The 57,671-nt window shown below is 44.2% G+C and carries 45 protein-coding genes (1 of these 45 running past the window's edge); 19 read left to right on the top strand and 26 right to left on the bottom strand.

Annotated elements, in window-relative coordinates; genetic code table 11:
• Positions 1 to 1,358 carry the 5' portion of a 3-isopropylmalate dehydratase large subunit gene (gene leuC, locus FAM09_RS11805; protein WP_136577325.1) on the bottom strand. It extends 46 nt beyond the left edge of the window, so only the first 1,358 of its 1,404 coding nucleotides appear in the window; it begins with the start codon at positions 1,356 to 1,358; its stop codon lies off the left edge, out of view.
• Positions 1,359 to 1,723: 365 nt separating this feature from the next.
• Here leuC and FAM09_RS11800 point away from each other — a divergent pair, with 365 nt between their 5' ends.
• The 5 genes from FAM09_RS11800 to FAM09_RS11780 all read left to right on the top strand — a co-directional run bounded on the left by FAM09_RS11800 (position 1,724) and on the right by FAM09_RS11780 (position 9,690).
• Positions 1,724 to 4,114 (top strand): glycoside hydrolase family 3 N-terminal domain-containing protein, encoded by a 2,391-nt coding sequence (locus tag FAM09_RS11800; RefSeq protein WP_136577324.1) that lies wholly within the window; start codon positions 1,724 to 1,726, stop codon positions 4,112 to 4,114.
• 237 nt (positions 4,115 to 4,351) lie between these two features.
• Entirely contained in the window at positions 4,352 to 4,885 is a 534-nt protein-coding gene (locus tag FAM09_RS11795) for a hypothetical protein (RefSeq protein ID WP_136577323.1), read from the top strand.
• A gap of 248 nt (positions 4,886 to 5,133) precedes the next feature.
• Positions 5,134 to 6,540, top strand: a complete 1,407-nt coding sequence (locus FAM09_RS11790; RefSeq protein WP_136577322.1) for a hypothetical protein — start codon at positions 5,134 to 5,136, stop codon at positions 6,538 to 6,540.
• 105 nt (positions 6,541 to 6,645) lie between these two features.
• Positions 6,646 to 9,186 carry a T9SS type B sorting domain-containing protein gene (locus tag FAM09_RS11785; protein WP_136577321.1) on the top strand — a complete coding sequence of 847 codons (2,541 nt, stop codon included), beginning with the start codon at positions 6,646 to 6,648 and terminating at the stop codon, positions 9,184 to 9,186.
• A gap of 48 nt (positions 9,187 to 9,234) precedes the next feature.
• Positions 9,235 to 9,690 carry a YhcH/YjgK/YiaL family protein gene (locus tag FAM09_RS11780; protein WP_136577320.1) on the top strand — a complete coding sequence of 152 codons (456 nt, stop codon included), beginning with the start codon at positions 9,235 to 9,237 and terminating at the stop codon, positions 9,688 to 9,690.
• 74 nt (positions 9,691 to 9,764) lie between these two features.
• Here the strand turns inward: FAM09_RS11780 and FAM09_RS11775 are convergent, their stop codons facing one another.
• From FAM09_RS11775 to FAM09_RS11745, 7 genes are all read right to left on the bottom strand, one after another.
• Positions 9,765 to 11,084, bottom strand: coding sequence for a vanadium-dependent haloperoxidase (locus FAM09_RS11775; protein WP_136577319.1), 1,320 nt, complete (start codon positions 11,082 to 11,084; stop codon positions 9,765 to 9,767).
• The gene (locus FAM09_RS11770; protein WP_136577318.1) at positions 11,074 to 14,439 is read right to left on the bottom strand and encodes a VCBS repeat-containing protein; all 3,366 of its coding nucleotides are present in this window, start codon (positions 14,437 to 14,439) and stop codon (positions 11,074 to 11,076) included. Before FAM09_RS11770 ends, FAM09_RS11775 begins: the two co-directional genes overlap by 11 nt.
• A gap of 93 nt (positions 14,440 to 14,532) precedes the next feature.
• Positions 14,533 to 16,413, bottom strand: a complete 1,881-nt coding sequence (locus tag FAM09_RS11765; protein WP_136577317.1) for a RagB/SusD family nutrient uptake outer membrane protein — start codon at positions 16,411 to 16,413, stop codon at positions 14,533 to 14,535.
• A gap of 20 nt (positions 16,414 to 16,433) precedes the next feature.
• A complete protein-coding gene (locus FAM09_RS11760; RefSeq protein WP_136577316.1) occupies positions 16,434 to 19,970 on the bottom strand; it encodes a TonB-dependent receptor in 3,537 nt (1,178 codons plus the stop codon).
• Between the two features lie 262 nt (positions 19,971 to 20,232).
• Positions 20,233 to 21,288: a FecR family protein gene (locus FAM09_RS11755; RefSeq protein WP_136577315.1), complete on the bottom strand. Its 1,056-nt coding sequence runs from the start codon at positions 21,286 to 21,288 to the stop codon at positions 20,233 to 20,235.
• A 213-nt stretch (positions 21,289 to 21,501) separates the two neighbouring features.
• Positions 21,502 to 22,401: a TolB family protein gene (locus FAM09_RS11750; protein ID WP_136577314.1), complete on the bottom strand. Its 900-nt coding sequence runs from the start codon at positions 22,399 to 22,401 to the stop codon at positions 21,502 to 21,504.
• 4 nt (positions 22,402 to 22,405) lie between these two features.
• Positions 22,406 to 22,981, bottom strand: a complete 576-nt coding sequence (locus FAM09_RS11745; RefSeq protein ID WP_136577313.1) for an RNA polymerase sigma factor — start codon at positions 22,979 to 22,981, stop codon at positions 22,406 to 22,408.
• Between the two features lie 292 nt (positions 22,982 to 23,273).
• Here FAM09_RS11745 and FAM09_RS11740 point away from each other — a divergent pair, with 292 nt between their 5' ends.
• Positions 23,274 to 23,876, top strand: coding sequence for a DinB family protein (locus FAM09_RS11740; protein WP_136577312.1), 603 nt, complete (start codon positions 23,274 to 23,276; stop codon positions 23,874 to 23,876).
• Positions 23,877 to 24,178: 302 nt separating this feature from the next.
• On the opposite strand, the gene FAM09_RS11735 is transcribed toward FAM09_RS11740, so the two are convergent.
• Positions 24,179 to 24,751 carry a hypothetical protein gene (locus FAM09_RS11735; protein ID WP_136577311.1) on the bottom strand — a complete coding sequence of 191 codons (573 nt, stop codon included), beginning with the start codon at positions 24,749 to 24,751 and terminating at the stop codon, positions 24,179 to 24,181.
• A gap of 147 nt (positions 24,752 to 24,898) precedes the next feature.
• Positions 24,899 to 25,276 carry a hypothetical protein gene (locus FAM09_RS11730; RefSeq protein ID WP_136577310.1) on the bottom strand — a complete coding sequence of 126 codons (378 nt, stop codon included), beginning with the start codon at positions 25,274 to 25,276 and terminating at the stop codon, positions 24,899 to 24,901.
• Between the two features lie 546 nt (positions 25,277 to 25,822).
• Here FAM09_RS11730 and FAM09_RS11725 point away from each other — a divergent pair.
• On the top strand, positions 25,823 to 26,914 hold the full coding sequence (locus tag FAM09_RS11725; RefSeq protein WP_136577309.1) for a hypothetical protein: 1,092 nt from the start codon (positions 25,823 to 25,825) through the stop codon (positions 26,912 to 26,914).
• A 128-nt stretch (positions 26,915 to 27,042) separates the two neighbouring features.
• Here FAM09_RS11725 and FAM09_RS11720 read toward each other — a convergent pair whose 3' ends face one another.
• Positions 27,043 to 27,897, bottom strand: coding sequence for an MBL fold metallo-hydrolase (locus FAM09_RS11720; RefSeq protein ID WP_136577308.1), 855 nt, complete (start codon positions 27,895 to 27,897; stop codon positions 27,043 to 27,045).
• A gap of 170 nt (positions 27,898 to 28,067) precedes the next feature.
• On the opposite strand from FAM09_RS11720, the gene FAM09_RS11715 reads away from it, so the two are divergent.
• Positions 28,068 to 28,820, top strand: coding sequence for a dioxygenase family protein (locus FAM09_RS11715; RefSeq protein WP_136577307.1), 753 nt, complete (start codon positions 28,068 to 28,070; stop codon positions 28,818 to 28,820).
• Positions 28,821 to 28,880: 60 nt separating this feature from the next.
• The gene (locus FAM09_RS11710) at positions 28,881 to 29,576 is read left to right on the top strand and encodes a pirin family protein (protein WP_136577306.1); all 696 of its coding nucleotides are present in this window, start codon (positions 28,881 to 28,883) and stop codon (positions 29,574 to 29,576) included.
• A 148-nt stretch (positions 29,577 to 29,724) separates the two neighbouring features.
• Here FAM09_RS11710 and FAM09_RS11705 read toward each other — a convergent pair whose 3' ends face one another.
• Both FAM09_RS11705 and FAM09_RS11700 read right to left on the bottom strand, forming a co-directional pair.
• Entirely contained in the window at positions 29,725 to 31,194 is a 1,470-nt protein-coding gene (locus FAM09_RS11705; RefSeq protein ID WP_136577305.1) for a RagB/SusD family nutrient uptake outer membrane protein, read from the bottom strand.
• 121 nt (positions 31,195 to 31,315) lie between these two features.
• Complete coding sequence (locus tag FAM09_RS11700; protein ID WP_136577304.1) at positions 31,316 to 34,345, bottom strand: SusC/RagA family TonB-linked outer membrane protein; 3,030 nt, start codon at positions 34,343 to 34,345, stop codon at positions 31,316 to 31,318.
• A 433-nt stretch (positions 34,346 to 34,778) separates the two neighbouring features.
• Here FAM09_RS11700 and FAM09_RS11695 point away from each other — a divergent pair, with 433 nt between their 5' ends.
• The 10 genes from FAM09_RS11695 (at position 34,779) to FAM09_RS11650 (ending at position 47,424) form a co-directional block, all read left to right on the top strand.
• Positions 34,779 to 35,237, top strand: a complete 459-nt coding sequence (locus tag FAM09_RS11695; RefSeq protein WP_136577303.1) for a DUF5991 domain-containing protein — start codon at positions 34,779 to 34,781, stop codon at positions 35,235 to 35,237.
• Between the two features lie 65 nt (positions 35,238 to 35,302).
• Positions 35,303 to 35,557 (top strand): hypothetical protein, encoded by a 255-nt coding sequence (locus FAM09_RS11690; protein ID WP_136577302.1) that lies wholly within the window; start codon positions 35,303 to 35,305, stop codon positions 35,555 to 35,557.
• 289 nt (positions 35,558 to 35,846) lie between these two features.
• A complete protein-coding gene (locus FAM09_RS11685) occupies positions 35,847 to 37,520 on the top strand; it encodes a glycoside hydrolase family 43 protein (protein WP_136577301.1) in 1,674 nt (557 codons plus the stop codon).
• Positions 37,521 to 37,754: 234 nt separating this feature from the next.
• A complete protein-coding gene (locus FAM09_RS11680) occupies positions 37,755 to 40,550 on the top strand; it encodes an outer membrane beta-barrel protein (RefSeq protein WP_136577300.1) in 2,796 nt (931 codons plus the stop codon).
• 6 nt (positions 40,551 to 40,556) lie between these two features.
• Positions 40,557 to 41,300 (top strand): GLPGLI family protein, encoded by a 744-nt coding sequence (locus FAM09_RS11675; RefSeq protein WP_136577299.1) that lies wholly within the window; start codon positions 40,557 to 40,559, stop codon positions 41,298 to 41,300.
• A 339-nt stretch (positions 41,301 to 41,639) separates the two neighbouring features.
• Positions 41,640 to 42,425, top strand: a complete 786-nt coding sequence (locus FAM09_RS11670; RefSeq protein WP_136577298.1) for a uracil-DNA glycosylase family protein — start codon at positions 41,640 to 41,642, stop codon at positions 42,423 to 42,425.
• A gap of 1 nt (position 42,426) precedes the next feature.
• Positions 42,427 to 44,100 carry an amidohydrolase family protein gene (locus tag FAM09_RS11665; RefSeq protein WP_166437110.1) on the top strand — a complete coding sequence of 558 codons (1,674 nt, stop codon included), beginning with the start codon at positions 42,427 to 42,429 and terminating at the stop codon, positions 44,098 to 44,100.
• Positions 44,101 to 44,330: 230 nt separating this feature from the next.
• On the top strand, positions 44,331 to 45,389 hold the full coding sequence (locus FAM09_RS11660) for a saccharopine dehydrogenase family protein (protein ID WP_136577296.1): 1,059 nt from the start codon (positions 44,331 to 44,333) through the stop codon (positions 45,387 to 45,389).
• Between the two features lie 192 nt (positions 45,390 to 45,581).
• Positions 45,582 to 46,478: a DUF1338 domain-containing protein gene (locus FAM09_RS11655; RefSeq protein ID WP_136577295.1), complete on the top strand. Its 897-nt coding sequence runs from the start codon at positions 45,582 to 45,584 to the stop codon at positions 46,476 to 46,478.
• Between the two features lie 211 nt (positions 46,479 to 46,689).
• Positions 46,690 to 47,424, top strand: coding sequence for a ThuA domain-containing protein (locus FAM09_RS11650; protein WP_136577294.1), 735 nt, complete (start codon positions 46,690 to 46,692; stop codon positions 47,422 to 47,424).
• Between the two features lies 1 nt (position 47,425).
• On the opposite strand, the gene FAM09_RS11645 is transcribed toward FAM09_RS11650, so the two are convergent.
• From FAM09_RS11645 to FAM09_RS11590, 13 genes are all read right to left on the bottom strand, one after another.
• Positions 47,426 to 47,929 carry a DUF2004 domain-containing protein gene (locus FAM09_RS11645; protein ID WP_136577293.1) on the bottom strand — a complete coding sequence of 168 codons (504 nt, stop codon included), beginning with the start codon at positions 47,927 to 47,929 and terminating at the stop codon, positions 47,426 to 47,428.
• A gap of 70 nt (positions 47,930 to 47,999) precedes the next feature.
• Positions 48,000 to 48,638, bottom strand: a complete 639-nt coding sequence (locus FAM09_RS11640) for a M949_RS01915 family surface polysaccharide biosynthesis protein (protein WP_208025546.1) — start codon at positions 48,636 to 48,638, stop codon at positions 48,000 to 48,002.
• 39 nt (positions 48,639 to 48,677) lie between these two features.
• Positions 48,678 to 49,679, bottom strand: coding sequence for a YeiH family protein (locus FAM09_RS11635; RefSeq protein ID WP_136577292.1), 1,002 nt, complete (start codon positions 49,677 to 49,679; stop codon positions 48,678 to 48,680).
• Positions 49,680 to 49,753: 74 nt separating this feature from the next.
• Entirely contained in the window at positions 49,754 to 50,650 is an 897-nt protein-coding gene (locus FAM09_RS11630; RefSeq protein WP_136577291.1) for a LysR family transcriptional regulator, read from the bottom strand.
• Between the two features lie 42 nt (positions 50,651 to 50,692).
• Positions 50,693 to 51,640 (bottom strand): alpha/beta hydrolase, encoded by a 948-nt coding sequence (locus FAM09_RS11625; protein ID WP_208025545.1) that lies wholly within the window; start codon positions 51,638 to 51,640, stop codon positions 50,693 to 50,695.
• 38 nt (positions 51,641 to 51,678) lie between these two features.
• Positions 51,679 to 51,942, bottom strand: a complete 264-nt coding sequence (locus FAM09_RS31555; RefSeq protein WP_394347807.1) for a phytanoyl-CoA dioxygenase family protein — start codon at positions 51,940 to 51,942, stop codon at positions 51,679 to 51,681.
• A gap of 56 nt (positions 51,943 to 51,998) precedes the next feature.
• Positions 51,999 to 52,361, bottom strand: coding sequence for a phytanoyl-CoA dioxygenase family protein (locus FAM09_RS31020; RefSeq protein ID WP_208025544.1), 363 nt, complete (start codon positions 52,359 to 52,361; stop codon positions 51,999 to 52,001).
• Positions 52,362 to 52,481: 120 nt separating this feature from the next.
• Entirely contained in the window at positions 52,482 to 53,288 is an 807-nt protein-coding gene (locus FAM09_RS11615; RefSeq protein ID WP_136577289.1) for an HNH endonuclease, read from the bottom strand.
• Positions 53,289 to 53,454: 166 nt separating this feature from the next.
• Positions 53,455 to 53,967, bottom strand: a complete 513-nt coding sequence (locus FAM09_RS11610; protein WP_208025543.1) for a barstar family protein — start codon at positions 53,965 to 53,967, stop codon at positions 53,455 to 53,457.
• Between the two features lie 178 nt (positions 53,968 to 54,145).
• Entirely contained in the window at positions 54,146 to 54,769 is a 624-nt protein-coding gene (locus FAM09_RS11605) for a hypothetical protein (protein ID WP_136577288.1), read from the bottom strand.
• 293 nt (positions 54,770 to 55,062) lie between these two features.
• Complete coding sequence (locus tag FAM09_RS11600; protein WP_136577287.1) at positions 55,063 to 56,256, bottom strand: DUF6932 family protein; 1,194 nt, start codon at positions 56,254 to 56,256, stop codon at positions 55,063 to 55,065.
• A gap of 53 nt (positions 56,257 to 56,309) precedes the next feature.
• Positions 56,310 to 56,963, bottom strand: coding sequence for an EF-Tu C-terminal domain-related protein (locus FAM09_RS11595; RefSeq protein WP_166437109.1), 654 nt, complete (start codon positions 56,961 to 56,963; stop codon positions 56,310 to 56,312).
• 340 nt (positions 56,964 to 57,303) lie between these two features.
• Positions 57,304 to 57,671 (bottom strand): group II intron maturase-specific domain-containing protein (locus tag FAM09_RS11590; protein ID WP_317130684.1); only part of this gene is annotated, 368 nt, incomplete at its 5' end.

The raw sequence follows: 57,671 nt of genomic DNA, 5'->3' as shown, positions 1-57,671 counted from the left end.
GCAGCCGCTACCAGCGGACTGGCCAGCATGGTTCTTGCGCCGGGACCCTGACGACCTTCAAAGTTGCGGTTGCTGGTGCTCACAGCGTATTTGCCGGCGGGGATCTTGTCATCATTCATCGCCAGACAGGCTGAACAACCGGGTTGACGCAACTGGAAGCCGGCTTCTGTAAGAATATCCAGAATGCCTTCTTCTTTAATTTGCTGTTCAACGATGTGCGAACCGGGCACTATCCAGGCTGTAACATGATCGGCTTTTTTACGGCCTTTTATCACAGAAGCAAACGCGCGGAAATCTTCAATACGGCCGTTGGTGCAACTACCAATGAACACATAATCAACTTTCTTGCCCAGCATGCTTTCTTCTTCATGGAAATCCATATAGGCTAACGATTTGTCGAAGCTGGCCTGGCCGCTGCCAATTTGTTCTGCACTAGGAATGCGTTTGGTAATGCCAATACCCATACCCGGATTGGTTCCGTAGGTGATCATGGGTTCAATTTCGGAAGCGCTGAAAGTATGTTCTTTATCAAAGAAAGCGCCTTCTTCGGTTTTCAGCGATTTCCAGAAAGCCAACGCTTTATCCCAGGCTTCGCCTTTGGGCGCTTTTTCGCGGCCTTTAATATAGGCGAATGTGGTTTCATCAGGAGCGATCATCCCACCACGGGCGCCCATTTCAATACTCATATTACAAACGGTCATCCTACCTTCCATGCTCATGTTCTCAAAAACATCACCGGCAAATTCTACGAAATAACCGGTTGCACCGGCAGCGGTGAGTCTTGAAATAATAAACAGCACCACGTCTTTGGGCGTAATGCCTTTACCCAGCTTGCCGTTTACGTTAATGCGCATTTTCTTGGGGCGGGGCTGCATAATACATTGGGAAGAAAGTACCATCTCAACTTCAGAAGTACCGATACCAAATGCAATAGCGCCAAATGCACCATGGGTAGAAGTATGCGAATCGCCGCAAACGATGGTCATACCCGGAAGGGTAATACCGTTTTCGGGACCCACAACGTGCACAATACCATTTTTAGGATTGCCCAGTCCCCAGTGTGAAATACCATATTTAGCCGAATTGCTTTCCAGGGCCTTCAACTGATTGGCAGATAATGCGTCCTGAACGGGCAAGTGCTGGTTAATGGTGGGGGTGTTATGATCGGCTGTTGCAAAGGTTTTCTCGGGGAACATCACTTTCAATCCCCGGCTTTCCAGGCCCAAAAATGCTACCGGGCTGGTCACCTCATGAATAAAATGCCGGTCAATAAACAACACATCGGGGCCATCTTCTATATGCCTGACCACATGCGAATCCCATACTTTGTCGAATAATGCAGCGGGGGTTTTGCTCATTTTATATAATTTAAATCAAGTTGCAAAATTCTTAAAATATAGTCAGATTATAAGGGTTTTATGTGTGTTTTTTCTAATAGTGAGGTTAAAAATGAAAAAACATCAAATTCTGGGTGAATATGTTGACAAATATTCAAACAATGTGCTGATTGCATGTATACAAAAAGCGCAGAACCTATATAATATTATGGGAGATTGACATATCGGATACAGTTTCAGCCAATTTCATTTTTTTTCCTACCTTCAGGCTCTTCTAAGCAATCCCCCAACCAAATTTCATTCGAACCCGTTTGTTAGGTCTCATATTCACGCGAAAGTATGAGGCGACATGACCATTTGCTTATCTAATAAATTAACTGTTGAAAATGAAATTTGTTACGCTTGTCGTTTCCTGTCTTTTTTGTTGCCATAGCTTTTCTTATGCGCAACAACCTGCTTACAAAGATCCTAAACAACCCGTAGCCAAACGGGTAGCTGATCTGCTCTCCCGCATGACGCTGGAAGAAAAAGTGGCCCAGTTGCAAACCATGCACGCCGGCCGGCCCAAACTGGATGATAAATTATTTAATAATACGCCCAAATTAGATTCCCTGTACAAGAATGGCATGGGCATGATTAACCCGGCTTTTGACGAAACCATGGAAGTAACCATTGCCGCCCGCAACCGCTTGCAGGAATATTTACGTACGAAAACCAGGCTTGGCATTCCCATCATCTTTATAGATGAGGCCCACCACGGACTGGTACAGCGCCAGGTTGATGTGTTCCCGCATGGCATTGGTTTATCCTGCTCCTGGGATATGAACCTGTTGGAGAAAATATACACCCACGCCGCCAAACAGGCACGTGTACGGGGAACCAGTATGGTGCTGGCGCCTGTAGTGGATGTATGCCGCGACCCGCGCTGGGGGCGTACCGGTGAAACGCTGGGAGAAGATCCTTATTTATGCGGTATGCTGGGCAGCGCTATCGTAAAAGGTTTCCAGGGCAGCAACAATGGCGTAATTGCTCCCGATCATGTAGCGGCCACCCTAAAGCATTTCTCCGGACACGGCCAGTCGGAGAGTGGCACCAACCAGGCGCCCGCCAACTATTCTGTACGTGTTATCCGCGAAGCGCATATGGAACCGTTCCGCCTCTGTGTTAAATATGCCAACCCCGCCGGTATCATGGCTTCTTATAATGAAATAGATGGTATGCCTTCCCACGCCAATAAATGGTTGCTGAAAGATGTACTGCGCAAAGAATGGAGTTATAATGGCATTGTGGTAAGCGACTGGTTCGGGATCGATCAGTTGTGGAATAAACATTATATAGCGGTTGATCAAAAAGCGGCGGCGCTTAAAGCATTCAATGCCGGCGTAACTACCGACCTGCCTTATGGCGTTAATTACCGCCACCTGGGCGCGTTGGTAAAAGAAAACAAGATCAGTACAAAAGAGCTTGACAGCGCCGTAGCCAAAATACTGGAACTGAAATTCAGGCTGGGCCTGTTTGAACAAACGCAACCTATTGACCTGGAACTGGCCAAACAAAATGCAGCGAATACCGAAGGCCGTCAACTGGCATTGAAAATTGCCGAAGAGTCAATGGTACTTTTGAAGAATGCGCCATTTGGAACTGCAACTGGTAACCTGTTGCCGCTTAAGAAAGATCAATACAAAAAGATAGCAATAGTAGGGCCCATGGCAGCCGTAAACTTCCTGGGCGATTATTCAGGTTTGCCGAACAAAAATGTTTCGTTGCTCGAAGGCATAAAGAATAAAGCACAAGGTGCGGAAGTGTTGTATGCAAAAGGTTGCCGCATTACTGTAAATGGCGATTCCATCAGCCAGAACAATTACCAGTACATCGATACCATTATCTTTCCTTCAAAAGAAGAAAATGCGCAGTTGATCGATGAAGCAGTGAAGACCGCACAGCAGGCAGATGTGGCAGTGGTAGCCATAGGGGAGAACGAGCAATTGTCGCGCGAGGCCTGGGGACCCAATCACTTTGGCGATATGGCCGATCTGCGTTTGCAAAGCCAGCAGGAAGAACTGGTGAAAGCCATTGTTGCCACCGGTAAACCAGTAGTGGTTTATTTAATGCATGGCCGTCCGTTGGCCATACCCTGGGTGGTTCAGAATGTACCGGCTATTGTAGACGGCTGGTTTATGGGCGAAGAAGCCGGTAATGCTTTTGCTAACATCCTGTTTGGCGATGCCAATCCATCGGGAAAGCTTACGATCACCTATCCCAAATCAACCGGACAAGTGCCTGTTTTCTATAACCATAAACCCAGCGCGCGGTTCTTTGACTATGTAGCAGAAGAAAAAAAGCCCTTGTTCCCCTTCGGGCATGGCTTAAGTTATACGACTTATAATTATTCAAAACCCCGCCTGATAATGCCAACAACTACTGCAACTAAAAAGACCGGACTGGCATCCATGCCTTTGACTTCAATTCCTGAAGTGTATGGTACTGTTGAAGTAGACGTTACCAATACGGGCAGCATGAAGGGCGATGAAATTGTACAATTGTATATTCGTCAAAAAATAAGCAGTGTAACCAGACCTGTGAAGGAGTTGAAAGATTTTGCGCGCATTACCCTTGAGCCCGGACAAACCAAAACGGTTACCTTTACCATCGATGCCAGCAAGCTGGCTTATTGGAATGCCGAGATGCAATATGTCGTAGAAGATGGTATCTTTGAATGTATGGTAGGCCGCAATTCAACCGATGTACAAAAAGTAGAACTGAAAGTAGGAAAATAAAGAAGCTCACCTAAGATAAACACTACCAGAGTCCTGCCGTTGGCGGGACTCTTTTAATTGTGGGTAGTACGCTTAAAAAATTGCAGGCATAAAAATTGTTTTGTATCTTGCTGACATCCTCTTAGCTGTTAACATTGCATTATTCCTTCCTTAGTATCTATTTCGTCATAAGCTCATGTTGCACCATTAAAAAAAGCCCTGCTATCGATTGTTGCTGTGTTAACCCTTTGAATCAACATGAAAAATTTGTTTGTACCCCTGGTTGCCTGTAGCGTATTCTTTATTACCACTATGTTGGCGCATGCCCAGCCTGACATGAAAAAACAGGATTACAAAAATGTAGCAGCTCTGGCGAATGAGCCCGCCTCTTCTCCCCACAACACCATGGCCGATTTCCGGCATATTCCCATCAAAGCAGTCAGGAATTTTAAAAGCACCTGGCAGCATGTTGATAATGAAGCCTGGTATCAAATAAAAGACGGGTACCGGGCCCGGTTTACTGAAAACGGCGTGTTGTACCTGGTGACCTATGATAAGAAAGGCAAGTGGTTGCATACCATACGGCAGTACGATGAAGCCAAAATGGATAGGGACCTGCGCGCACAGGTAAGATCGGTTTATTTCGATTATAACATCCTGTTGGTAGAAGAAATTGAGCAACTTTTAAAGCCGCTAATATACGTTATTCACCTGGAGGACAAGACAAGCTTCAAAAACATCCGGTTTTGCGATCGCGAAATGACGGTAGTGTCGGAAATTCAGAAATTATGATTTCAATAAAATAATAGTTACTTTTGTTCCGCCTCTATCGAATGCTGCGCTAAATGACCACGCCCAGGTCCTTATTGGGTGGCTCGATTGTTTGCCCATTACTAATATTCTTCTTCCTGATTTGTGTTTCCCCAATATATGCATTTTTCTCATTAACTATTGAATAACCATACTTAAGCTGGAAGCATGGCATGGTTTCGGTTTCCGTTATTATATTCGCGAACCGAAAACAAACCAAAAGTCTTACCATGAGAACAACATGTATAGTGTTTTGCCTCTTGTTATCACTGTATTCAAATGCCCAGCAACCGGGTGAAACCGGGGGAACATCTACCTCACCAGCAGCGCCAGCGCCTGCACAAGCTCCGGAGAAAGATGCGCTGAAGTTCAACCTGAATGAAAGCGGAAGCCATTATTTTCAATTCACTGTAATGAACCAGACCTGGGTACGGTTCAATGAGAATAACCCATATACAACGGTTGAAAACAAACTAACAGACAATTCGTTTGATATTGGTCTGCGCCGGACCAGGATCCAGGCATTTGGACAATTGACAGATAAAGTATTTATCTATTTTCAATTTGGCATGAACAATTTCAACAGTCAGTTCAATATAGGTTCTAACCGGAAACTGGCGGCCTTTTTTCATGACGCCTTGTGTGAATACAAAGTGTCAAAAGGCAACCAGTTGAAAGTAGGTGGCGGTCTTACCATTGCCAATGGTTTATCGCGGTTCTCACAACCCAGCGTTAGCAGCATTATGACCATGGATGTGCCGGTGTTTGCGCAGTCAACCGTTGATCAAACAGATGAGTTCAGCCGTAAACTGAGCATTTATGCCCGGGGCCAGGTTGGTAAATTCGATTACCGGTTCATCCTGAGCGATCCTTTTCCCATTACTTCATCGGGTATTGATGTGTCGACTGTTACACCGAACAGGGTTTACTCAACTTTTGCCGGCGTGGGGCATACGTTACAACCACAGGCCTATTTGATGTACCAGTTCTTTGATCATGAAAATCACACCACGCCTTATATGACGGGTACGTACCTGGGCAAGAAGAAGATCTTCAATATTGCCATAGGTGGCATATTTCAAAAAGACGCTATGTGGAAATCTGGAAATGTAGGCGACACCATTTACCAGGATATGAAATTATTTGCAGTAGAAAGTTTTCTCGACATGCCGTTGAGCAGCAAACAGGATGCGATCTCGGCCTATGCCGGATTTTTCAATACCGACTATGGCACTAATTACCTGCGTTATAATGGTTCTATGAACCCGGCCAATGGCAGATCAGTTTTACCTCGTACTGTTTTAGTTGGCCAGGGACCTACTTTTGGCAATGCCTATCCAATGTTTGGCACCGGCCAGGTTGTTTATACGCAGCTTGGATACCTGTTACCCGAGAACTTTTTGAAAAGCAAAGCCCGCTTCATGCCGTATGCTACATTCACTGCCGCCCGGTTTGATCAGTTGCAGGATAAGCAAATGCATGTGTACAATGCCGGCATCAACTGTTTGATCAATGGTCATAAATCGAAGTTTACGCTCGACTGGCAGAACCGGCCAACCTATGAAGTCACAACCACCGGAATAGTAAATGGTTCCAGAAAGAACAGCGTGGTGTTGCAGTACCAGATCTTCTTTTAAAATAAAGACAAAACGATAAATAATAAGACCTGTCGGGTAAGCACTGACAGGTCTTATTATTTTCATTATATTCGTCTGGTAATTTTTATTCCCGACCCGGTTCCCATGTACAAATTAATACCCTTACTGATTGTTTGCGTCTTCATTTTTTCACAGCCTGTAGCCTTTTCGCAGATTGGGGGAACAATTAATGACTATGCACCGGTTATTCAATCTCATCTTTGCAATAATACCCTCGAGGTAACAGATGCGTCGCGTTTCAATACAGGCGATACCGTTCTGCTTATTCAAATGAAAGGTGCAGTTATTGATTCTTCTAATACAGCCTCATTTGGCACAATTACCGATTATAGAAATGCAGGCAACTATGAATACAATTTCATCGCAGCTAAAACCGGTAACCTGATAACACTTAAGAATGCCCTGTTACGGAAATACGATATTCCGGCAGGTAAAGTGCAATTGGTTCGGGTGCCCTCATATAATAATGTAACAGTTACTTCAACACTTACCTGCAAACCCTGGGATGGCGCATCAGGCGGTGTACTGGCCTTTACCGTTCAGAATGCCCTCACTTTACAGGCAGATATAGATGTAAGCAATAATGGCTTCAGAAGAACATATCCGCTGAACAGCAGGAGCTTTACCTGCAATGAAACACAATGGTATTACCCCGGCAATACTAACCAGGGCGGTGAAAAAGGAGAAGGTATCCATGCGCTTTCTGCCTCAAAAAATTTTGGAAGAGGAGCCCCGTCGAATGGCGGAGGAGGCGGTAACGGGCATAATGCCGGTGGTGGCGGCGGCTCCAATGCCGGTGGTGGTGGCAATGGCGGACAACAATGGGAAGGTTGCGGAAATACGACGGAATTTGTTGGTGGAAGAGGTGGTAAACCATTACAAAACAGCGCTGCCCTGAATAAGCTTTTTATGGGTGGCAGCGGAGGCATGGGCAATGGAAACGATTTAATGGAATTTCCTTCGGGCAGCGGCGGTGGAATTATTATTATCAGGGCTAATTCACTAGCCGGTAATTCCCACTTCATAAAAGCAAATGGTGAAAATGCATATGCCTGTTCCGGCGGCCTCTGTGTTGATGGAATGAGCGGTGGCGGCGCAGGCGGAACCATTGTAACGGATATTCAAACAATTACAAATGCAGTTACCGTGGAGGTGAAAGGCGGCAACGGCGCCGATCATGTAAGCATAAACAACAGGCGGCATGGCTCCGGCGGTGGTGGGGGCGGCGGTTTTATCGCTTTGCCGCAGGCGGTTACCTGGCCACTATATAATGTGGCCATTTCCGGCGGAATGAACGGTGTAAACACCAATAATGGAAACGACGCGTATGGTTCAACTCCGGGAATCAACGGCATTGTCATTAATTCCTTTGCCATCGCCCAATCAACAGTGCCGTTCAAAAAGAATATTGATTCGGTGAGAATACAGGACAGCCTGATCAATTGCAGGGAACATGGCTTTGGTGGATTTGGTTTTGTAAATACGAACCCGGTAAGCAACTGGCAATGGTTTTTTGGCGACAACACCACTGCCGGAACGCAAAATACAACACATAGTTATGCTACTGCGGCAAACTATATCGTAAAGCTGAAAATATGGGACATAAACCAATGTACCGACAGTATATCAAAAACAATTACCATACAGCCCGGTCCTATTGTAACGATTTCGAACGATACAAGCGTGTGCGCCACCCCGGTAGCGAGTATCCCATTGCATGCAACAGGTGGAACAACTTATAGCTGGTCGCCTGTAACCGGCCTTAATGATCCGGCTGTTGCCAACCCGGTTGCCACATTAACAAAAAACCAGGTGTATAAAGTAATCGTAACTAATGATAGTAAATGTTCGGTTGAAGATTCTGTAGCCATCTCCCTGTATGCACCGGCATTCAAAGTGTCCGCCAATCAATCGATCTGCAGTGGACAGCAAATTCAATTACGTGCATCGGGTGGCGATGAATACACCTGGAGCCCGGCCGCCCTGATGAGCGATGCTTTGGCCGCTGAACCATTTACAGCACCGGATGCAACCACTACCTACAGTGTTTACATTAAAGATAATGCCTGCAGCGTTGATACCACTATGACTACACGTATTGTGGTGAATCCCTTACCGGTGATAGTTGCTCAAAAATCGAATGACGTCAATTGCAATTTGCCTACTGCCCGGCTAACTGCAACCGGCGCAGTAAGCTATACCTGGTCGCCGGTTGAATTGCTCAATTATCCGGCTGTTGCCAATCCGGAAGTCAGTATAGACAGTACAACCCTGTTTGTAGTAAAAGGCACTAACCAATACGGCTGTTCGTCAACTGCCACCGTAACCGTAAACCTGTCGAAAGACGGCGTGCCGCGGTTCGTTGTCCCCAATGCCTTTACGCCCAATGGCGATGGGAAGAATGATTGTTTTGGCATTCGCAGATGGGGCAATGCCACCATCGTACAGTTTTCGGTATATAATCGCTGGGGACAAATGGTGTTTGAAACCAACAATACAGCCCGGTGCTGGGACGGTACATTGAATGGAAAACCATTGGCGGCAGGTGGGTACGCTTATGTTATAAGGGCGGCTACCATTTGCGGATTTGTTACCCAGAAAGGGATGGTGACGTTGTTGAGGTAGGGGGCTTTTTCCGTATCTTGCTGCCGCAATAAAACATATATATACCCGATGATCATCGATTTGCTGTCAAATGCCCATTTGTATTATAACCAGGGCCCGCTGTTCAGGAAAGCATTTGAATACCTCGCACAAACTGATTTTTCCAAAGTAGAAAAAGGGAAGTATGAGTTGGATGGTAAGAATTTATTTGCCATCGTGAATGAATACGACACCGTTGCGCCCGAGCGTGAGCAAATGGAATCGCATAAAAAGTATACCGACATTCAATATATCTTTACTGGCGCTGAACGCATTGGTCATGACCTCCTGCAACAACAAACGCCTTCCAAAGCGTATGATGCGGATGCTGATTATATGTTGTTCGCAGAGAAGCCTTCCTTCTTCTCCATACTGCAACAAGGTATGTTCGCAATTTTCTTCCCGCATGATCTGCATATGCCTAATATTATGATTGATAAGGCGGCGTATGTGAAGAAGGTGGTTATTAAAGTAGCTGTTAGCTAGCTAGTAGTTAGTAGTAAGTGGCGAGTAGGAAAACCCACTCGCTACTCGCCACTTACTACTCGCTAAAATGCAACTTATATCTTCTTGACTACCCAATCACCCACTTTTTTCCCTACTATCAATCCGTTATCTATAGCATCCATAAAGTGAATGCCGCCGTAAAATCGGCTGATGGCTGCTTCCTGCGCTGCATGTTGAAAGGAATTGTACCGACGCGCCGGTAACCCATATGCCACTTCCACATCATCAGTGTAAGAAAATTGGTCACCAAAGAAATGAGTAAGAATGGTAGCAGAACAGGAGGAGATAACCGAATGGCCGCTCAGGTATTCGGGAAACGGCGGCGTTTGTAATATGGGCGTCCATTGCGGATCGATGTATTTGCGAATAGCCGTCTCCGGGCGAATGCGGTTACTGCGGAATTTTTCATCCCAGCAAGAAATAAATGCATCCATTAAGCCCACTGAAACCCAGGTATAGATCTGCATGGTTTCTTCAAAACGCTTACCGGCTTTTTCACAGGCTATACCGGTGATGCCCAGCCAATGCGCCCCCGGTGAAATTTTCTTCCGGCTCGTTATAAGGTGGCCGCCGTCCTGGATGGCAAATGGGTTACAATCCCAAAAAGCCGCAATAACGCGTTGTTCCTCCGACACTGGCTTTCCATCATTATAATTTTGTAATAGCAGTTTGTAGAAGGCTGTCTTTTTACCGGTTGAAAAAGCAACCGGTGGCGGCGGTATAAATTGTGAACAGGAATCCAACGCAAAGGTGCGCACCGTGTTGAAATACGGTTCTACCGCAGGCAGGTAAGCCGGTGGGGTAGGATACCAGCTACCTTCTTTATCAACCGGTGTGTACCGGGTGTAATTACTGATCTTATTATAGCGATCGGCCTTGGCGTATGCCAGGATCTTTTTGCTGATAGCCGTGGCGTAGCGTTTTGAATTGTTGATGAGCTCATCATCATACCCCAACAGGCGACATGAATCAATAAACCGTTGTTCAAATGCCACCAACGATTTACCGGTGGGTTGCATTTTTTGCGCCGTATGCAAGATGGCCAGCACAGCGCTTAACGGCACATCGTACTGTTTTATGCTGTCTGATCTTTTAAGCTCAGGGTATTCGTTGAGCACGCCATGCATTGATTTGAAAGCAGGATTATTTTGCGCTATCACTTCATAACCCGCTAAACAGGCATACGAAAAGAATCGCGCAGCCAATGGTGGATTGGTGATATCATGGATCATTACCTCCGTCATTTGCGTAATTGCCTGGCTGATGACGGCGGGTGTTAACGCAGGCGGTTCCTGCGTACGGGTTTTACAACCGGCCATTCCAATCATAAGCAGTGGTATAAGGTAAATGGTTTTATGAATACTACTTTTCATCAGGCTTTCTCGTTTTTGATAAAGTATACGCTTTTACGGGTTGTTGGTTGATGCCAAATATCAGCAAATTATTAATGGGCAGCACACAACGCACATCTCCTTTAATAAAAAATCCCGATTGGCGTTGATCAACATTTGTAAACCCGCCTTTGCCATCGCCCTGCAACAACAAGCCATAGTTGGCGTCGTATTTACCGGCACGTAACCTTGCCTGATTCATATTGCCACATAAGAGCAGGTCTTCGTGGCCATCTTTATTGTAATCGAGTGCAGTAATGGTATACACGGGGGTATACTGCGCCTGTATGGGCAATGATCTCAGTTGTAGTTTTCCCGATGCGTTGCTTTCAAAATACGCTGTTTGCAAATAGTTCGCCTGCAAATGCCCGGCGCCTTTCAATTCTTCTTCGGTAAAAATTTCCTTAAGTGTGAGGTCAGCATACCCTTTATAATCGGTAAAGCGCGTTCGCATCATGCTTATCTGGTCGAGCAATTCATCGCGGGTGCAATAGGGATACGATTTTCCCTGGATGTAAAAACAAAACACGGGATCAATGGCGCCATTGTCGTCGAAATCTTTGAAGTACATGTCGGCAGGTTCCTTATCACTGACGTGGCATTGGGTGTTCAATCCCAGGTTGCCGATCACAAGATCGGGATGACCGTCTTTATTGAAATCACCGGTTGTTATTTTATTCCACCAGCCGCTGTAGGTGTTGCTGAAATAGTTTTTTGTTTGGTCCTGCAATTTGTTATTGGCGTTAATGCATACCATTACCGGCATCCATTCGCCCACAACAATGAGGTCTTTTTTAGTATCGTTATTCATATCTATCCATAGCGCGTCGGTGACCATGCCGGCTTTTTGCAGGGTCGGCGCTATGGCAGTGATCTGATTGGTAAAATGTCCCTTGCCATCGTTGATGAGCATAAAGCTTTCCGGCGTTTCGGGATAGCGGCCCGGAATTACGCGGCCACCAACAAACAGATCGGGGTGACCATCGTTGTTGATATCATTTACCCGCACACAACTTTTACTTACGAGCATGGTGGGCAAAGCATTGTTGCTTTTGGTAAAATTGGCTTTGCCGTCATTGAGGTATAACCGGTCTTGCAACAGGGCATCGCCGGGTGTATAATTATGATAGCCGCCGCTGACCACATAAAGATCTTTGTAGCCATCTCCATTCACATCAACTATCGCAGCATCGGCATCTTCACTTTTTGCATCGGCTTCAAAACCGGGTTGCGGCTTTTGTATAAAGCGCCCATCTTTTTGTTGCAGGTACAACGCTGCCGCCTGACCGCTTCCGCCTCCGGCATAAATGTCATCCAGTCCATCCCCGTTCACATCGCCTTTCACCAGGCAGGGCCCCGAAAAGGAGAGCGAGTTTACCAGCAGGGGTTGTCGTTTAAAGTCGTTTATGGCGGTTACCGGCGCTTTATAGGGTAAAGGCGCATTTGTTTCTGTAAACAGGGCAGGGGATGCTGGCTGTATCTTATAATTGTCCTTCGCTTCTTTTTCATCTACCACCAACAACTGGTCGGATTTTACATTTTGCAACATTTGTTGTTTACCGCTTAGCCAAATTATGCGTATGGAGTCAATGCTTGTTTGGGTTCCCAAACCGAAGTGCAGCGTTTCCGACACTGTAGACAAATAACCTCTCGTAGGCATCTGTTCTATGTATTGCTGTCCGGCTTTGCTGTAACAGATCACTTTAGCGCCCAAACCTTGTGTATTACCTTGCAGTCCTTTCAGCTTTATCTGCACAAAATGCGAACCGGTTTGCTGACGGCTTTCATTACGGTAAACAGAAGCCGCCTGGTTAATGTTATTGATCACAAGGTCCAGGTCGCCATCATTGTCCAGGTCGGCATAGGCTGCGCCATTGCTGTTAGTAGGTTTATTGAAGCCCCATTGGGCAGAAACATTACTGAACGTGCAATTTTTATTATTCGAAAAAAGGTAGTTGGTCACATCCGATGAAGGCATCTGGTGAACGAGTTCCAGCACCTGTTCGCGCTGCAAACGACCTTTGCTTTGCAAATAGTCGTTCATGTATTTGATGAAATCAAGGTTCGTGAAATCGCGCAGGTAACCATTGGTTACCATCAGGTCTTTCCAGCCATCATTGTCATAATCGGCCAGCAACGGCGCCCAGCTCCAGTCGGTATTGGAAACGCCGGCCACCTGGCCGATCTCGCTAAATAAAGGCCCGGCCTCCCCCCGGCCCCCTCCAACATTCAACTGCAACATATTCCGCATATACTGGTAATAAAAACCGGTGCGGATATTCAATTCGAATTTTTCATAATTATCGGGTGCAAACAATAATTTCTGCCGGCGGTTGTCTTCGGGCAACATATCCAAGGTATAAATATCGGGCAGCGCATCGTTGTTGATATCGGCAATGTCGTTGCCCATAGAGAACTGACTGTTGTGACCAAGGCTTTTTTGCAGTTGATCGGTAAAGGTGCCATCGTGGTTATTGATGTACAGGTAATCAGGCACAGCATAGTCGTTAGAGATGTACATATCGGGCCAGCCATCGCCATTGATATCGGCAATACCGGCACCGAGGCCATACGTTAAAGAAGAACTGACGATCCCGGCTTTTTTGGTAACATCGGTAAAATGGTTGTTGTCGTTGCGAAATAACCTGATGCCAATTTCCGGATCATCTTTTTGCAGGATGGCGGCGGTACTGGCTTCATCGAGCACTGCCAGCGCTTTGGGATTGTGATTGAGTAACAAGGCATCCAGGTCGCCATCACGGTCTGAATCAAAAAAATATGCTTGTGTGCTATAGCAGGAATCTGCCAGGCCGTATTGTTGCGCCTGTTCACTGAAATGCGGATAGCCTTTCTGATCATTGCCTGTATTAATAAATAACTGGTTGATCCTTTTTTCGCCGCGCAGCTTGCCTGAATAACACAGGTAGATGTCAAGCAATCCATCTCCATTAACATCGGCCATGGTAACGCCTGTTTTCCAGGGGCCTGGGCGGCCGGTTACGCCTGCCGCAGCAGTTATATCTTCAAAATGGAGTGCACCTTTATTAAGGTAGAGTTGATTGTCGCCCATGTTGGCGGAAAAATAAATATCAGCTAACCCATCCCCATTCAAATCGCCGGTTGCAACCCCACCGCCATTATAGAAGTACTCATACATTAACACATTCGTGTTTAACCCTTCCGTTAATGTATTATTGAAAGTAACGTGCGTGCTGTCGGTGGATAGTAAAGTGAACAGGGGGTGGGCCGCTGGTTGTTCATGGGTATCTTTGATAGAACAGGCTAGAAACAGGCACAGGATGCCTGCGGTTAAAAGTTTTGGCGTATTAGCAATCATGCAATGAGTTATTGAATGACGTGTAAGATACACAACTATGGCTTAATATATTTTAATAAGCCCATGCGTATCTTACACGTTGGATATAATTTCCTAATTATATCCCGGATTCTGTACCAACTTCGAATTTGTATTCATTTCATCGAGCGTAATGGGCCTGAAATACATTTTATCGTCCCATTTCCGGTTCTCCTGCGAATTCACTTCTAATGGTGTATAGGTGTAATTGTACCTGGTTTCATCACGTTTGTACGGCGATGGCGGCGTAGCGCCTGGTTTCAATGTTCCCACCACATCTATATACTTCAGTTTTCTGCCCAGGGTAGTGGGCGCTATCATCCAACGGCGGCAATCGTGATAGCGTTGATCTTCATAGGCCAGTTCAATTCGCCGCTCTTTCCGGTACCGGTCTTTCAATGCAGCGCCGGTTTCAGTTACCGCCGGCATACCTGCCCGGAAACGTATTTTGTTCAACCAATTGCGCGCTTCGGTAAACTCTCCCAATTCAATACACGCTTCTATATAATTCATCACTACCTCGGTATACCTGAAGAAAGGCCAGGGAATGGTTTGCCGGGTTGTATTATCAACTATGTTGGGATCAGGATCAATAAACTTCCGCATGTAATAGCCGGTCCAGCTGCCATTCCAGTTCTCAATAGAACTTTGTCGGGTATCGAGCCCTGGTAAAAAGGTGCCGCCACCCTGGTCGTATTTACCGGTTTGTATCTGGTTGGCCGGGTCAACATTACCTGAGATCTTATCCCGCGGTTTCCAGTCGGCGCCATCATACAGGATGCTCGCATAGAAACGCGGATCACGATTTATATATGGTTGCGCTTTATGCGTGGTATTGCTCCAGTCGAATGAAGTACCATCCATCATTTCATAATCATCTACCAACTGTTGTACCGGGGTATTGCCGGCCCAGTTGTGATAGCCGTTGGGACCATTGGTTAGGCCCACATACATACCGGCATATTCATCTTTGGCGGCTGTCCAGTAACGGCCAAACAGGATCTCGCTTTCTGCCACTTTATCTACATCACCGCTTTTGCTGCCACCGCCCATGGCTAAGGAAATGTAATTCTTTTTGCCTTCTGCGGCTGTTACCGGTGCGGTTAGGTTCAGTTTATATCCCAATGTGGAGGCTGCATCCATCACTGCTTTCGCGGCGTTTTTGGCGGCTGTCCACCTGGCTGTACGATCACCGCTTACATAACCCAGCAGCTCCGGTTTTGAAAAGCCATTGATGAGCGTTGATGTTGATTTGGCGGTTGGCATATCGTGCAGGTCACTGGCGGCGTATAACAGCATACGCGATTTCAAGGCCATTGCCCCCAGGTCGCTGGCCCTTCCTGGCGCCATGGTTTTGCCTTTCAGCAGCAGAATGGCGCTATCGCATTCCTTTACAATGAAGTTTACGCATTCTTCCCAGGTATTACGGCTTACGCTGTAATCTTCACCAAGGCCATACGATCTGTCGATGATTGGCACCCCGCCATAATATCTTACCAACTGATGATAAAAGAAGGCGCGCATAAAATGCGATTCACCTTGCAGGCGGTCATTGAGCGGCTTATCATTGAACGTAGCAATGCGTAAATTTTCCAGGGCCAGGTTCGTTTGCCTGATCTTGGCATACATATCGTTGTTGCTGCCATCTTTACCCCAGCGGTAATTCACATTCACCCAACCAAGGTTAGAAGGGTTCAGCGTTCCCTCGTTAATGATATTGATACCCCGGCTGGGATGGGTAAATACCGCTTCGTCAGACAAAGAGGCGAGCATTTGTTCATCAAAGCCACCTTGTCCGAGACCTGCATAAATACCGGTGATAAAAGCTTCTGCCAGCGCACCGTCTTTCCAGGCATCTGCCGATGATACTTTATCCAGCGGTTTTGTATTAAGGAAATCGCGTTTGCAAGCTCCCGCGATCGATACAATGAGCACACAAAACAGGATCTTTTTCATCTATTAATATTTTTGTTTTGTTAGAATGATACTCTGGCGCCTACATTTATAATTCTTGATTGCGGATAATACTGGCCGCTGCCACTGGTTGATTCAGGGTCCCAGATCTTCATTTTATCGAACGTGATCAGGTTTATACCATTTACATATAATCGAAGATTGCTGATACCTGCTTTTTGTCCGAGCTGGCTGGGCAGGTTGTAGCCAATTTCAACGTTCTTCAACCGCAGGTAATTGCTCTTGCGCAACCAATACGTATTGAAGCCAAAAGCGCCGCCGGCATAATAGGTATTGCCCCGGTTAACCAGGCGCGGATCAACACTGCTTGGATTTTCCACGGTCCAGCGATTATCGTATGAATATTTCAGGTAGTTGCCAATGGTGCCCGATTCAGTACCAATGAACAACAATCCACCGGTAGCACCCTGGAAAAGGATGGTGCAATCGAAATTCTTGTATTGCAGGTTGATGTTGGCGCCGCCGGTAAACAGGGGGTCGCGGTTTTTATCGAGCCGTACCCGGTCGTCTGCATCGATTTTTCCATTACCGTCTGCGTCCCTGATCTTCATATCGCCTGGTAATAGTTTGCCGGTAGCAGCACTGTAGTCGATCGTATTTTTATTGATATCATCCTGGTCAACAAACACTCCATCATATTCATATACCAGGAAGGCGGGGCCGTCGGTACCAAACGTATGACCCTTTGATAATTGATGTGGTTTCAATCCCGGCGTTTCGGGTAGATTGATGATTTCATTTTTGGCATAACCACCATTCACGCTTACGCTGTACTGAAAATCGCCAATATGATCATGATACCCTATGTTGAATTCAAATCCTTTGTTCCTGACCTTTCCCAAATTTTCAGGCGGCAACGTAATACCGGCCGAAGCGGGCACCACCGCAGAGTTCTGCATGAGAATTTTGGTGCGAATATTATTGAACACATCTATTTCGAATGTGAGCTTGCTGTGCAGCGCGGAACCTTCCAGGCCGATGTTGGAGTTGTTGGCCACTTCCCAGGTGTAACCAGGGTTGGGCACGCCGGTTTCGGTCAACGTTTTCACTACGTTGTTACCCACTACATAAGTGTTAAAGCCATAGGTTGATAAATACCGGTATTCCTGCAACACGCCACCGAAAAGGATGTTGTCGTTACCCATTTGTCCCCACGAAGCGCGTAGCTTCAGGTTGTTGATGAAGGAAACCTTCTGAAAGAATTTCTCTTCCGATAAGCGCCAGCCGAGTAAGATACCGGGGAAGAAACCAAAGCGGGAATTTTCAGGGAATATATAAGAACCATCATACCGCCACAGGAATTCCGCCATGTATTTTTCCTGGTAGTTGTAATTCGCGCGACCGAAATAACTTAAGCGCGCCCGGTTATAGGCGCCACCATTGTTATCTTTCTGCGGATCGCCACCGGCGAACAATTGGTCGATAGCCGGGGAAATATAATTGCGGCGGAAGGCATTGAAGTTCTGGTTTTCGATGGTTTCGCGCGTTACGGCTGCCATCAGGTTCACCGTGTGCGCACCGAATGTTCTGTCGTAATTGATGAAACCGCTCAGGTTGATGTTCAACTGGTCTTCCTGCGATTCGGTCAACCGCGGATCAGTAAACGTAGAACGAACTGATCTGGTCAGCTTGGGCGTAACGCCATCGGCTTCATAGCTTACCTTATCCCAGAAGTACAGGTACCAGGGCGTTTCCCAGCGTTTGGTGCGGCGGAAGTATTTATCGAGCGCTGCAAAACCGGAGATCTTCAAACCTTCTACAAACGGCACCTGCAGGTCTATTCTGCCATTGGTTTGAAAATAATCGCGCCGGTCTTTATCATAACCGGTTTCATTGGTGGTGATCACGATGGGGTTCTGTCCGTTCTCGATATCCGGCCCTGGTAAACCGTTGGGCCATACTTCCTGCTCGGTAGGCTTACCGCGCATGAGCATTCGAAAAATGGGTTGCGCGCCTACAGTTGGGAAGAAGCGGAACTCTTCGCGGGCAGTTAACCCCAACTGGGTATTCACGTATTTATTCACTTTGGCATCGAGGTTCAGGCGCATATCGTATTGCTTGTAACCGGTTGCCGAATTTTTATAATAACCATCCTGGTTCTCATAACCCAGGGAGGCGAGGTATTTTACATTGTCGGTTCCTCCCGATAATTGCACATTATGGCTCGACTGGGGCGACCAGTTCTTCAAGGTAGTCTTGAACCAATCTGTATTAGGATGCCCCCAGGGATCGGAACCATCATTGAATTTGGTGATGTCGGCAGGAGAGTAAGGCGCATCTACTTTCAGGCCATTATCGGTGCGGGTATACGTTCCATTTTGTTTAAAGGCAGTTGACGCAGCAGCCCATTGGTCAGCAGGCAGGTTGAACAGCGTTAGTTCATTGATGATGGTGGCATATTCCACCGCGTTAGACATTTTAGGAATGCGCGTTGGTTGCGACCAGCCCTGGTTGAAATCATACAACAATTGCGGCTTGCCTGTTTTACCACGTTTGGTGGTAATGAGAATAACGCCATTAGCAGCGCGCGAACCATAAATGGCAGCGGCTGCATCTTTCAGGATCGACATGCTTTCGATATCTGCCGGATTTAAGCGTTCTAATCCGCCAGCTCTATCGGGCACACCATCAATTACGATTAAAGCGCCGGAGTTATTAGGCGTATTGGAACCGCGAACACGAATGGTAGAACCATCGTAACCCGGTTCGCCGCTCGATTGAATGGCCGTAACGCCAGGCAGTCGTCCCGCCAATGCGTTTGATAAGTTCACCGAAGGCGATTTGGCCAGTTCAGTTCCTTTCACCTGGGCAACCGCACCGGTAACGGTCACTTTCTTTTGCGTACCATAACCCACCACAACAATTTCACCCAGTTGACCCGTATTGCCGGGAACCAAAGCAACGGTTACAGAGGTTTTGCCGGCAATGTTTACTTCCTGGGTTGTAAAGCCAACTGACGAAATAACGAGAATGGTCTTATCCTCCGGTACATTGATGGTAAAATTTCCATTACCATCGGTATTGGTACCGGTTGTTGTGCCCTTTACGATAATGCTTACACCCGGCAGCGGAACACCTTTATCATCCGTTACCTGTCCCTTTACTTCCTGCAGGTTGGCGGTTTCTACTTTTACGGTAAATTCATTGATGCCGGGCGGATCAGCCAGGGTAGCGGTGGATGACAACCTATATAATATAATGCGATCCTTTACTAACTTAAACGTGATGCCAAAAGGTGAGAGCAATTCTTCCAGTACCTCGCCCAGTTTTTTCTGGCTGGCCCTGATAGATACTTTGCGGCCGGCTTCAATAGTTTTTGAACTATACACAAAACGGGCGCCTGTTTGATTTTTTAGCAGGATGAATACATCTTTTAATTGTCCTTTATCAACAGATACCGATACTACTTTGTCGAGGATGCCTTGCGCTTCCGCGGCATTATAATAAGCGTAGGTGTTAAAAAAAAGGACGAGCAACGCCTGTACAAATCCTATCCGGATGGCAATAGCGGTCATTGCAACCAATCGTTTCTTTTTCATAAATAGATTGTTGTAGTCAATGTCAATAGTTAATGGGCAATAGTTACCTGTTCCCGGTATTTACCGGAAGTATAATTACATCATTGAACATTATTCAATATGGTATGTGAAGTGTATGCCCGGATGCGGGGCTAAGTGATGAATCGGTTTTCTCTCATGCGACAATCGTTTTGGATGTTTTTAAAATGCTTGATTATATATAGCAAAACTTGAACCTGAATTTAATGTCGATCCTCAAAATCGAAGATCATTATTGCCAGCGTTATTCACAGCCGGAACCTTTGATGAGAATGCGCGTGCCGCGGATCTCATAGGTTGCCTGTATCGATTCGCAAATAATTTCAAGTTGGTCGTACAGATCCTGGCCTTTTATATCACCGGAAAAAAGGCACTTCGCGAGGCTTTCATTTTCCATCACCATTTCAATATGGTAGGCCTGTTCCAGGTAATTTAATACCCGGGTCATAGGCGCTTCGTCAAAAACAAAATTCAATTCCGTAACTTTTTCTTCTGCATTTTTATTTACTACCACCGGCAATGGAATTTCCACCAATGTTGTTCTGAAGTGATGGTCAGCCCCGCTATAAATTACTTTCTGATTGGGTTTCAGGATCACGCCGCTTGATTCGTCATTACGTCTTTCCTGCACCGTTTCTTTTCCGTATTCGTATACCGCCACTTTACCGGTTTGTACGGCTACTTCCACATTTTTTGTAAGCGAGTTGGTCTTTACAAAAAAGCTGGTGCCCAATACCTGTGTAACGATGTTGTTGCTGTATACATAGAAAGGCGATTTCGGGTTCCGCGTCACTTTAAAAAAGGCGTTACCTTCCAGGTATACTTCCCGTTTAGGGCCTGAAAAATGATCGCTGAAACGCACAATAGCCTTCGGTTCCAGGATCACTTGTGAGCCGTCGGGCAAATGCACGGTATCGTTGAACAGCGTTTCATTCTTCACCTGGTTCAGCCCCGCAATTACCTGGTGCGATACTGTTTCATCTTTATTAGCCACCAGCCACCAGGTTGCCGAGATGATGCCGCCGGCAATTACAGCGGCGCTTAGCCAGCGTACCCATACCGGGATGATCTTTGCCGGCCGGGAAACAGCCGGCCCGGTTTCGGCAAGCACTGTCTGGTGTTGAATTTTGGGCCAAAGACGTTCGAGGGTTTCTTTAATTTCCTGTGGCGGAAGGGTAGGGTCAACACCTTCATCATCGCCCAATAATTCATACCATTGTTCAACCAGTTTTCTTTCTTCCTCAGAGCAATCGTTCTCTACATACCGTTTCAGCAAATGATAAAAAGCCTTTCGATTCATGTAGTTGTGTTTGACCCTGCACAAAAGGCAGGGTTATTTATAAGTCGGTTGAAAATAAGGAGACCCTAAATAGAAGATAAAAAAAGCGAGTAGTGATTAGCTAGTAGCGAGTAGGGATTCTTCTGGGGCAGATTTTAAATAATAAAAGTATTTGTAACTAATGTTTCCTTTGTGCTGTAATGCTCTGGCCTACTGGCTATTTACTACTAGCTACTAGCCCTTCTTCCTCAACACTTCGCTGCCAACCCATTTCACCTGAAATTCACTGCTATAAAAGAAATATTTACCATCGGGAGAGAGGTTCGGACAGTATTCATAGGTTTTTGTATTGATAATACTGCCCATATTGGTAGGGTTGCCCCATTGACCGTTCGTTTTATGCGTAATATACAGATCGGCCTGGCCCAAACCACCGGGCCGGCTGGAAGTAAAAACCAGGAACGATTCATCCGGCGCTATCAGCGGATCATGTTCATCATATGCTGAATTAATGGTAACACCCAGGTTAATGGGTTGATCATAACCATTCTTTGTTCTTTTACTCATATAAAGATCCAGGTTACCATCTCTGTAAGAGGAAAAATAAATATTTCCTGAGCGGGAAACAGAGACGTAATATTCGGTACTGTCGCTATTGACGCCGGTGAGATATTCTGGTCCGGCATAGGTGTTACCCTGTTTTACCATGCGGTAAATATCATAATCGTCGGTAGTGTCGTTTTTGTCTTTTGGCCGGTTCGAGATAAAATAAAGTGCGCTGTCGGCAGCAATAAACGGATCGGCATTGGAGTACAGGGTATCGAACAAAGGGCTGATGGCAGCTTCCTGCCATTTGTGATCCTTGTAAGAAGTTTCAAGGATCACATACTTTCGGTTACGGGAACGGGCAAAGTAAAAGGTGCTGCCATCATTAGAAAAGGCCGAATTGAAGTCCAAAGTATCTTTTGATACAATGCCCGGTAAGAAAATAATTGGTAGGGAATCCGGCATAGGTTCGGGATAATGAATGTTGGAAATAGCATCCGGTTGGGTTTTGTTGGAAGCACAGCTTGCTAAACAGGCGGTTAGTACTATTAATAACCAGCTCTGGGATAACGATTTATTGTAATTCATAGCATCAAAGGTTCAACAGGAATAATTCTACGATGATGAAGTCTTTCAGGTGCAGGCGCATAAACTTAAGCGATTGCGTTACATGGTATTCCACTGCTTTTTCAGAGAGGTTCATATGCTGGGCTATCTCTTTGGTAGAACGCTTTTCATACCGGCTCAGGCGAAATATTTCCTGCGTTTTCTGCGGCAGCTTTTTGATGGTATTATCGATGGCGATAGAAAGTTCGTGCATCAGCAGCCTGGATTCAGATAAATTCTCCTGCACATTCATTTGCTCTTTGGCCGACTGATAATACCGGTCACGGATGATCTGAGAACGGATGTAATCGATAACCTGGTAGCGAATGGCAGATTGCAGGTAAGATTGTAGATGTTGGATCTGGGCGGTTTCGCGCTTAACCCATAGACTTATGAAAAGGTTTTGCACGAGTTCTTCAGCGATGGCTTTTGATTTTATTTTTTTAAGTGCGGCGAGAAAGACCATTTCACTATAGCGGACATAAATTTCTTCCAAAGCAGATCCATCACCTGCTTTAAGCAACTTTAAGAGTATCGCATCATCAAATACCTTGTAGTTCATATGGCTGGCTAGACAAATATAAATATTTAGTTAATGTAAAAATGCACACAATTGAAAATGTGTAAATACTACTACATTTTATTTTCATTGACAATAAGAACCGTTTCGTTTGTGCTAACAAGCTAATTGCCGATATGTATTAGTTAATATTGGATAAGTGAGGCAGGGATTGTTTTGATGGGTTTTAATCATCTGTTTACTTATTAAAAATATTCTTAATTTAGCAGCTTCTTCACGGTGTCCCGCTCTATAGAAACAGTACCCTGTTTTGTTCACCATTAAAGCATTGCATATGAAAAAAGTTTTTCTGATGGCATCAGCAGTATTGATGCTTTCCTTCCTGGCTGTTGATCCTATTTCAAAAAAAGAAAGAAGCTATGCGGCCAAATTATTAAAGGAAACGGAGAAGGGAGTAAAAGATCAGGTAAAAGGATTAACGGAAGCCCAGCTAAAATTTAAGCCGGCGCCGGATCGATGGAGCATTGAAGAATGCGTGAAGCATATTGCCAAGAGTGAAGAAGCGCTTTGGCAAATGACGGAAAGCGCTATAAAGGCCACGGCCAATCCGGATAAGCGCAGTGAGATCAAAGTAACTGATGAACAGTTGGTGCAAAAGGTCGAAGACCGCAGTATGAAAATAAAGACCATGGAAAAACTGATGCCGGAAAACATACCCTTTAAGGATACCGACGAAGCGCTGGAATCATTTAAAAAGAACCGGGACAAGTTGATTGACTACGTAAAATCTACCGAAGCAGACCTGCGCAACCATGTAACTGCCTTGCCTTTTGGCATGGTAGACAGTTATCAGATGATCTTGTTCATTGCCGCCCACAGTAACAGGCATACGCAGCAGATCATAGAGGTGAAAGCAGACCCGAATTTTCCAAAATGAACAAGCATTGATCTGTTGATAGGGCTAAAAGTTAATTAGTTGGTTCTTCTATAAGTTAAAACGGCCAGGGAGCTACGCTCTTTGGCTGTTTTTGTTGGGTATTTCTTATAAAATCGGTTGCTAAACGTGTGCCGGATCATTGCTGAGTTGAAATGCACAGAAGTAGCCTGCAATGAATCATTGCTTGCCTGAATCGGGACCATTGTTTTATGTTGAGCAAAATTAAAAAAGCCCACAACTCTCGCTGCGGGCTTTTTTCGTTGCACTAATAAAATGCACACAATCTATCCTCGGTTTTTCATCTATTTCTTTGTTAGCGCAGTGGTGGTTTTCTCTAACAGATAATTCACCTTGCGCATATTGGCGAAATTGTCGTAATGGGCCAGTTCTGCATCGCTGCGGAACTGCGCATCCAGATGAAGATGGAACAGGTTATTGTTCGGAAATGATCTCTTCAGGTTATGTACAGTCAATGGTAATATTTCACCCTTGCCGTGTGTTGAATAAAAATACTTCCGTACCCGTTGTGTTCCCTTGGGTTGGGATGTGTACACATCTTTATAATAGATCCATACATGTCCTTTCTCTAAAAAATAGTAAGGCGTAAAGTTCCAGGTGCGTACAATGTTGTTCTTATTCTTATAGGCATAGATCTCATCCTTGAAAAGGTGGATCTTTTCTCCATTGTGCTTTACAATTATAAATGGCTTTTCAATAAATTCATTGAACCGTATTTTAGTTTCGTCTGATACTGCATTTGTGGCATAAGTAAGTCTGTTGTTCTCAAAATCTGTCTGAGTAAGATATACACCGCTCTGGGCATTTAACGCCATTCCGGATACCACAAATGATAATGCCATAAAAATCGTTCTCATGATCTTATATTTTAAATGTTTATGTGCTATAAGTTAAAGCCGTAGGAATAGGTCTATGGCTATCCCTTTAATGAATAGTGTTCAGTAATAATTGTAAAGTATTGGCAAATCAGACCCCAAAAGAAATCATGGGGGTAGGAGAGACGATTACAGCCGGTGAACGCAATGAAGAATAAATAGTGCAATATTCGCCTGTTGTGGAGGCGCATTATTAACAGGGTACGCTTCTGTTAATGTAGATACGGCCTGAAATGAATATTCAGGAAAATCAGTGCTTATGGATGCCGGAACAATTTTCGCAACCCTGATCTTGGCATCGCTTCGCTTCTGTTCATGTCCCAGTTTCGTTTGCTTGTGATCGTCTTTGCAATTGCCTTTATTGTCCTCTCCCCATTGGTTATCCCGGGTTGAGATACCCAGACCAATGCTAACCAGTTTTTCCGGGCAACAATCCAGCCGCAACGTAGCACCAAAGGTACTTGTCAGATAAACGAGGGCTAATATGGTCACCAAAAACTTTTTCATCGGATTGCTCGCGCAAAACTAAGGATTGTTAGTCTTTACACTTATAACGCCTGGACAGCTATTATAGTTTTATAATTTCATTAACAATATAACATTCAGGATATTATATAAGTAAAAATTAGTTATGTTTATTTTCCGCCTTATTAGCTCATTATTGCGATAAAAACTGATCCTTCTTTAGAAATTATGCTCTTTTGGGGTGAAAATTCAGCATTGCTGACATGCCAGCTGATTTTTTGGTATTCACCCTGCGAACATTAAATTTTACCAGGTAAAAAGAAATCTTCCCTTTTTTACGTCAAAAAGTACATCCACAAAGAATATTTCTGCGAATTATGACAATGCCACCGGCTTATGAAGGAGGCGCTTTTTTTCACCACCGACAAAAACGACAATTTTTCAAGGAATTCACCTGCACGATTTTCTCCATTTTCTACACGTCTATTGGCTAAAACTACACACTTATCAAAAAAGACGAATGAGTATATTTAATATACCCGGGTAATCATACATTCGTGTGTAACCCTTAAATACCAAAACACAAATATGAGAAAGCGTTTTTTATGCATTATTCCTTTGTTGGGATTCTCTTTCGTTCACATCTTTGCGCAAACCAATACCTTCCCCACCAGCGGTAATGTAGGTATTGGAACAACTTCTCCGGCTGCCACATTGCATATTCTTCCCGCTTCGGCAGGAGACGGCGGCATTAAATATACTAACCAGATCAACGGTTATAGTAGTATGATCTGGGCTTCCAATGGTGTTGGGTTTGGACTGGTTTCGGGTGGCGGTTTACATGCGCATGCCAATGCCGGCTATGGGTTCACCATTGGTACGTCATCAAACAATACAAGCCTTGGCGGAATGTTAAACGTTAAGGGTTCAGGTGCTACGGCTTCATCTTATACAGTAAGGGTTCAAAACAGCAACGCGGCAGACCTGTTCACCATCAGGGATGATGGTAGTATTGGCATTGGAACTGTAAGTCCCGCTGCCACATTGCATATTCTTCCCGCTTCGGCAGGAGACGGCGGCATTAAATACACTAACCAGATCAACGGTTATAGTAGTATGATCTGGGCTTCCAATGGTGTTGGGTTTGGATTGGTTGCCGGTGGCGGCTTACATGCGCATGCCAATGCCGGGTATGGGTTTACCATCGCTTCATCTGCAAGCAACACCAGTCTGGGCGCTATGTTAAATGTTAAAGGTTCGGGCGCTACGTCTTCAACTTATTCAGTAAAAATTCAAAATAGCAGCGCTGAAAATATGTTCACAATCAGAGATGATGGTAATGTAGGGATCGGCACCACTAATCCGCAAGCTAAACTGGCTGTTAACGGTGAGATCTATTCCAAAAAAGTAAAAGTGACCCAAGCAGGCTGGGCCGATTACGTTTTTGATGCCGGTTACCAGTTGCGTTCTTTATCTGATGTTGAAAAGTATATTCAACAACATCACCATTTACCCGATGTGCCTTCTGCAAAAGAAGTAGAAACAGATGGACTCAATCTTGGTGACAACCAGGCTACCTTATTAAAAAAGATTGAAGAGCTGACTTTATACGTGATTGAACAAAACAAAAAATTAGAAGCGCTTCAACAAGAGGTTAAGCAATTAAAGAAGAAAAAATAACGATTTCCAAAAAGGAGCATGATCCGCCACGCCAGGAGGATACATGCTCCTTTAACTAAGCTTTACATTCAATATTCTTCCTTTCTCATTTCTCTGCTCTTCATTTTTCATTTCCTTATTCCAGCTTCTTACCATAGACGCAATTGTGTGTACACTGGATTTGTTCGTAAGAAAGGATCTTCTTTTTTCGGGAGCGTAACCGGTGCTGTATTTTCGGTGGCATGTACCTGGTAAACGGCGGTTTCTTCGAAACGGGAAGCTACAATGATCTGCGTATGGCCTGCATGCTCATTGAACATTTGCTGCACCAGTTGCGGCGAGTTATTGTCTTTTGACAGGTGAGAAAGAAACAGGTGGCTCATATGCGCCGGCTTGTGTTTGGTAAATACTTCCAGCGCCTGTTTGTTGGAAAGATGTCCGTGACCACCGCGAATGCGGTTCTTTAAATGCCGTGGGTAGCTGCCTTTTTCCAACATCTCTTCATCATAATTGGCTTCCAGAAAAGCAGCATGGCATTGCTTGAAATGCAGGAGAACATGATCGCAAGGCGATCCGATATCGGTGAAGATGCCGATGTTCACATTGTTGCCGTTCACGATAAAACTATGCGGTTCGGCGGCATCGTGTTTTTTGGGAAAGGCCTGAATGGCCAGGTTGCCAATGCGCACGGGTTCATATGGTTTGAACCCAAATACCTGCTCCTTCTGTATGGTTAAACGACCGTGATACAGCGTGGAATCGGTTATATATACAGGCAACTGATACTTTTTTGCCAATACCGGTATGCCGTTGATGTGGTCGCTGTGTTCGTGTGAGACAAAAATGGCTTTTACCGTTTGCATCGACAAACCCAGCCGGCTCATGCGTCGTTCCGTTTCCCGGCACGAAATACCTGCATCCACCAGGATGGCTTCGTGGTTATTCCCCACATAATAGCAGTTCCCATTACTTCCTGAATTCAGCGATGCAATAAACAGCGACATGGCGGGGCGAAGATACGACCGGCTACCCTAATTCATCGACACAATTTCCATTTTCACCGAGGAACAGCCATTCTGGCGGGATTATCGTTTAAACTTTACAGAGAAATTCGGTCAGACATTCATAAACGAGCCCTGCCTGCCGAAGGGCTGCATCAACTAAATCAATTATTATGGAAAGAAAACTTTTTTTGAAAAACGGATTAGCTGCCTTAGGGCTTGCCGCGATTGCGCCTTTGGCCAATGCCTGCAAAAAAGACACCTCAGGTTCTGATACTACCGATACTTCCGGTACAACCACTACCGGCGGTAACAGTTCAACTACCTGTACTGTATCACCTACAGAAACCGAAGGGCCTTTCCCAACCAAAACGCCCGGTTCTTTAGTAAGATCGAATATTGTTGGCGACAGAACCGGCGTAGCGTTCACCATCAAAATTTATATAAAGAATAAGAATAGCAGTTGCGCAGCATTGTCAGGCGCCCTGGTCGACATCTGGCATTGTGATAAAGATGGGTATTATAGCGAATATGGCGGAACCAGCATGCAAACGGTAGACTATACTAGCAATCACTTTTTGAGAGGAAGGCAGGTCACTGATTCAAACGGATTGGTAACTTTTACCTCTATTTTCCCCGGTTGGTATACAAGCCGCGCCACACACATTCATGTGCACGTATATAATTCATCAGGCACTTCTTTGCTGGTTACGCAAATAGCTTTCCCTGAAGGCAGCAGCAGCGCCGTTACATTGGTAAATACCACAGGTTCTTCCTATGGTTATACAAAAGGAATGTCGGGCTATACATATAACGCATCGGATAATGTATTTAGTGATGATACGGCAGCACTTGAAACTGCAGTAGTTAGCGGAAGTTTGTCGGGCGGATATACACTCACGCATACGATTAACGTATCTGCCTAGTGGTAAAAAAAACAGCCGCAACCCTTTTGTGAGCATTTATTCATTAAAAACCGGAGCTATATGATACAACAGAATAAGGGAAAGATATTCCTGGCTGATGAACGCGGCCACAACGAAATAGAGTGGTTCAGGAGTTACAACATGTTCAATTTTGGGCAATTCCGCAATGAACATAAAACCCCTTTTGGCCCTTTATACGTTCTGAATGATGATACCCTGGCCGGTGGTCAAAAGATCTCAATGACCGTAGAAGCTGATTCTGAAGTGTTGTTGGTTCCGTTAGTTGGTGCTATTGCATATTCTGATAACCACGGTAATTCAACAGTTATCGAGGCCGGTGAATGCCAGGTGTATGCAACGCCAAAGGATTCTGTTATACAAATATCAAATCCCTACGAGTCTGAACTGGTCAATTTTTTGCAGATCTGGTTTTACAGATCTTCGGGTGAACCTGGTAATATTCCGCAGGCAATTCCTTTCGATATCATTAATAATAAGAATCAACTGGTTCCCATACCAGCCACTGATACACAATTCAACTATTCGATTGGAAAATTTGCAGGGCGCGAAGAAGCTATTTATAAACTGAGCAACCCCGATAACGGTGTTTTTGTATTTGTTATTGAAGGCGCCTTTGAAGTACAATACCGTTTGCTTCATGCCCGTGATGGCCTTGCCTTGTGGGAAGCGGACGAAATAGAAATGGAGGCGCTTTCGAATGATGCGATCATTCTGGTAATGGAAGTTCCGCTATAAAGCTAGTAGCAAGTAGTAAGTGGCTAGTAGGGCTGTATATTCATAGCTCAAAATTATTATTTACATTTCCTACTCGCTACTCGCTACTTACTACTCGCTATTTCACAATCTTATAATCACACAGGTTACATTTTCAATAAGATCTTACTTATTTGGCCAAAGGATTATTCTGCAATTCCACATCAGGTAAGCCAAATACCAGTTTAGTTGGCACTGGTTTACGATTTGGGAATTTTATTACTGAATTTACACCGTTGATCATTTGCGCCACCCGGTTGGTGCGCACCATATCGAACCAGCGTTTGTCTTCGCCAATAAATTCATAACCTCTTTCACGGAATACCATATCGTCAAAAGCAGTCTGGCTTAATCCTGCGGTCAGGTCGGCTGTGGCATTGGGTGTATTGGTTGGAACGCCATAAGCCCGGCGGCGTACCTGGTTGATGGCATTATACGCTGCTGCAGTTGGTCCGTTTACTTTATTCTCCGCTTCTGCAAAGATCAACAGCACATCGGCAAAACGATATAAATAAAAGTCGTTGCCATTTCCGGTATCGATCGGCGCATCGGGATCTTTGTATTTACCCATCCGCAATTCGTAAATATCTTTTTCTACTTCAGCCGCCGTTACCACACCATTGATCAAATAGGTGCTGTACGTGCTGAATTTTTTTCGCAGGTCATTCGCATCCCAGTCCCTGATCAATGGGGCCAGCGAAATAATACCGCCGAATTTATTGCCGCTTACAGAGTATCCGGCTGCTTTGGCTTTTGAATCGGCCCAATAGGAAGCCATGAACGCGCCTTTGTCAACCACCTGCGAGAACTTCAGGGAGAACACATCTTCTTTATTAGTGGCTAACGTGGGCGAGTATACGGTTGCCAGCGAAGGCTCCAGGTCGTACCCATATGTAGCTTTATTATCCATTACCTCTTTAGCCTTGTCGCGGGCATTCTGAAATTGACCCAATGTTAAGTAAATATCAGCCAGGGCCGTTTTGGCAGCGCCGGCAGTGGCCCTGCCGGGTGCAGATGTCGTATTCGGCAACGCGGTTTCGGCAAATTGCATGTCCTTGATAACGGAGTCGTAAATGACGTTCACCGGCGATAAGGCCAGCGCCACATCATTGGCATTTACAATGGGTTGCAATCGCAAAGGCACTTTCCCCCATACACGCACGGCAAAATAATAGCAATAGCCACGAACGAAATACGCTTCGCCATACGCTTTCTTTTTCACTGCATCGCTGAGCGTAGTGTTTCTATTCAGGTTTGCGATGAGGTTATTGGCACGGCCAATGGCTTCATACAAGGTTGTCCACGACTGCGCAAAGTTGTTGGGCAGGTTCATCAGGTTATTGTAATTGCTCCAGTTCAACTGGCTCGATCCGCCATCGGCGTACTCGCTCATCAATTCCAATCCCAACCCAACAGTTGATTCCCACAAACGTCCGCGGCTGCGGGTCATGGGTTCATACACTCCAATAACGGTTTGATCGAGTGTGGTAGCGTCCAGGTCGCCCAGGGTAGCAGTCGCCTTGGGTTCTTCTTCCAGCAGTTTTTTGCAACTTGTCATTATAGTGACAGCTAGCAGTATATAAAATATCTTAAGTTTCATATTTCAAGCATTTATTTTTTTAAAGCCAGTATTCAGTTATTGAGTTATTCAGTTTTTAACTCGCGACTACTTACAAACTCAAGAACTTACGAACTCAATAACTAATGAACTTGACCTTTGTCTAAAAAGTTATACCTAAACCAACATTGTAAGTTTTAGCTGCGGGATACGCACCCAGATCTACACCCTGCCTGCGATCATTTCCATTAAAGGTGTTCACTTCGGGATCGTACCCTGAGTAATCGGTAATAGTAAGCAGGTTCTGCGCGCTCACATACACATTCAGGTTCCTGATCGTTTTGCTTTTCAGGTCAATGTTGTAATCCAGCCTGATGTTGCGCAACCTGAAGAACGAACCGTTTTCCATATACCGGTCACTACGGAAATGGTAGTTACTCACCGTAAGGCTGGGCGTGGGATAAAAATCATTCACAGCTCTTAACTTGTTGTACTGGCCCACCGGAGAAGGTACGGTCATATCGAACAATGCGGCATTGTTGATCTTTGAACCGCTTACGCCGGCCCATACAGATGATAATGTGAATCGTTTATACCGGATCGTTGGGTTGATGCCATAATACAGATCGGGGTAGGGGCTGCCGATGATCTGGTTGTCCAGGGCATTGATGAGGTCGCGGCCGGTGGCATCTTTATCACCGTTCAGGTTTTCATACAAAGCCACGCCGTCCTTATCCATGCCAATGAATTTAGGTCCATAGAAGGCAGAGAGGGGCTGGCCCACGCGAATAATACTGTTAGAACCGGAGGCATCGTTCCCGCCGGCAATGGTGGGAATATCTTTGCCGTCTTTTGTTTTGAGTATCTTGTTCTTGTTCTGCGACAGGTTTACATCAACTGCGATGGTCCAGTCGCTGGTGTTCAGAATATTCGCTCCCAATGTTAATTCCCAACCTTTGTTCTCCACTTCGCCTACGTTGTCAATGATCTGGCCAGGGCCTGAGCCAATACCCGCGCCTACACCGGCACTTGGTGGTAATTGCACCAGCGCCAGCAGATCGGTGGTTTTTTTAACGTAATAGTCGAACGTGATGCGATATTTCTCATTCATGAAACCGGCGTCAAAACCGACATCGGTTTGCGTAGTGGTTTCCCATTTCAAATTAGGATTGGGAAAGGTAGGCGCTAATCCCACCGCCAAACCGGTGCCGGCGCCCTGACCGGTATTCACGGTTTGTCCCAACAATAATGATTGATAGGGTCTGATGGCCGGGTTACCCGCTTGTCCCCAACTGGCCCGCAGTTTCAGGCTCGATACCCAGATAACTTTCTGCAAAAAGGGTTCCTCCGAAATACGCCAGGCGGCAGACAAAGAAGGGAACACCCCGTATTTGTTATTCTCGGCAAATACAGAAGCGCCATCGCGACGAATACTGGCGGCGAACATGTATTTATCTTTCAAATTCAACCGTACGCGGCCAAAGGCGCTCAGGATCGTATTTTCTACTACGTTAGTATTGGGTTTGCTTACTGAGTTGGCTGAGTTGAAATTATAGTTCTTCAACTGATCGGTGCCGAAGCCGGATGCTGCGAGGTCGATCGTGTTAAGCCTTTCCTTCTGAAAAGAAACCCCGCCAATGGCTTCGATGTATGATAGCTGAGAGAAATTGTATTTATATTCGAGAAAATCTTCAGCCAGCAAAGAGGTTTTATCATAATTGCCCAGTTCCGCCGACCCGATATTGTTTCCCAGGCGCGGTAAGATGCGTGGGAAATACAGGTCGCGACGGATATGATAGAAATCGGCAGACAACCGGGTTGTATTGGTCAACCCTTTTATGATGATGGTTTTAAAATCAACACCTCCCTGAATACGCGTAGTGGTATTCTGATCAAGTACTTCATCGGCCATGGCTACCGGGTTCTCGGCATCGATACCATTAAAGGTAAAGGGCGTAACATCTGAATACGTTCCACCGGCATTTCTTACCGGAACGGTACTCACGGCACGCATCACGGAACCGATACCTGATTTACCAAAGTTGCGCGTATTATCACCAACAGAAGGGGAGAAGCCATTTTGTTTGGCGCGGGAAACGGTCATGCGCGATTGAATGGAAAAGCGATCATTCAACCTGCTATCGATATTCAGCCGAAGCGAACCGCGTTTGTAACCGCTGTTGCGAACGATACCCTGCTGACTGGTAAAACCGGTAGAAATGTAATAGCGGGTTTTATCGTTGCCTCCGGAGATACTTAAGTTGTTATTGGTAAGTAATGCAGTGCGAAACACTTCATCCTGCCAGTCGGTACTAACGCCGGGCGTCCAGGCAGCAAGGTCGGCCGGTAAAGCCTGTCCGGAATTGGTGTAATAGCGTTTGGCAAAATCAACATACTCGTCGGCATTCATCAGCTCCAGCTTTTTGCGCACCTGTTGCATGCCGGCAGAGCTTTCAAAAATAATACGCGCTTGCCCGGCCCGGCCAGTACGCGTAGTGACCATTACCACGCCATTAGCGCCGCGTGAACCGTAAATGGCCGTTGCAGAGGCATCTTTTAATACTTCAATAGATTCAATGTCGGATGGATTGATGGTAGCCAGTCCATTCGCGCCGCGTACATCATCATTGAACTGCGGCAAACCGTCAATAACGTACAGCGGTTCATTACCGCCGGCAATGGACGATACCCCGCGCACGCGTACGCTGATGCCTGCGCCCGGCTGACCGGAAGTTTGTTGTACCTGTACGCCGGCCAGTCGACCCGAAACAGCCTGCTCAACACTTACGACGGGCATTTCGCGCAGCTTTTCGTTGCGGATAGAAGCAACAGAGCCAGTCAGTTCGTTTTTGCGCTGGGTGCCATACCCAACCACCACCACATCTGAAAAAACCTGTACTTCTTCTCTCAACTGAATGTCGACCGGAACGCCGGCTGTGGCCAACACTTCCTTCTTTTCAAAACCAATGGAGGAAAATACGAGCACCACTTTATCGCCGGGTGCTGAAATGGTAAAACTGCCATCGTTGGCAGTGGCCGTGGTAACTTCACTATTCTTGATTTGAACGGAGGCCCCTGCAATAGGGGCGCGTTGCAGATTGGTAACCTTACCGGTGAAGGTTTTGTTTTGTGCAAAGGCAACAGTAGACCAAAACATCACCAATACGGCAATCGTTAGTTTGGCTGTAGGCATAGCAATTTGATTTGTTATAGGTGTATAAGCAAGACAGTAATTTTAAGTTAATTTCATATATAAACTTCGGTTTATTTACGGAAACGTTTCCGTTATGATGTACAACGGATTGTCATATGTTGCACATAAAACATTTAAGGGCTAAAACAGCGCTGCTGAAAATCGAAGGTATCCGGCCATTGGTCCCTTAATTTTTCCACAACGCCGAAAAATCAGGAGCGGGTAACGGAGAAATAATGAAATTGCCGGCATAACCATACAATGCTTCTATTATAATTAATCAGCATTTGTAATTACCCCACCCAACCATCGGAAAATTTTGCCCCTTTATCAATAACCTCAGATGACCAGTTATTAAGTTCATTAACTCAATAACCCAATAACTTAATAACTCAGGAACTGGCATCCGGTAACCAAAAGAGAAACTGACTCTATGAAAAAAATTGTAGCTGTACCATTGTTTCTGTTCATTCTGTTCTCCTGTTCAAAAACCAATACATTCATTCATTGTTCTGATTGGGTAGGGGATTATACTTTTCACGAAGACCCGGTACCTACGGCTACAGGCATTAACAAGATCATGCAATGGGAGTTATCGGTTACGCAACAAAATGATACCTGCTGGGGAACGTTGGAAATAACCGGGTTAACAACCTATATCAAATTGTTGACTACACTTTCAGGTGATTCTTCCAGAGTAGACGTGATGTATAACAAGTATCTCGACGGTTCGGAGGATTTTAAGCAGGGGGAAGTGTTGTTTAGTTTAAGCAGGGATAGTAATAAAATAATTACCCGCTGGAACAGGCTGCAGCCGCTGTTGGCCGATAACCCGGAAGCAGAAGGCGCCTGCTTCAGGTTGCTAAAAAAAGCTAAATACAAAGATTTATAAATGCGATTGTGCATATGGGTTATTTCCGTACATTTAGATTATTATAAAACCTTAATAATCTTTCTATGAGAAAAAAAACTATTATCCTGCATGCCTCCGCAATTATCATCGCCGCTGTTGCAGCTATCGCTTCTTCAAAAGCGCCAAAGACCGCGGTGCCTCAATATTACAAGTACGGCGATAATTATTATCCTGCCGGGATTGAAGGCTACGATTACATTTGTGAATGGGATCACTTTTCTATCTGCACTTATTATTTTGATGAAGCAACACAGCAATACAAGCCTACAAAGTATGGCAAGATCCTCTGGTTGCGCTAATTGATTTTCATAAAATGAATGTTTACCCGTGTCACGGTTTAGAACCGTGGCACGGGTATTTTAATTTTTTTACAAAAACCACATAGCGGATATTTTGTATTAAAAATAATTGTAAGGTTCAAAAACAGGGCACATGCCTGGGAACTGTTCCTGAACGATGCACAGGAGACCAATACCCGCAAAATGGATAGCCTCATTGCCATCTTTTTTCTCGTATTTCCTACTTCTTACCTCTTACCTCTTACTTCCTACTTCTTTTGTATTTTTGGCATCCAACGACTCACTCCAAATGAAAAAACAAGTTTATCAAACGATCGCCTGCCTGGTCATCTTCTGCCAATGCACCATAGCACAGACAGCAAAGATCAGCAACCCGGTATTAGCCGGCTTCTATCCCGATCCATCCATTTGCCGCGTGGGCAATGATTATTATATGGTCAATTCCACTTTTGCCTATTATCCTGGTTTGCCGGTATTTCACAGCACCGACCTGGTAAATTGGGAGCAATTGGGTTTTGCCATGGACCGGCCTGAACAACTGGACCTCGATGGGGCAGGGGTATCGCGCGGATTGTATGCGCCTTCTATCCGCTTTTATAAGGGCACGTATTACATCACCTGTACCCACGTTGATAAAGGCGGCAACTTCATCATAACTACAAAGAACCCTAAAAGCGCATGGAGTAATCCGGTTTACTTACCGGCTGTCAATGGTATTGACCCATCGCTATTTTTTGATGATAATGGAAAAGCGTACATCGTTTACAATAGTGTAGCGCCGGATAATAAGCCTTTATATGAAGGCCACCGCACCATCAGGATGCACGAAATAGACCTAAGCACGCTGCAAACAAAGGGGGAGGAAAAATTACTGATCAATGGTGGTACCGATATTAGCAAAAAACCAATCTGGATAGAAGGACCCCATATTTATAAATACAGCGGATACTATTACCTGTTATGCGCCGAAGGGGGCACCGGCTTTGATCATTCCGCCGTAGTATTCAGAAGCAAGAAAGTGGAAGGACCTTACGAATCTTACAAAGGCAATCCCATTTTAACCCAGCGGCATTTAGACGCCAATAGAAAACGGCCCGTTACCTCAACCGGCCATGCCGACCTGGTGACCGCTGCCGATGGTAATTGGTATGCCGTATTCCTGGGTTGCCGGCCATATGCCACAGCGCATTACAACACCGGTCGCGAAACCTTTATGGCGCCGGTGGAGTGGAAAGATGGCTGGCCGGTGATCCTTTCCGGCAGTGAACCTGTGCCAGGTAAAGTAAGCGTTGTGGGAGCTGTTGCCCAAAATCCATTGCCCTATAGCAGTGATTTTCATTTCAAGGATAATTTTAAAAGCACGGCCCTAAACAACCGGTATCAGTTCCTGCGTACCGTGCGCGAGCCCTGGTATCATATTAACAGCGTAACCGGTTTGCTTACGTTGCAGCTTAAGCCGGTTACCGTTGCTGATAAAAGTAATCCGGCATTTATTGGTTTCAGGCAATCGCATGTAAGAGGGTTTGCCACCACTACTTTATCGTTTAACCCTGCCAGTCAACAGGAAAAGGCCGGTTTGCTGGTTTTTCAGAATGAACTGCATTATTACTTCCTTTGCCAGTCGGTCGACAATAACCAGCCTATTGTGCAATTATACAAAGGCCCTGGTGCAACAGGCGGCCAGCCGCAATTGCTGGTATCGCAAAAAATACAAACAAGCAATCAGCTGCCGCTGCAATTGAAAATACAGGTCAACGGACATAAATACGCTTTTTACTATGCAGAAAAAAGCAGCAATCAATGGCGTTTACTGAAAGATGGAGTAGATGCCAGTTTTCTGAGCACTCAAACAGCGGGTGGATTTGTAGGTTGCATGTACGCTATGTATGCTACATCAAACGGAGCGCCCACTTCTAATAAGGCTGTGTTCAGTTTTTTTGAAAGTAAAGGAAATGATGATTAAAACGCCAAACGCGGAATGCTAAACGCTAATCTGCAGATATCCTGATTTTTTTGGTATTTTGCGTTAAGCGTTATGCATTAGGCGTTGAGCATTCTTGTCTTGTATACAATTATTATCCTTGCATAGGATAATTTGCTGATAAGTTAAGAAAAATCTATTTCTGATAACCGGTAGGCGTACGGGTTGTGAAACATCAGGCAGAACCATATTTTTGGAACAGCCCAATAGTAACCCATGACACACCCAGTATGGCCGACTACCAAAACGATGCTGCTTGCAGTGCTATGTTTTTTCTTTTGCCTGCCTGTATTTGCTCAAAAGCCCGGGCAACCGGGGAATACCATCAAAGGCAAGATAGCAGATACCGCAGAACATATAAATCTCCATTACTCCATCGTTGCATTAATTAACCTGGCAGATTCCACGTTGTATCAATCGGTGCGCACCAATAGAGGCGGTAATTTTGAGCTCACCAGCATACCACCGGGCCGGTACACCCTGATGGTGTCCTATCCGAAAATGGCCGATCATCTGCAGGAGATAACCATTACCGATACTTCCCATATAGACCTGCAAACCATTCATATGGTCAACAAGGCCGACCTGTTACAGGAAGTTATAGTACGGGCAGGCTTGCCGATACGAATGCGTGGCGATACACTGGAATACACGGCTGATAGCTTTGCGGTGAAGCCCGGTGCCAATGTAGAAGAGCTGTTTAAACGCCTGCCGGGTTTTCAGGTAGAAAAAAATGGAAAGATCATCGCGCAGGGGCAAGTGGTAGAAAAGCTTTTAGTAGACGGTGATGAATTTTTTTCCGACGATCCGGCATTGGCAGCGCGTTACCTGCAGGCGGATGCAGTAGACAAAGTACAGTTGTATGATGATAAAAGCGAAAAGTCGAAGTTTACCGGCATCGATGATGGCACCCGCACCAAAACCGTTAACCTGAAATTAAAGAAGAACCGCAAGAACGGCTATTTCGGCAAATTATCTGCCGGCAGCGATGGCCAAAACTATTACCACCACGAAGCCATGGGCGCCCTGTTCGATGGCACCCGGAAAATGTCTGTATTCGGGTTGTCATCAAAAACCGGTAAGCAGGATCTGTCTTATAATGAAATGAGCAAATATGTAACGCAGGACTATGAGATCATTGACGATGGCACCGGCGGCATCATGATTCGCTCGAACAGCGATTGGGAAGGGGAGAATTATCGTGGCAATGGTTTGCCATCGGTACAATCGGGCGGGGCGCATTATTCAGAAAAATGGAATTACGATAAACAGAAACTGGTCGGTAATTATCGGGTTAAACAGATCAATGCAACCGGCTGGCAGAACAACAACTATTTAAGTGTTTTGCCTGATGGTACTTCTTTTTCCAATGCAAGCGAAAGCCAGGAAAAGACGTACAGCTTTATGCAAAAGGCCAGCAGCAGTTTTACTTTTAAACTCGATACGTTCACGGTTATCAAAGTATCGGCCAATGGCAACTTTGGTAACACCAGCGAAAGCCGAGCCAGCTTTTCCGGATCAACGAATCAAAAAGGTATCCAGGTAAACAACAGTGAACATACAAGCCAGAACGATTTCAGCAATAAAAGGTTCGGCAGCAATATTCAATACCAGCGTAAGTTCAGAAAGGAAGGCAGAACACTGTCTCTGGCGGTTCAGCAGGAATACAATAACAAATCGGGGGATGCCTATAACTATTCCGCCAATAATTATTTTGACCCAACCTCGGGTGTTTACCGGAACGCCGATACGCTGAACCAGGTGCAAAAAAGCATTAACTCGCAGGAAACGTATGCGGCTAAAATGAGTTACACTGAACAACTGGGTAAATCATGGCGGTTGGCAGTGGAATATGGCTGGAAAAACAATGTCTCGGGCAATACTTTTAATACGTTGAACAATGTAAATGATAAATTTACCGAGCGGGTAGATACGCTTAGCAATGATTATACCTTTAACGCCACCACCCATATAACCGGCGGCTCGCTGGTATACATCATGAAAAAGGCAACAGCCACACTGGGTGGTAATGTTTTTTTTACCGGGTTTACACAAACAAATAATGATCTGCACGACCAACATACCCGCCGCTTTACCAATTTCGCACCACAGGCCACCTTTAACTTCAAGCCCAAACAAGGGCTTACACTTAACTTTTCGTATAAAGGAGAAACCGTGCAGCCAACGGTTGAACAACTGCAACCCTTGCGAAGAAGCAGCAACAGGCTGCATTCGCAAATAGGTAACCCCGATCTGCAACCGGGTTTCAGGCACAGCGGTCACCTGTATTTTTATAAAGCAAACTGGGTACAAGGTAAGTCCCTGAATGCAAATGTTAATTTCAATTATACCGCCAACAGCGTTGCCTCCAGAATATTTACCGATGCACAGAACCGCACCACCAGCCAATATATCAACCTCAATAGTATTCCATATATATACAGTAATATTAATTATAGCTGGCAATACAAAAAGTACAACCTGAAACCGGCGATAAATTTTTCCGCCAGTAAAAATGGTTATTATACCATTCAGAATGATCAAAAAATAAAGAATGAAAGCGCTAATTTAAATGCTACGTTTTCGCTCACGCATGACTGGAAGAATGTAATGAATACCAGTTATAAAGGCACCATAAGTAATATATTTGGCTGGTCTGATATTCCCGGCCGCGCCAACACGCAAAGCATTTCCCATAACCACGAGGTAGATGCAACCATATACTTACCGTGGCACATGGAAGTAACCAGCGATTGCAGCTTCAATTTTCAGCCTAAGAACGCTTCTTTTAATTCCAGGATTAATAACATTCAATGGAATGCCTTTATACAAAAGAAATTTCTGAAGAACGACCAGGCGCTGGTAAAATTCTCGGTAAACGATCTCCTTAATAACAATAATGGATACCGTCGATATGTATACGGCAGCAATGTATCTGAATCGAACCGCCTGGTGATTAAACGTTACTGGCTGTTGACCATGACCTGGAACTTTTCAAAAAGTATAAAATAATTAAGTATGAAACAGTTACTGCTTATAAGTTTTTGCTGGCTAATAATTTCAGAAAATACACAGGCGCAGGATTTTATTACCCGTGGCAAAATTGAATATGAGATCAGAAAGGATAATAAAAAGATCTATACAGATGCCGACCGGGCCCGCAGCAATTGGATTGCCAGCCTGCCGGAATTTGATATTCTGTACCGGGAACTGGTGTTCTCCAATAACCAGTTATTATATTTGCCCGGCCGCAAAGGAACGCTTACATCACACCCTAATGACAACAGTGTGTATTCCGATCTCGATACCCGGAAGACGATTGCAAAACAAACATTCATCAACGAAGCATACATCATTGAAGACAGTGTGCGCCCGATAAAATGGAAGATAGGCAATGAGATCAGGAAGATTGCCGGCTTTGAATGCCGCAAAGCCATCGGCATTATTCACGACAGTGTATATGTAGTAGCGTTTTATTGCCCGGAGATCATTCCGCAAGGCGGACCCGAATTCTTTTCAGGTTTGCCGGGCATGATCCTGGGACTGGCCATTCCACGCTATTTCACTACCTGGTTTGCTACAAAGATTGAATTGGCCAGTCTCGACGAATCGACAATAGCCCCGCCAACCGTGAAGAAAAGTAAACAGTATAGCAAAAATGAACTGGCCGATATACTTAGCAGGAAATATAAGGAAGCTGGCTGGTGGAAAGAGGCCTCTGCAAAAAGAGCTTTAAAAGAATTGGACCGTTATACCTTTTAACGCTTAAAGCCGAACGCAGAACGCAAAAAGCAAAAAGGGTTCGCTGATATAGGTTTAGCATTCCGGGTTTAGCAAATTAAAATCAGTAAAACTACGTTTGTGTCGAAGCTTTAGAGTTAGTAGCTTTAATCTATTGAGTTCCCACCCAACTAACCTTCTCTGTTGATGAACTAAGTAAGTTACCAGTTACCTGTTACCGGGTACCAGTTGCCTGTTACCAGCGCTCGAATAATTAGTAGGTTGTCTAAAAAGCAGCTTTCCGCATTAAGCCCTGGGAACCGGAAACCGGTAACCATTAGGAAACCGGCAACTGATTCATTCACTATTAAACCATCAGATATGATCCAATTCGACAAAGGCCCCGGCGCTGCGTTTGCCAAACACTTTGCGGCCTTACCCGATCATGATGCTTACAAAGAACATTTCTGGTACGACTGGGGCCCGGTATTTTATCGTGGCCGTCTCGATGGAAGCGCAAAGATCATTTGCATTGCTTCCGATCCCGGCCCTACCGAACGGATAGCCGGTCGCAACCTGGTAGGCAATGCCGGCCAGCGCGTACAGGGATTTCTACATAAAATAGGCCTTACCCAATCGTACGTTTGCCTGAATGGGTTCGCCTTTGCCTTATTTCCCAGCCACCTCGGCGATGGTATAAAACTGTTAAGCCAGCCCGAACTGACCGCCTGGCGCAACAAGCTGTTCAACATGCTAAAGAAGCCCTCGCTGCAGGCGGTAGTAGCGTTTGGTGCGGTTGCCCAAAAAGCAGTGGCGTTATGGAACACCAAAGGCAACATCCCGGTCTTTGAAACATATCACCCCAGTTATCACTCGGGTGGTGCGGCCGGTGAAAAGAAAATGCTGACCGACTGGAACCGGGTAATTAATGAATTACGCCAGATTATAACACCCGACGAAGGCGCATCTACCAGCCTGCCATTGTATGGAGAAAAGTTTGCAGAGCAGGATTATGCCGCCATTCCGCGCATTGATCTGCCCTTTGGTTTACCCGACTGGTTTGGGAACGATGCCTTCTTTAGAAAAAAGCGTGGTATGAACAGTGTTAGCAGGCCTTCGCCCGATGACCGACACACCCTTGAATGGAAAGCCCCCAAATTCAATTAACATGGCTAAAAAGAAATCACCGATAGACCCGCTGGAAAGCGCCCACTACGGGTTACACGGCACCATTGTAACCATGGCCGGCCCAAACGAAATTACCAAAGGCACCATTTACGTAAACGCTGCCCGAATAGAAGCCATCATCCCTGATGGCAAACCGGTTCCGGACACACTGGCCAATTACCCGGTGTACAAAACAAAAGGCACCATCTTTCCCGGATTTATAGAACTACACAATCATTTAAGTTATAACTGCCTGCCCATGTGGGAGGTGCCTAAGCGATATGAGAACCGGTCGCAATGGAGCGGCATTGACCCATATAAACAACGGATCAGTTATCCCATGAACTTATTGGGAAAAACAAAAGGATATGTAGAAGCCATTGTACGGTATGTAGAATGTAAATGCCTGGCCGGCGGCGTAACCACTTCGCAAGGCATTATGCTCTTCAGCAATGCGGGCATTAAAAAATATTACCGTGGCATCGTGCGCAATGTGGAAGAAAGCGGCGATATCAATCTCCCTGATGTAGATGCACATATTCCCGATATCACGGCCCGCGATGCAGAAAAGTTTTCAAGGCAATTGCAAAAAAGCACCTGCTTACTGTTGCACCTGAGCGAAGGAACGAATGCATCGGCCCGCAGGCATTTTGAAAACCTGAAATTCAGCGAAACCGATTGGGCCATTGGGCCTTCGCTTGCCGGAATTCATTGCGTGGCCCTGCAAGCGCAGGACTTTGCCATCATGAAACAAAAAGGCGCTTCCATGGTATGGTCGCCCTTTAGCAACCTGTTGTTATACGGACAAACAGCCGATATAAAAAGCGCTAAGGAAAGCGGTATCACCATTGCATTGGGAAGCGACTGGTCGCCCAGTGGCAGTAAGAACCTGCTGGGCGAATTGAAGGTGGCCAAACTCTACAGCGATGCCAACGGCAAACTGTTCAACGATTATGAATTGATTGCAATGGCTACCAAAAACGCCGCCCGCATAATTAAATGGGATAAGGAATTGGGAACATTGGAAAAAGGCAAGCGGGCTGACCTGGTGGTTATAAAAGGGCAGGGGAATGATCCGTATAAAACCATCTTAAACGCTTCTGAAAAAAGCATAGCGCTGGTGGTAATTAATGGAACCCCGCGATTTGGCGATGCCACCCTGATGCGGAAATTCGGCAGCAGCGGCACAGAGCCCAAAACGATCAGCAAGAAACCAAAACTATTCAACCTAAAACAAATAACGCAGGATCCCGTGGTAGGCGAACTTACTTTATCACAAGCCACCCGGCGAATGAAAGATGGCCTGCTCAATATCAGGAAACTGGCCACCCGGTCGTTGCCCTTACGCGGGATGTTAGATAAGCAGGGGAACCGGTTCCTGGTGCCGTTGAAAGCCAGGCCCGAGGCAAATGCCGAACCGGAATGGGTGTTGGTGCTTGACCATAATGAAGATGAAGGCGAAGCCGTTCGTCCGCACTTTGACCCCATGGCCAAATACGGACTGCCGTTTAAAAAGCAAGCGCCCATGGAAATAACGCCCGAAGTGCTGGTGCCTATTCAACTCGATGCACTCACCGTAGCCGGTGACCCAACATTCTTTAAAAGAGTAGCCGCACAAATGAACCTGCCGGATTATATTAAGACCGGCCTGAAAAAAATGTATGGGGATTTGTAAATTCGCCATCTTTGAATACATTCGCATCGTGAATGACAATGTAAAAATATTCTACTCCTACCTCGCATTTCTGCGAAGTGCATGCGCTAATGTGCCATAGTGCGCATGTCTCCCGTACATATTTCAATCCAGATTTATTGCTGTATTTTTAATTAACCAATGAGCTTCAACGCGTAAGCGAGGCTGGTTAATTAATTGCATTATTATTTATTCTTTAACTAAAAAAAGTTATGAAACATATTGCCGTTATCGGACTGGGCAAGGTGGGTTCGCTGGTAGCCACTTTGTTGAATGATATCTTTACTGTTACCGGAGTTGATCAGAAAGCGCCTGAGAACCTGCCATTTAAAGTAGTTACCGGAGATATTACTGACGCTAAGTTCCTGGAAGAGTTATTATCGAAACAGGATGGCGTAGTATCGTGCCTGCCTTACAACCTCAATTTACCGGTAGCGGAAGCGGCCTATAAAACCGGCATTCATTATTTCGACCTCACCGAAGACGTACCCACTACCAGCGCTATACGCAAAATGGCCGAAACCTCAAAAGGCGTAATGGCGCCTCAATGCGGCCTGGCCCCCGGGTTTATTGGGATCGTGGGCGCCGACCTGTGCCATCGCTTTACCAAATTGCGTGATGTAGAATTGCGGGTAGGCGCTTTACCACGCTTTCCGAATGGATTGATGGCTTATTCCTTTACCTGGTCGCCGGCCGGGGTGATCAATGAATACATCAACGACGCCGAAGTGATCCACAATGGTATTCGAAAAATGGTACCGTCTTTGGATGGTATAGAGCAGATCAATATAGAAGGGCAGGAGTTTGAAGCCTTCAGCACCAGCGGCGGATTAGGCACTTTATGCGAAACGCTGGAAGGTAAAGTAGATACGCTGAACTACAAAACCATCCGGTATCCGGGGCATGCCCGCCTGATGCGTTTTTTATTATATGAACTGATTTTGAAAGATAAGCGGGCCTTAACTGAACAAATATTAACGGAAGCCAAACCACCGGTACGGGAAGATGTTGTATATGTGTATGCCGTAGTGGAAGGTTGGAAAGGGCAGGAGCTGGCGCGGGAAGAATTCTACCAGGCATATCACCCGATAACCATCAATGGCAAAGAGTGGCGCGCTATTTCCTGGACAACCGCCGCATCGGTAGCCGCCGTAGTGGAAATGGTAGCCAATAAAGAGTTGCCGCAAAAGGGATTTATTAAGCAGGAAGAAATTTCGTTTGAGAAGTTTTTGAAGACGAAGAATGGAAGTTTGTACGGGAAAAGCGAGTAGTAAGTGGCGAGTAGCGAGTAGGGTTGAAAAGGCAGGAGGTAGGTTCCAGGTTACAAGGTGCAAGCAGAAAAGCGAACCTTGAAGTGTCAATGGTAAATACCTGAAATTCGCGAAGCCGGAATAATTTAGATCCTCTCGAATAAAAGTACCACAAACCACAAACCATAAACAGATTTTAATAAACGACAAAGCATGTCAACAATACTAGACAACGTTTTAAATGGTTTAATGAGTCGCTATCGTGACCGGGTGCCCGATGTATCGGGGATTATCAACGCCATGATAAAGGAGAATATCATACAGCAGGCGGCTGATATTGAAAATGATCATATTGCATTTCGCACAATGGGCGTACCGCACCTGGGCATTCAATCGCTTGAAAAGATCTTTTTGCACTACGGATACCAGAAAAGAGATTACTATCATTTCCCCGAAAAGAAGCTCGACGCATATTGGTATGCGCCACCATCTCCCCATTACCCGCGCATATTTATCAGCGAGCTGCGGGTAAAGGACCTGTCGCCCGAAGTGCAGCAGATTATCACCAGCTATACCAATGAAGTTACGGCCGATCCGGTTAGTCAATTGGATCTCGATGATGCCGCGGCGGTAGACCAGTTCCTGCACAGCGGGTTGTGGCGTTTGCCTACCTGGCATGATTTTGAAGCATTGGGCGCGCAGAGCGAATATGCGGCGTGGGTGATCTACAACCGGTATTACCTCAATCATTTTACTATAAGTGTACATAACCTCAAAGAAGGCTACAATACCGTAGCGGAGTTCAATACCTTTTTGGAGCGCAATGGATTTAAGTTGAACAATGCGGGCGGAAAGATCAAGACCAGTCCGGATGGCGGGTTGTCACAAAGCTCAACCGTAGCGGAAATGATCGACGCTCAATTTGCAGGCGGCGAGGTACACCGGATCTCAGGGTCGTATATAGAATTTGCCGAAAGACGCATTTTGCCGCAATTTGCGCATTTGCCGAAAGACCAGGTGCAGCGTATACATCGCCGGGAAGGATTTGAAGCAGGCAACGCCGATAAAATATTTGAAAGCACCTATAGTTCGCAGACGCGGAGGAATTAAGCGTAAGTCGGCTATGCAGAAAGTCGGGAGTTTGGAAGAAGTTAGCAGCCAATGCAACCTTCTTCAGGGCTTTTCCGACTTTCCCCTTTCTGGGATAAAATTCAAGACACAAGGTTCAAGGTAGAAGCTTTTGCGCCTTGCTTCTTGTGCCTTGTGCCTTAATTTTGCTATCTTTCAGCACCAGTACAAGCATGTAAAAAATAATAATATCATGAAGAAGACGATAGTAGCCTGCCAATTGATCATTGTATTAACCGCTCTTATTACGCTGTCATGCACGGTAGATAACGGTAAAAAAGACAGCATACTGGTATTTTCAAAAACAGCCGGCTATCATCACAAATCGATTGACGTTGGTATAAAGACCATTCAGCAATTGGGCTTGAAATATAATTTTACTGTAGATACCACTACCGATTCAACAAAGTTCGTAGCTGGCAATTTGAAGAAATATGCCGCCGTGATCTTTTTAAATACAACCGGTGATGTGCTGAACGATGAGCAGCAAAACGCATTTCAGCAATACATTAAGGCAGGCGGCGGTTTTGCAGGTGTGCATGCTGCCTCCGATACCGAATACGGATGGCCCTGGTTTGGTAAACTGGTAGGCGCCTATTTTGTAAAACATCCTAAAATTCAGGAGGCGGTGCTGATCATCAATGACAGTACCAATATAGCTACGAAACATTTACCCCGCCCCTGGAAACGTACCGATGAATGGTATAATTTCAAAGATATTCAAAGCGACCTGCATGTGCTCATTTCAATAGACGAAACTTCGTATAGCGGAGGATCTAATGGCGCCAATCATCCCATGAGCTGGTATCATAATTTTGATGGCGGTCGCGCATTTTATACAGCATTAGGTCATACCGAAGAGTCCTATGCCGATCCTTTGTTCCAGGAACATTTATGGGGTGGTATAAAGTATGCGATGGGGAAGTAGGTTAACTTTCCATCGTTATATAATCCATTTCTCCATTTTCATCTGTAAAAATAACTACCAGGTAGTCTGTCAGATCGCGCCCTATGGAGTAATCAAAAATGGCAAACTGATCTTCTTCTCCATCAGGATAAAAACCTACCCTCACAAGCCGGAGGGCTTTTATTAATTGCTGCGCAGGCGCAATGGATTTATTGTTGAAATCAACCAGTTCAGCCAGGTCATCCTTGTCAATTTCTTCCAGGTGATGTTCAACATAGGTCTTAACCGTATCGCCATCCTCGTCAGCAAAATCCTGTTCTATATATTTCCTGTTCTTACTGTCGTAATCCTTCAGGTTCTCCAAAAACTTTTTTACCAGGTCCATTCGTTGGGGGGCAATCGTCTTGGTCCCAAAATTCAGGTCAATATCAACTTCTTCTCCATTAAATTCTATTTCTGTATCATAATATTCTTCCAGGTTTGCCAGATCAATGGGTTCAAAATGCGGTAAAGTGTACTTGCTCATAATAATTTTTTAGGGAATGCTTTATAGAATTTTGTATGCCAATTTAAAGGTTTTGCAGCTACAACTTATATCACTCCCACACCTGCATAATATTTTTATTCCAAAGCTGTAATGCAAAATCCCTGAATGCTTTTGGACCGGCATTAAACGCCTCGTCAAACTTATAATCGCCGCCATTAAACTTAGTAGCAGACACCCTCACTTTATTATGTCCCCGCATGGCGAACTTTTGTGCTCCTTCATACATGATTATTTTCATTGTTAACGGACTTACATCACCATGGCAAACGGTTTTATACATGAGCCACACTTCACCAACTCCATCATTATTGAGGTCTGTTACCTGTAATGTATTTTTAATGAAACTGGCTTCAAGGTCAACCATACAGTCACTTATGAAATCATACACTTTCCACGTTAATTGCAGGGAATCACCAACGAGATAATGACCGGCATACAATTCTACATCAGAGCCATCATTTTCATGTTTGAATTTTGGGTTGTTATGAATGCCGGTTTCTGAGGTAACCAGAATATTATCGCCCAGCTTATCCGTCCACCGAATAGCGTTCTTTAGTTTACCCAAGTACTTTATGCCAGCAGGTATTTTGCTTTTATCAAGATCTGTAACTTTTATTGTTCCCTGGGCTACATTGGCCAGGGGTAGGAGCGTGGCCAGACCGAAAATAAGAGCGACTAACTTTTTCATCGCACCAAAATAACACAAAAGCTTAATGGAAAAAATAGATCACCAATAAAGAATAGTTAATAAGGTAGCGTAGGAAATGATCAACCACAAAATCAACCCCTGTAGTATGGGTTTTAATCCTACCGACCTGACCGTTTTACCAGAGAGGCCGCAACCGATTAAGAAAAGCGTTACCGTCAATACCGATTTTGATATGCCGACGATGTGGTTATGGTATTGCTGGATAGCGGGGACGTACGTGTTCAGGCATATTGCCACTACAAAAAGACCAATAAAATAAGGTATTTTAATGGTTGCGCCTTTGTTTTTAAAGATCAACGTACTGAAAAAAGCAACCGGCACAATCCATAACGCCCTGGCCAGTTTTATTGTGGCGGCCACTTCCAATGCTTCGTTCCCATATTTACCAGCAGCACCCACTACTGAACTGGTATCGTGTATGGCAATGGCGCACCAAAGTCCAAATTGGGTTTGACTCAACTGGAACTTATAGCCAATGATAGGAAATAAGACCAGGGCAATTGCATTTAGAATAAACGTAGTGCCTAACGCCACGCTGATCTGTTTTTCTTCTGCTTTTATAACCGGTGAGATCGCAGCAATGGCGCTGCCGCCACAAATCGCCGTTCCCGCAGCAATGAGGTACGATGTTTTGTTGTTTGTTTTAAAAACAAATCCAATTAAATAACCGATGACCAGGGTGCCGGCAATAGAAGCGATGGTGATCAGCATTCCTTCTTTTCCTGCCTGCAGGGCTGTGGAAACATTCATCCTGAAGCCTAATCCTACTACGGAGATCTGCAATAAAATATGCGAGACCTTATGATTTAAATGCATGTAAGGATGCCCAATGAATTGTGCAATTACTAACCCAATTAATAATGCAAGGGGAGGGGAGATTAGCGGGGAGATGCAAAAGACAAGCGCCAGTAAAAAGATCAACTCGCGGGTAGTGATGCCCGCCGGGCTGAACGTCGTTCGGGCGAGGCTTTTGTCTAAAAAATTCCGTTCTTCTTTCCGGGTAATATTGTCCGTTTCCATTTTGCGCTGGTAATTATTCCAGGCGCAAAGATTAAAAACGGTTGAAGTAAAGAGAAATGACTTGATTTAATGTGCTATAACTTAAAGTTATCAGCCGAAATGAATTTAATAAACAGCTCAGACAGGTGATGCTTGTCGCCCTGCTGTATAACAAAGTAGAATGACCGTTCTATGCTCAGGTCTTTTATATCGATTATGGTCAGCTCATTACTTTTCAATTCTTTTAAAATAGAGTGTACAGAAAGAAATGCGAAGCAATCTGAGCTTGACAGGTACGACTTAATGCTCTCCGTACTATCCAGCACCATCTCAATTTTTAGTTGTGACACTTTAATGCCCGCTTTTTTTAACGCTGTGGCTATCACTTCCTGCGAACCGGAACCTTGCTCTCTTATGAGCAATGGCAATTCTTTTAACGATGCCAGTGAAATGGATTGCTTTTTAATGACCGGATTACCCGTTCTGGTGCACAGTACCATTTCATCTTTAAGGAATGTGGTATACTTGAGCTGTGGTCGTTTGGATTGCCCTTCAATAATACCAAAATCAATTTTATTGGCGATGAGGGCGTTTTCAATATGCTCGGTATTGTTGGCAGTCAATTCAATTTTAGTGTCGGGAAATTTTTGTTTGAAGGAAGCTAAATATTTCGGTAATACATATTGGGCAACGGTAGTGCTGGCGCCTATCCTGATAGTTCCTTTTACATTTTCATTGATAGCAGCCAGGTCAAATTCTATATTCCGGTAAATATCAAACAACTGTTCGGCATGTTCCAGCAAAGCAGTTCCGGCCGATGTCAGTTTGATTTTAGTACCGTTCCGTTGAAATAGCCGGGTCTTATAGTAAGTTTCTATTTCGTGGATGTGCTTGGTTACTGCGGGTTGCGTTATAAATAACTCTTCCGCAGCTTTTGTAAAATTCAGTCGCCTGGCAACGGTATAGAATACTTTTAATCGGAAGTCAAACATTTGTCGCGAAATTATCCCTTTTTGTTTGTCAAAGTCACCTTCTTATTCTGTCGTCAAAAACTGTTGTATATCCTGTGTCCATTCCTGTTTATATTTTGTCAGGTAGTTTTCGTGTCCTGCTTTTTGATAGATCTTCAGTTTTTTCTGTCCGGCTAAATTATTGAAAATATTGTCAGTTTCTTCTCTGCTAACTTTCTCGTCCTTTGCACCATAAAGCAAAAGTGTTGGGCAATGTATATTTCTGGCGTATGCTGTCGGGTTGTGTCCAAATGCCCAAAAACCGTTTTGTAGACCGCCCCAAAAAACCAAAAGTCCTGCCATTGGAAAAGTGGGTGCATTCATTGTCCTGAACCTTGCACAAACTGTTTTATACATTGAGCCAAAAGGGCATTCAATTATTATTCCTTTTGGTTTAATGTTAAAGTCACTAATCGCTTTCATTATCGCAACTGACCCCATAGAAGTCCCAAATAAGAAAAGGTTTTGTTCACCTTTTTCAATCAGGTAGTCAAAACAGGTTTTTACCTGCTCTGCTTCTAAACATCCAATGGTTGTCTGGTTACCTTCAGAACCACCTGAACCCATAAAGTCAACCAGGAATGTGTTGTAGCCAAGTTCAAGAAAAATTTCTGCTTTGTCAAGCATTGATGATTTGTTGCCGCCGAAGCCGTGAAAAAGAATTACTGTCCCTTTTGAGTTGTTTGTCTTAATTCTCCAACATTCAATTTCTCTATTGCTTTTAAGTTTTATTGGTTCGTAGTCCCTTGTGGGAACAGTTTTGTTTTCTGGTCTTGGATTGCTGACACCAAAGATCAAAGTTTTTATTTTCTGCCCTGTTGAAAGTGTTTTAGGGTCTTTTGTCTTTTCTGTTGTACTGTTTGCAAAGTGTGTGAATTTGTAAGAATGGAAAACTGCAACAACATTCATCAGAATGAAAATAGTCGTTATAGTCCAAAGGCTACGTTTTATCCATTTTCTCTTTTTTGTCAAGGCGTTAGGTTGTTTAGTTGTGGTCTTTTGGGTTACCACTAACCGCATGTTAGCGGCAGGTCTGTCAGGTTTATTCGTTCGGCCCATTTCAGTTCTTTCGGCAATTCAACGTTCGAAAGTTCTATATGTATCACTCGTCTTTTTTTGTTGTTAGTGGTCCTGCTGGAGCTATGTAATGTCAATGGTTTCATTAGCATAAGTCCACCTTGTTTAACACAACAAGTTGTTTCAGTTTCTTTGTCCCAATTAATCGTCTCTGGCCTATAAATTTTCTTTAAGTGTGATTTTGGAACAACTCTCAAAGCGCCATTGTTTTCGTCTGTGTCGTCAAGATGTATTCTAATTGTCGTAATGTTTTCTAAAATTTCTGTGGGTGGTTGTCAACAGAAATTGTCAGGTCTTGATGATATGAAACATACCAATTTGAAGTTTCTGGCTTATCGAAATAAATACTTTTAACCACAAAGAAGTTGTCGCCCAATATTTCCTTAATTACTAGTTTTAATTTGTTATTAAAAATCAGGTCAAAAGTGTTGGGCAACTCTTTAAAAAATTGTCTGATTGCAAACAGGTCTGACGACTTTCTAAATGTGTCTTTTGAAGTGTCTGCATTGTTGATTGCTGTTAAAATATTTTCTACTTCGTCAATTGAATAGATATTCTCAACGACTGAAAAGCCGTTGTCCAAAAGTTCTTGTTTATGTATTGCTGTGTTGTTCATTTTGCTGATGGTTCGGTTTGGGTATTACCGAAAGCGGTGATTTCAGCAGTGCCGTTCAATAGAATTAAATTGGCGTCAGTCAAATAGTAATGCGTCGGCCCCGCTTTTGGCTACACCTTGTTATGTATTGTAGTTCGTTTTAATTACCTCAATTTTAAAGTCTTTTCCATTCAGTGAGCCGCTCAACCTGTCAAGCATCTGCTCAACGATTTTTAAGTCGCCGTAGTCAAATTCCTTGTGGTGATTAGGGCATAAAACAAGAAGATTACCTAAAACGCTTTGTCCGCCTTTATTTACAGCTATCACATGAGCTACTTCAACATAATTTATACCTGCCTTAGTTTTTATTTCCGAATTGCAGTTGGGAAACTGGCATTTGAAATTCGCTGCCTTTTTGAGCAGGGTCACAATTCTTCGGTCTTTGCGTAATGTTAATTCAATCTCTTTTATTCGTTTCTCTGGCTCTACTTGCCGCATTTGTTCATTTAATGCAGCAAGAGCAGTCATAAGGTTTTTTTCAGTCTCTACATGTCGTGAAGTGTCTGGCGAAAGATTGATATTGACGGCAAAAGTAGTAAGAGTGTTACAAAATTCATGGTTGGTAATATTTTGAAAACCCAATCCAAAATTGCCACAAAAGTTTTTGAAGTCATTAAAGTAGGGTAATCCGTTGAGAAGAATGGGGTGCTCGAAATGGAAGCCGGTCCCGTAAGCATAAAAAAAGTCTGCGTCTTTTTCTACTACTTCAATTAGGAAAAAAGACCATAAATAATACCGTTTAATTTTCTTGCCTGTACCTACGATAAGAAAGCAATAATCGCCAATTGCCTTTTCTACCGATTGCTTACGTGTAAAGAAACTGAAATCGCCTCTGATAGTTGTTGTAAATGCAACCTCGTCAACATTGCTACTTTCCGTGTCTGGCAAGTAACCCATGTTTTCAGTGTTGTGATATTGAATGTAATACTGTTTCAAGCCGTAAGAAATAATGGTTGGCTGAAGTTAGAAGAAGTCGTTAGTTTTCGACAAATTCAATGTGTTCATGGCCTTTTATAATAGACACTAAAATATTATAGAGGACGTCTCCTTCTCCTCACTGGTTTAGGTCGACCTTACTTTTATTTGAATTTTCCCAAATTAGTTTCACCGGTTCATTGTATTCGTGGACCCCAAATCCTCCTCTCAATAAATCATTAAAAGCGTCTAAATTATGCCCTGTGTTCCAATTGAGATTCTTTGTCAGTACTTTATCAACTTCCGTATAAAATTCTTCTAATGTTGTAAAATTATTTCCGTCAATTACCAACGTTTTCTTTGTTGTTGATTGTTCTTGAGGAAGAATTTTTACGAATTCACTTTTGAATAGGATCTCGTCAGAAAATGATATGTCTGGAATAATATCGAAAGGTGTTGTATCTTCTGTTACTAAACTTTGTCCAATTAAATTATCATCTATTTGTATAACATAAAAGTTGCCATTAATCCATATGTCAATCATAATTGCACCGGAGTCAAATCGATGAACCTCGTGTTTTAGGTTGTGTCGTTCTAAATTGTCAACAATATATGATAGTAAATGTGTCACTGTTAAGGTCTGTGGCGGCATTCATTTCTCGTCCAGCCCGGAGCCACTGATCGGATTTATTTTGTTGTCGAATATAAGAACTAAAGGTTTGGTTTTATTCTTCAAGCTGGAACTGCTGCTGATGCCCGCAAATAGCCGGAGTTTTAAGTGTCGCCCCGATATAGCAACAAACCTCATGTATGCATCAGTTTTATTGTCGTTATATCATAGGCGGTTCACCAAAAACCACTTTTCTTATCTGGTCGCCAATTGAAAGCTTGTGTCCAATTGGCAACATATTCTCAAAGCTTAACGATTTATAGGCAACATATCTAACTTTCCAATTCTTGTCATACAACTTCTGTTGTAAAGAGTCTACAATTAAAGACTTATTTCTAACTGATGGGTTTGCCAAATAAGCTGGCAGTGTCCAAATCGCTGCAAGTTTTGACGCAAGGTTATCCGAGTCTGTTTCTTTATGAAGACGGTCAACAATACTTTGAACAAAAGGTCTATGGTCTTTTTCTATGTAGGCAAACTCCATGAGGCAGCTCAAAATGTCCTGTGGTTTATTGGCAATTTTTGCTTGCTCAAATATTGCATCTAATGTGTCAACATAAAACTGCCCCCAAGTGTCAGTTTCTTTTGACAATGCTTCTAAAACAACGGCTAACGGCGTAAGCTTATTGTCAAATTGAACTTTCTCCAAGTCTCGCTTAAAAGTTTGGGGATTGGTATTAGCATACTGAAGTATGTCCTTTATTAATTGTTGTTTTAGGCCTTCAGAGGCGGTCTCCCAATAACTTTTAATGGCGTCGCCAAACTGGTTTACAAATTGATTCATGTTTATATATCGTAGGGACTGGGTGTAAGTTAAAATTGCTGCTTACGATTTCAGGATTTGCGGGTGGGCTTTTGAAACCGCCATCGGAATGCAGTAGTCCAACAGTTTGTCGAAATCGTCTCTGATGCTTTTTCCCATGGTTGATATATATTGTCGTTGCAGTTAACGATCAGGCAATTTCGCTGTTTATTCGGAGCTCAAAACTTTCGACTACAACAAAACTGTCTGCAGAGCACGAAACCCCGCTTATTGCAAATGTGCTGTTACCTGTTGAGCTTCTTTCAGCCTGCTGTTTATTTGATAATGTAATTGCTATTTGTCTTTTTTCTTCTGAAATATTCATACATCTCTATTTGCATTGCATTCTTATTAGCATTTAAAAATGGCATCCATTTTGTCTCAATTATGTCCCGTTTAATTGTATTAGTGTGAGAGAATATTGTGTTTTTGCTTTGTGTCAACATCGAGGTTTTATTTGAAAATCCGTCAACTCCAGCTTTACCAAATAAAGGACTCATTCCAATATATTTTTTCAATTCTGTTTCTGGCATATATTTTACAAATTCGTCATTAGGAGCGATCATATTGTAAACACTCCCAACACTAAGTCCCCTATATTTTTCCCAGTCAAAGTCAGAATGTAAAATCGAGCCTGTTAGTATAATGCTGTTGAAACAAACAGGTGGGCATTCTCCTTCGTCAAAACCAGTTAAGTATGCTCCAATTATATAAGTTCCAAATGAATGAGCAATTATAGAAACATTGCTATCATACCTTTGTTGAATATCATAAACCCATTCCCTAAAGTCATCTACAACTTTAGCTCTTTTGTCCTTGCTAAATAATAAGTCTGGTCTATTTGTTTCGTAAATGTAAGGAGCAAAAATCCATCCTTGGCTGCTTGAAATTGGAGCGATGTCCATATTCCATTCTGCTCTACTAAGTAGTCCGTGAATACTTACTAAAATTCCTGCTTTTTCATTAATATCTATTAAGCTTCTGTCGTTGTAAACACGCTTAATTATTTCAAATGAATTTTCATCAGGCTGATGTTTTATTTCCCATTTATCATTGTTGTCGTAAAGGTCAATTTGAACAACCCCAATATTCTCGTTTGCTAGCCTTCCTGATGAAAATAATTTGATGAAAGAGTCAATCAAGTTGCGACTTTCCATTGAAGCATATAGAATGTCAAAACGTAACCCTGCAATTGATACTGTTTCTGTATGCGATGGGATATATTTGTCCTGCTGAAAAACCATCACACAGTCAATGTCATTAGGTTTTTCCTTGTTACTAATAAATGAACCACCAACAAATACATGAACAGCATATCTTTCTTTCGCAAAGTCTAATATGTCGCTGATTGGTTTTGTAAATTGTCGCCTGTTTTCAGTTGAGCAAAATCTGTCAATAAACTCTTTTCCAGAGCAAATATGGATTCCGCTTGGGAGTTTACCATTTTGGTCAAAGTCAGGTAATTTCATTTTATATTTTGTGTCTTATTGTTTTGGAGTTGCGTCACAGCTTTGCAGGTAATTTACCTGCTGGTTTTTACCAGTCTGTCGTTTAAGATGTCAATTATTATTCCTGTGCCAATAACTTTTGACCCTTCTCTAAACTCAAATGTCATTCCTTCTGTCAATGTATGTTCAAAATGTTCAACCGATATAATTCTGATTGATGCTTCGACTGTGTCACCAGGATAAACGGTATCTTTGTTTAAGAATGTTTGCTGTCCCGATGTTTGTATTTCATCAAAGTCAAACTTTACTTGTGGTCTATATCCGGAAAATACAGGTGTCTGTCGACCGCCTTCCTCGGTTGTCAAATATTTAAGTTCAGCAATAAAGTCAATGCTTTGCATTTGCTGTTCATAATGGAAAAGAACATCGCTTAGTATTTTGTCAAAGTCACTTTGAAGATAAAAACGCTCTGATAAGTCAAGCATTTGAAAAATTGAACTGCCTGCCTCATGTCGCCAGGCATTGTCAAGAGGCTTATTTGTGATTTTCTCTTTTGTCAAAGGGGAACCAAAGTGCAGTTTCAATTCTTTTACAAAATCTGATATGTCAGTTTGATTGAAAGTGTCCCAGTCTGTTGCAGCATTTAAAAAAAGTTGTGCAATGTCTTTACGCTTATGGTCAGCTTTGTCAATGTTAATCAGAGCTTCCAATTGTGCGATCTTTGTCAATCTTGAATTGTTAGGTTGCATCGTTTTAAGCTTGCAGGTAACATTATTTCCCCACCATTATACGCTATTCAAAGCCGAAATCTATTTTTCAAACCACTCTTTTTTTAGCTACTAAGCAAAAAAAGAGCGGTTATCACCGGTTAGCGCAAATACAACTTAGGTTAGCCCGGTTGGAGTAGGGGAGTGCTGGCACCCCTCCTTCAAACAATTATTTCCTGGTTTTATTTGTTAGGCATTTTCTGCACTGGCACGGGTCGAGTAGATAAGGACATTTCAGTCCAAACCTCTCACAAAACCGTACGTGAAGCTCTCGCTTCATACGGCTTTTCATTGTCAAACATTAGGGAATCACACCTTGCATCCAGTGTTCAAATAGTAGTGGCTCTTTCGTAGCTACTGCTTTTAACCAGTCTGCTGCCAGCCATGATCTCCTTTTAAACCTTTTGAATTTTCTACGAGCCCATAACATCAGCCGATGGTTTATATACCTTAGCCTGAGTTTGAGCTCGGACGGATAAAACTTGCCATAGCTATTGAACCATCCTCTTATTTTTGGATTCAGTTCATTCGCTATTTCTACTAAATTGACAGTCGTTGTTTTAAGTGCATGACAGGCCTTTACTTTCTCCTTTATTGCTTTGATCGACTTTTTGCTTACTGCAGGAAGAAAACTAGTGAAACATTCACTTTTCTTATCTCTGGCTGCTC

The organism is Niastella caeni (assembly GCF_004834005.1).
Taxonomy (GTDB): Bacteria; Bacteroidota; Bacteroidia; order Chitinophagales; family Chitinophagaceae; genus Niastella; species Niastella caeni.
This window is presented reverse-complemented; position numbering and strand designations above follow the sequence as displayed.

Bases quoted from the DNA above. Each gene is read 5' to 3' on its own strand.
- FAM09_RS11800 (WP_136577324.1), top strand. From the start codon at position 1,724: ATGAAATTTGTTACGCTTGTCGTTTCCTGTCTTTTTTGTTGCCATAGC.
- FAM09_RS11795 (WP_136577323.1), top strand. From the start codon at position 4,352: ATGAAAAATTTGTTTGTACCCCTGGTTGCCTGTAGCGTATTCTTTATT.
- FAM09_RS11790 (WP_136577322.1), top strand. From the start codon at position 5,134: ATGAGAACAACATGTATAGTGTTTTGCCTCTTGTTATCACTGTATTCA.
- FAM09_RS11785 (WP_136577321.1), top strand. From the start codon at position 6,646: ATGTACAAATTAATACCCTTACTGATTGTTTGCGTCTTCATTTTTTCA.
- FAM09_RS11780 (WP_136577320.1), top strand. From the start codon at position 9,235: ATGATCATCGATTTGCTGTCAAATGCCCATTTGTATTATAACCAGGGC.
- FAM09_RS11775 (WP_136577319.1), bottom strand. From the start codon at position 11,084: ATGAAAAGTAGTATTCATAAAACCATTTACCTTATACCACTGCTTATG.
- FAM09_RS11770 (WP_136577318.1), bottom strand. From the start codon at position 14,439: ATGATTGCTAATACGCCAAAACTTTTAACCGCAGGCATCCTGTGCCTG.
- FAM09_RS11765 (WP_136577317.1), bottom strand. From the start codon at position 16,413: ATGAAAAAGATCCTGTTTTGTGTGCTCATTGTATCGATCGCGGGAGCT.
- FAM09_RS11760 (WP_136577316.1), bottom strand. From the start codon at position 19,970: ATGAAAAAGAAACGATTGGTTGCAATGACCGCTATTGCCATCCGGATA.
- FAM09_RS11755 (WP_136577315.1), bottom strand. From the start codon at position 21,288: ATGAATCGAAAGGCTTTTTATCATTTGCTGAAACGGTATGTAGAGAAC.
- FAM09_RS11750 (WP_136577314.1), bottom strand. From the start codon at position 22,401: ATGAATTACAATAAATCGTTATCCCAGAGCTGGTTATTAATAGTACTA.
- FAM09_RS11745 (WP_136577313.1), bottom strand. From the start codon at position 22,981: ATGAACTACAAGGTATTTGATGATGCGATACTCTTAAAGTTGCTTAAA.
- FAM09_RS11740 (WP_136577312.1), top strand. From the start codon at position 23,274: ATGAAAAAAGTTTTTCTGATGGCATCAGCAGTATTGATGCTTTCCTTC.
- FAM09_RS11735 (WP_136577311.1), bottom strand. From the start codon at position 24,751: ATGAGAACGATTTTTATGGCATTATCATTTGTGGTATCCGGAATGGCG.
- FAM09_RS11730 (WP_136577310.1), bottom strand. From the start codon at position 25,276: ATGAAAAAGTTTTTGGTGACCATATTAGCCCTCGTTTATCTGACAAGT.
- FAM09_RS11725 (WP_136577309.1), top strand. From the start codon at position 25,823: ATGAGAAAGCGTTTTTTATGCATTATTCCTTTGTTGGGATTCTCTTTC.
- FAM09_RS11720 (WP_136577308.1), bottom strand. From the start codon at position 27,897: ATGTCGCTGTTTATTGCATCGCTGAATTCAGGAAGTAATGGGAACTGC.
- FAM09_RS11715 (WP_136577307.1), top strand. From the start codon at position 28,068: ATGGAAAGAAAACTTTTTTTGAAAAACGGATTAGCTGCCTTAGGGCTT.
- FAM09_RS11710 (WP_136577306.1), top strand. From the start codon at position 28,881: ATGATACAACAGAATAAGGGAAAGATATTCCTGGCTGATGAACGCGGC.
- FAM09_RS11705 (WP_136577305.1), bottom strand. From the start codon at position 31,194: ATGAAACTTAAGATATTTTATATACTGCTAGCTGTCACTATAATGACA.
- FAM09_RS11700 (WP_136577304.1), bottom strand. From the start codon at position 34,345: ATGCCTACAGCCAAACTAACGATTGCCGTATTGGTGATGTTTTGGTCT.
- FAM09_RS11695 (WP_136577303.1), top strand. From the start codon at position 34,779: ATGAAAAAAATTGTAGCTGTACCATTGTTTCTGTTCATTCTGTTCTCC.
- FAM09_RS11690 (WP_136577302.1), top strand. From the start codon at position 35,303: ATGAGAAAAAAAACTATTATCCTGCATGCCTCCGCAATTATCATCGCC.
- FAM09_RS11685 (WP_136577301.1), top strand. From the start codon at position 35,847: ATGAAAAAACAAGTTTATCAAACGATCGCCTGCCTGGTCATCTTCTGC.
- FAM09_RS11680 (WP_136577300.1), top strand. From the start codon at position 37,755: ATGACACACCCAGTATGGCCGACTACCAAAACGATGCTGCTTGCAGTG.
- FAM09_RS11675 (WP_136577299.1), top strand. From the start codon at position 40,557: ATGAAACAGTTACTGCTTATAAGTTTTTGCTGGCTAATAATTTCAGAA.
- FAM09_RS11670 (WP_136577298.1), top strand. From the start codon at position 41,640: ATGATCCAATTCGACAAAGGCCCCGGCGCTGCGTTTGCCAAACACTTT.
- FAM09_RS11665 (WP_166437110.1), top strand. From the start codon at position 42,427: ATGGCTAAAAAGAAATCACCGATAGACCCGCTGGAAAGCGCCCACTAC.
- FAM09_RS11660 (WP_136577296.1), top strand. From the start codon at position 44,331: ATGAAACATATTGCCGTTATCGGACTGGGCAAGGTGGGTTCGCTGGTA.
- FAM09_RS11655 (WP_136577295.1), top strand. From the start codon at position 45,582: ATGTCAACAATACTAGACAACGTTTTAAATGGTTTAATGAGTCGCTAT.
- FAM09_RS11650 (WP_136577294.1), top strand. From the start codon at position 46,690: ATGAAGAAGACGATAGTAGCCTGCCAATTGATCATTGTATTAACCGCT.
- FAM09_RS11645 (WP_136577293.1), bottom strand. From the start codon at position 47,929: ATGAGCAAGTACACTTTACCGCATTTTGAACCCATTGATCTGGCAAAC.
- FAM09_RS11640 (WP_208025546.1), bottom strand. From the start codon at position 48,638: ATGAAAAAGTTAGTCGCTCTTATTTTCGGTCTGGCCACGCTCCTACCC.
- FAM09_RS11635 (WP_136577292.1), bottom strand. From the start codon at position 49,679: ATGGAAACGGACAATATTACCCGGAAAGAAGAACGGAATTTTTTAGAC.
- FAM09_RS11630 (WP_136577291.1), bottom strand. From the start codon at position 50,650: ATGTTTGACTTCCGATTAAAAGTATTCTATACCGTTGCCAGGCGACTG.
- FAM09_RS31020 (WP_208025544.1), bottom strand. From the start codon at position 52,361: ATGAACAACACAGCAATACATAAACAAGAACTTTTGGACAACGGCTTT.
- FAM09_RS11610 (WP_208025543.1), bottom strand. From the start codon at position 53,967: ATGCCGCCACAGACCTTAACAGTGACACATTTACTATCATATATTGTT.
- FAM09_RS11605 (WP_136577288.1), bottom strand. From the start codon at position 54,769: ATGAATCAATTTGTAAACCAGTTTGGCGACGCCATTAAAAGTTATTGG.
- FAM09_RS11600 (WP_136577287.1), bottom strand. From the start codon at position 56,256: ATGAAATTACCTGACTTTGACCAAAATGGTAAACTCCCAAGCGGAATC.